This is a genomic window from bacterium (genome assembly GCA_013360195.1).
GTDB lineage: Bacteria > Electryoneota > RPQS01 > RPQS01 > RPQS01 > JABWCQ01.
The window spans coordinates 1-57,671 of sequence record JABWCQ010000006.1 but is presented as its reverse complement, the minus strand read 5'-3'; the positions used below and the strand labels follow the sequence as shown (position 1 = coordinate 57,671).

At 49.3% G+C, this 57,671-nt stretch carries 39 protein-coding genes (1 of these 39 running past the window's edge); 15 read left to right on the top strand and 24 right to left on the bottom strand.

Annotated elements, in window-relative coordinates; genetic code table 11:
• The 8 genes from HUU59_06005 to HUU59_05970 form a co-directional block, all read left to right on the top strand.
• Positions 1–281, top strand: the 3' end of a protein-coding gene (locus HUU59_06005; GenBank protein ID NUO18986.1) for a hypothetical protein. 595 nt of this gene lie to the left of the window's left edge; only the last 281 of its 876 coding nucleotides appear in the window; its start codon lies off the left edge, out of view; the stop codon is at positions 279–281.
• 106 nt (positions 282–387) lie between these two features.
• Positions 388–1,455, top strand: coding sequence for a hypothetical protein (locus HUU59_06000; protein NUO18985.1), 1,068 nt, complete (start codon positions 388–390; stop codon positions 1,453–1,455).
• Between the two features lie 319 nt (positions 1,456–1,774).
• Positions 1,775–3,850: a hypothetical protein gene (locus HUU59_05995; GenBank protein ID NUO18984.1), complete on the top strand. Its 2,076-nt coding sequence runs from the start codon at positions 1,775–1,777 to the stop codon at positions 3,848–3,850.
• A gap of 24 nt (positions 3,851–3,874) precedes the next feature.
• The gene (locus HUU59_05990; GenBank protein NUO18983.1) at positions 3,875–4,444 is read left to right on the top strand and encodes a hypothetical protein; all 570 of its coding nucleotides are present in this window, start codon (positions 3,875–3,877) and stop codon (positions 4,442–4,444) included.
• Between the two features lie 41 nt (positions 4,445–4,485).
• On the top strand, positions 4,486–5,520 hold the full coding sequence (locus HUU59_05985; protein NUO18982.1) for a hypothetical protein: 1,035 nt from the start codon (positions 4,486–4,488) through the stop codon (positions 5,518–5,520).
• A gap of 8 nt (positions 5,521–5,528) precedes the next feature.
• The gene (locus HUU59_05980; protein ID NUO18981.1) at positions 5,529–7,160 is read left to right on the top strand and encodes a peptidyl-prolyl cis-trans isomerase; all 1,632 of its coding nucleotides are present in this window, start codon (positions 5,529–5,531) and stop codon (positions 7,158–7,160) included.
• 37 nt (positions 7,161–7,197) lie between these two features.
• The gene (locus HUU59_05975; protein ID NUO18980.1) at positions 7,198–9,180 is read left to right on the top strand and encodes a hypothetical protein; all 1,983 of its coding nucleotides are present in this window, start codon (positions 7,198–7,200) and stop codon (positions 9,178–9,180) included.
• On the top strand, positions 9,177–10,400 hold the full coding sequence (locus HUU59_05970) for a hypothetical protein (protein NUO18979.1): 1,224 nt from the start codon (positions 9,177–9,179) through the stop codon (positions 10,398–10,400). The genes HUU59_05975 and HUU59_05970 overlap by 4 nt, the downstream gene beginning before the upstream one ends.
• A 67-nt stretch (positions 10,401–10,467) precedes the next feature.
• On the opposite strand, the gene HUU59_05965 is transcribed toward HUU59_05970, so the two are convergent.
• The 12 genes from HUU59_05965 to HUU59_05910 all read right to left on the bottom strand — a co-directional run bounded on the left by HUU59_05965 (position 10,468) and on the right by HUU59_05910 (position 29,890).
• Positions 10,468–12,243, bottom strand: a complete 1,776-nt coding sequence (locus tag HUU59_05965) for an MFS transporter (GenBank protein ID NUO18978.1) — start codon at positions 12,241–12,243, stop codon at positions 10,468–10,470.
• A gap of 767 nt (positions 12,244–13,010) precedes the next feature.
• Positions 13,011–16,649, bottom strand: a complete 3,639-nt coding sequence (locus HUU59_05960) for a T9SS type A sorting domain-containing protein (GenBank protein NUO18977.1) — start codon at positions 16,647–16,649, stop codon at positions 13,011–13,013.
• A 13-nt stretch (positions 16,650–16,662) separates the two neighbouring features.
• Positions 16,663–18,120 carry a T9SS type A sorting domain-containing protein gene (locus HUU59_05955; GenBank protein NUO18976.1) on the bottom strand — a complete coding sequence of 486 codons (1,458 nt, stop codon included), beginning with the start codon at positions 18,118–18,120 and terminating at the stop codon, positions 16,663–16,665.
• Positions 18,121–18,306: 186 nt separating this feature from the next.
• On the bottom strand, positions 18,307–22,200 hold the full coding sequence (locus HUU59_05950; GenBank protein NUO18975.1) for a right-handed parallel beta-helix repeat-containing protein: 3,894 nt from the start codon (positions 22,198–22,200) through the stop codon (positions 18,307–18,309).
• On the bottom strand, positions 22,191–24,386 hold the full coding sequence (locus tag HUU59_05945) for a hypothetical protein (protein NUO18974.1): 2,196 nt from the start codon (positions 24,384–24,386) through the stop codon (positions 22,191–22,193). The genes HUU59_05950 and HUU59_05945 overlap by 10 nt, the downstream gene beginning before the upstream one ends.
• An 88-nt stretch (positions 24,387–24,474) precedes the next feature.
• Entirely contained in the window at positions 24,475–25,971 is a 1,497-nt protein-coding gene (locus HUU59_05940; GenBank protein ID NUO18973.1) for an FG-GAP repeat protein, read from the bottom strand.
• Positions 25,968–26,360: a hypothetical protein gene (locus tag HUU59_05935; protein NUO18972.1), complete on the bottom strand. Its 393-nt coding sequence runs from the start codon at positions 26,358–26,360 to the stop codon at positions 25,968–25,970. The genes HUU59_05940 and HUU59_05935 overlap by 4 nt, the downstream gene beginning before the upstream one ends.
• 20 nt (positions 26,361–26,380) lie before the next feature.
• The gene (locus HUU59_05930) at positions 26,381–27,112 is read right to left on the bottom strand and encodes an FG-GAP repeat protein (GenBank protein NUO18971.1); all 732 of its coding nucleotides are present in this window, start codon (positions 27,110–27,112) and stop codon (positions 26,381–26,383) included.
• Positions 27,109–27,891: a hypothetical protein gene (locus tag HUU59_05925; GenBank protein ID NUO18970.1), complete on the bottom strand. Its 783-nt coding sequence runs from the start codon at positions 27,889–27,891 to the stop codon at positions 27,109–27,111. Before HUU59_05925 ends, HUU59_05930 begins: the two co-directional genes overlap by 4 nt.
• Positions 27,892–27,913: 22 nt before the next feature.
• A complete protein-coding gene (locus tag HUU59_05920; protein NUO18969.1) occupies positions 27,914–28,339 on the bottom strand; it encodes a hypothetical protein in 426 nt (141 codons plus the stop codon).
• A 20-nt stretch (positions 28,340–28,359) separates the two neighbouring features.
• Positions 28,360–29,451: an FG-GAP repeat protein gene (locus HUU59_05915; GenBank protein ID NUO18968.1), complete on the bottom strand. Its 1,092-nt coding sequence runs from the start codon at positions 29,449–29,451 to the stop codon at positions 28,360–28,362.
• 25 nt (positions 29,452–29,476) lie between these two features.
• A complete protein-coding gene (locus tag HUU59_05910; protein ID NUO18967.1) occupies positions 29,477–29,890 on the bottom strand; it encodes a hypothetical protein in 414 nt (137 codons plus the stop codon).
• Positions 29,891–31,455: 1,565 nt separating this feature from the next.
• Here HUU59_05910 and HUU59_05905 point away from each other — a divergent pair.
• The 3 genes from HUU59_05905 to HUU59_05895 are packed head-to-tail and all read left to right on the top strand — an operon-like array spanning position 31,456 to position 34,902.
• A complete protein-coding gene (locus HUU59_05905) occupies positions 31,456–31,749 on the top strand; it encodes a hypothetical protein (GenBank protein NUO18966.1) in 294 nt (97 codons plus the stop codon).
• A 2-nt stretch (positions 31,750–31,751) separates the two neighbouring features.
• On the top strand, positions 31,752–32,030 hold the full coding sequence (locus HUU59_05900) for a hypothetical protein (GenBank protein ID NUO18965.1): 279 nt from the start codon (positions 31,752–31,754) through the stop codon (positions 32,028–32,030).
• The gene (locus HUU59_05895; protein ID NUO18964.1) at positions 31,984–34,902 is read left to right on the top strand and encodes a hypothetical protein; all 2,919 of its coding nucleotides are present in this window, start codon (positions 31,984–31,986) and stop codon (positions 34,900–34,902) included. The genes HUU59_05900 and HUU59_05895 overlap by 47 nt, the downstream gene beginning before the upstream one ends.
• A 578-nt stretch (positions 34,903–35,480) precedes the next feature.
• Here the strand turns inward: HUU59_05895 and HUU59_05890 are convergent.
• From HUU59_05890 to HUU59_05835, 12 genes are all read right to left on the bottom strand, one after another.
• Positions 35,481–38,570 carry a DNA polymerase III subunit alpha gene (locus HUU59_05890; protein NUO18963.1) on the bottom strand — a complete coding sequence of 1,030 codons (3,090 nt, stop codon included), beginning with the start codon at positions 38,568–38,570 and terminating at the stop codon, positions 35,481–35,483.
• Positions 38,571–38,789: 219 nt separating this feature from the next.
• Positions 38,790–39,800 carry a hypothetical protein gene (locus tag HUU59_05885; GenBank protein NUO18962.1) on the bottom strand — a complete coding sequence of 337 codons (1,011 nt, stop codon included), beginning with the start codon at positions 39,798–39,800 and terminating at the stop codon, positions 38,790–38,792.
• A gap of 724 nt (positions 39,801–40,524) precedes the next feature.
• Positions 40,525–43,509, bottom strand: a complete 2,985-nt coding sequence (locus tag HUU59_05880; protein ID NUO18961.1) for a T9SS type A sorting domain-containing protein — start codon at positions 43,507–43,509, stop codon at positions 40,525–40,527.
• An 11-nt stretch (positions 43,510–43,520) separates the two neighbouring features.
• Positions 43,521–44,363, bottom strand: coding sequence for a hypothetical protein (locus HUU59_05875; protein ID NUO18960.1), 843 nt, complete (start codon positions 44,361–44,363; stop codon positions 43,521–43,523).
• 426 nt (positions 44,364–44,789) lie between these two features.
• Positions 44,790–45,638 carry a hypothetical protein gene (locus HUU59_05870; protein ID NUO18959.1) on the bottom strand — a complete coding sequence of 283 codons (849 nt, stop codon included), beginning with the start codon at positions 45,636–45,638 and terminating at the stop codon, positions 44,790–44,792.
• A gap of 1 nt (position 45,639) precedes the next feature.
• Positions 45,640–46,854, bottom strand: coding sequence for a hypothetical protein (locus tag HUU59_05865; GenBank protein NUO18958.1), 1,215 nt, complete (start codon positions 46,852–46,854; stop codon positions 45,640–45,642).
• A 115-nt stretch (positions 46,855–46,969) separates the two neighbouring features.
• Positions 46,970–48,120, bottom strand: a protein-coding gene (locus HUU59_05860; protein ID NUO18957.1) for an IS3 family transposase whose coding sequence is annotated in 2 segments (ribosomal slippage) — positions 46,970–47,847 and positions 47,847–48,120 — 1,152 coding nt in all. Because the reading frame shifts where the segments join, the coding sequence is not laid out codon by codon here.
• A 176-nt stretch (positions 48,121–48,296) separates the two neighbouring features.
• Positions 48,297–48,548, bottom strand: coding sequence for a hypothetical protein (locus HUU59_05855; protein ID NUO18956.1), 252 nt, complete (start codon positions 48,546–48,548; stop codon positions 48,297–48,299).
• Between the two features lie 527 nt (positions 48,549–49,075).
• Positions 49,076–49,735: a ThiF family adenylyltransferase gene (locus tag HUU59_05850; protein NUO18955.1), complete on the bottom strand. Its 660-nt coding sequence runs from the start codon at positions 49,733–49,735 to the stop codon at positions 49,076–49,078.
• An 8-nt stretch (positions 49,736–49,743) separates the two neighbouring features.
• On the bottom strand, positions 49,744–50,460 hold the full coding sequence (locus HUU59_05845; protein NUO18954.1) for a hypothetical protein: 717 nt from the start codon (positions 50,458–50,460) through the stop codon (positions 49,744–49,746).
• Positions 50,423–51,523, bottom strand: coding sequence for a hypothetical protein (locus HUU59_05840; protein NUO18953.1), 1,101 nt, complete (start codon positions 51,521–51,523; stop codon positions 50,423–50,425). Before HUU59_05840 ends, HUU59_05845 begins: the two co-directional genes overlap by 38 nt.
• 98 nt (positions 51,524–51,621) lie before the next feature.
• A complete protein-coding gene (locus HUU59_05835; protein NUO18952.1) occupies positions 51,622–51,831 on the bottom strand; it encodes a hypothetical protein in 210 nt (69 codons plus the stop codon).
• A gap of 143 nt (positions 51,832–51,974) precedes the next feature.
• Here HUU59_05835 and HUU59_05830 point away from each other — a divergent pair, with 143 nt between their 5' ends.
• The 4 genes from HUU59_05830 to HUU59_05815 all read left to right on the top strand — a co-directional run bounded on the left by HUU59_05830 (position 51,975) and on the right by HUU59_05815 (position 57,329).
• On the top strand, positions 51,975–54,167 hold the full coding sequence (locus HUU59_05830) for a hypothetical protein (GenBank protein NUO18951.1): 2,193 nt from the start codon (positions 51,975–51,977) through the stop codon (positions 54,165–54,167).
• 243 nt (positions 54,168–54,410) lie between these two features.
• On the top strand, positions 54,411–54,914 hold the full coding sequence (locus HUU59_05825; GenBank protein NUO18950.1) for a hypothetical protein: 504 nt from the start codon (positions 54,411–54,413) through the stop codon (positions 54,912–54,914).
• A gap of 461 nt (positions 54,915–55,375) precedes the next feature.
• The gene (locus HUU59_05820; GenBank protein ID NUO18949.1) at positions 55,376–56,059 is read left to right on the top strand and encodes a hypothetical protein; all 684 of its coding nucleotides are present in this window, start codon (positions 55,376–55,378) and stop codon (positions 56,057–56,059) included.
• A gap of 184 nt (positions 56,060–56,243) precedes the next feature.
• On the top strand, positions 56,244–57,329 hold the full coding sequence (locus HUU59_05815; GenBank protein NUO18948.1) for a tyrosine-type recombinase/integrase: 1,086 nt from the start codon (positions 56,244–56,246) through the stop codon (positions 57,327–57,329).
• Positions 57,330–57,671 lie beyond the last annotated feature (342 nt).

Below are 57,671 nucleotides of genomic sequence, written 5' to 3'. Positions count from 1 at the left end.
CCGGCGGCGGGGTAACAGAACTGAGTTTTCCAATTGCCTGCTGCGTTAATGCGGCCGGCGAGTATATAGTCTTGGACAAGCATCGTCATCTGCTTCAGTACTTCAACGCGGATGGACAGTATGTTCGCGAAGTCGGCGGCGCAGGTCTGATTGAGGGTTGGTTTTTCCACCCCACAAGCCTTGTGTGCTGCGGTGATGGGACTTTGCTGGTCGGACAGACATACCAGAATCGAATACAGTCGGTAGTTTTCCGGAATGCGCCAGTCGTGAGTGGATCATGACCGCGGATGGATACGCCACTTTTAACATATGCCCCTTTATACCAAGACTCAATTCGTAACACATCTCTCTGACGAGATGACTATCTGTACACTAAGGAGGTCTCTAATGAGACGGTCTGTATTGCTAGTACTTGCATTTGCAGCAATGATTTGCCTGCAAGTGAACAGTGCGCTCGCGTTCCATGATGAGGGCGTCGCGTACTGCGCCGGCTGCCATACGATGCACAATACAAATGGCAACGGTGCGCTGATTGATCCGACCGGCACGGGCTATCCGTATTTATTGAAATTTGCGAATGCCACGGATCTGTGCTTGTCCTGCCATGCCACCAGCCGTGGCGCCGTGTGGGCTGCCAGTCCGACATCCCCAGGCGCCGAGCGTGGCCCGGGTAACTTTGCCTTCCTGCTTGAAGACAACATCAACGACGGTCACAACGGCGGTTTGAATCCGATACCGGGTTGGCGCGCTGGCCACACGGTCATATCGCCGAGCCGCGGTACGGTTGTTGACGGTCTGAATCCGGTGTCGCCCGGCGGCAACTATCCGGCTTCGTCACTGAGCTGCACGAGCTGCCACGACCCGCATGGAAATGCCAACTATCGTCTCCTATACGGCGCTGGTGACCATGCTGAAGCCGGCAACTTCAATTACACTCAAGCGGCTCCGATCGCCGAAGGTCTGCCGTTTAGCGGCGCCGGCAGTTCGGAAACGGACGCAAATCACATTGCGTATCAGAGCGGCATGAGTGGCTGGTGCTCAAACTGCCACGGCAACTTCCACAACAACGAGACACAGTATCGTCACCCGAGTGGAGTTGGCATGAGCAGCACGATTCAGAACATCTACAATACGTACGCCGGCACGTTGAACCAGAACGGCGGAAACGCTGCGACGGCTTACATTGCCGATGTTCCGTTTGAAGATCCTGAAATGACAATTGCCTGGACAGCCGGTCCAGACAACAATTCGAAGGTCAGTTGCATCACCTGCCACCGCGCACACGCCACAAGCGGTCAGAATGCCGGTCGTTGGGATTTCAACATCACTGTCTATGGAGATGACGGTGTTGAATCTGGTTCGTATGTAATGCCGCAAACTTACAACAGCCCGAATCAGCGTTCGCTGTGCAACAAGTGCCACAACAAGGATAAGAACGACCACAATCCGTTCTAAACAGCTTTTCCGATTGAGCGACAGGATTTGTCGTTCTGTTTGAATGGTTCCTTGTAGTCTGTTCGAAAATACCGCGGCCCCTCGGTTTTGCTTCTCCCCAGTTCTGTCCGGGGGGTCGCGGGAATACTTTCATTCTGGTTGATCAGTTCTTTGTTAGTTCGTCATAATACTACCTGCCCTCCGGGCAGAATAACGCAAATTTGGCCAGGACCGAATACGAAGAATCTCTTCGTTGCGCTCGGTCCTTCTTTTTGCCCTGCGATGTGACAGATAAGTGATGACGAATGACAACTATTGTTGATTCTATTCAAAAGCTCCGATGAGAGCACAATTCATAAATATTGTGTTTGTGGCCATTAAGGCTTTATTGCTGACAATCGGTTTGTTAGCGACTGAAGGTCTCTATGCCGACTGGGGCGGCACACTTTCCGGCAGCGCCGCGTCTTCAACAATTGACACAACGCGATCCACGTCATACGAGCAACAGTACACGTTGTTCACCTCCGGACAGCCAACGCACAATATCAGATACTCATTGAGCGGTCTGTTTCGGCACCTCCAAAGCAATTCCGGTACCGGAGTTCATCTTTGGACAACAGAATACAGACCAACAGGATCCATAAACTGGACGATGCCGTTGCTGGATATGCGAGGTGATGGATCCTATCGGTCAGACCGGGACAAGACCGGTACGATGAAGATGACGGCCGGAGCGGCCTCTTTGCGAGGTCAAACGATTTGGACGGGCTTGCCTCGTCTTTTTGCGTCTTGGAGCTGGGCCAAGAATGTAAATGATCTTGACTTGCTTGGTTACGACACGCGCACGCGCTCGCTTAGCGCCGGTGCGAACTACAGCGCTCACAGTATTTACGCAAACTATGAGTACACGGACCTGCTGGTACGAAATGCCGAGACTGACTTGGATCGCGTTTCACTTAGCCATAATGGTCGTTTAGACTTGACCAGATCCGCCTTTGACCGTGTGCTTAATCTTTCCGCCAGCTACCAGGCATCGACGCGGAAGGAAACAGACAATTCGACTTTTACTGGCGAGGCCTTGGTGGTCATTCGAGCGAACGCCGGACTTTACACCTCGGACCCGTCACCCGATTTTGACCCTCTGGATACTGCTCCGGCCCTGGTAGACGGTCTGATTGAACTTCCGGCTGGAGAAAACTACGACCTCGTAAACGGCGAGACGCACAATTTCGGTTTGGACTTTGGACAACAGGTTGCAATTGACCACTTGCATTTGTACGTTGACAGTTTGGCTGCGTTGCCGCTGACCTGGTCAATCTGGCAAAGTTCGGACAATTTGAATTGGACACCGATTCTTTCAGGAACTACTGCCCCATTCAGCACCTTGTTTCTGCGCTACGAATTCGCATTCACCGAGGTTCAAACTCGATATATTAAGGTCACGGTATCTCCTCAGCTGCTGAACACTCCCTTGCACGTTACGGAACTTCGGGGACTTATTACAAGATCAGAATTCGAAGAGGATGACCGCACTACCGATCAACGCGTCTCATCGCGAATTCTGCTCACACCTTCCGAGTGGCTAAGCTGGGACTTTTCCGGTGACGCACTTCGGCAAAGCGCAACCCTGACTTCACTTGCTCGCGAGGAAGATGGACTTCAGACCTCGCTAAGGCTTGATCCGTCAAACTTGACGGAATTTGTGAGCAGATACTCATGGTCGCGCTCAAATTACACCGAGACCGGAGACGATTTCACGTACTCGACCTCCGGGAGTGCCATGTTGCGATCAACGTGGAGCCGCGCGCTGACTACCATGGCTTCGGCAAGCCGCACGGAAGAAAGGGATGGCGAGTTTCTGCAGAGACGAAATGACTGGGGGAGGATTGAAGCCCGGACAATACTGCTGCCCGCGTTGCGCGTGACCACACACTTCATTTACGGTGAAGACCAGCGGTTTGACGATCAGGACAAAATATTCTCCCGTTCGTACATGAGTGAGTTTGAAGGCGAACCGACTGATCGCTCTCAGGTGACTTTCTCATATCGGTATGAATCGCGCTCGGCTCGTGTCAGCGCAGTTCGCAAGTACCAAACAACCCTTGGCGGCCGATTGAATTATCGTTTGACAGAAACGATCAACTTGACCGGAAACGCAACAAGCATGACGGATCCGCTTCGTCAGGACAGATCATACGACGGTATCGTCTCATGGACTCCGACGTACAAGATTTCACTTGGCGGATCCTTCAACCGCATCGAAGGCAATCAGGACGTAAACTCGAGTCAGTACTCCATACAAGCTGTATACAACTGGTCGATCAGGACAGAACTGACTGCATCCTATGCGATTAACGAACGCGAAGGTGAGGACACCTCGTCGTCCGGACGTGTATCACTCTTTACACGATTTTAGTGAAGCAACGAGAGAAGATAAACCATGACCGCTTTCAGATTCATGCTCCTTACCGCAATGGCGGCATTTGTTTTCGGTTGTACCGCAAAACGTGTCACGGTCTTCCTGCATCCGGAATATGACTTCAGTATGGTGGAACGCGTAGCTGTAGTAAACTTTGAAAACCTGTCCACGGAACAAGGAGTGGCTGGGTATGCGACAAGGCTCTTCATTACGGAGCTATTGGCCGCCCAAGCATTTGATGTCGTAGAACCGGGGGAAACTGCACGGGTCCTAAAAGACATCAATCAGCAGAAATCCGGTGAACTTGATCTCAAAGGTCTTAAACGTATGTCCGACTCACTGGGCGTTCAAGCGGTCATCTTTGGTTCGGTGGGCGAGGCCGCGCAAATGACTGGCCGCTCCAGTTCATCACATGTTGTCAGCATTGACGCGCGCATGGTGGATTGCGAAACGGGCAATACTGTATGGTCATCTGCCGTATCTTTGGGCGGACCGGGTTCACTCTCAAGAATGATGGGTGTTGGCGAATCCTCGCGCGGAGATGCGACGTTACGGGCAATTCGGAAGCTCGTCAAGTCATTGGTTTCATGAAGTTGCATGGACTACTTAACACCCTCCGGCTTGCCGTAATAATGTCGGTCGCATCTGCTGCAATCTCCGCAGAGCGAGTAGTTTTGTTGCCCTTCAGTGGTCCCACAGCAACCGAATCAGCACGAGGGATGTTTGATTACGCGGCGCGTGCACGGCTGGAATCAAAGAAGCTTGACATTGTCGATGCCGACTCTACTTCAAACGTGCTTCGCTCATTGCGTATTCGAAATACCGCTGCGCCGCTCGAGAATGAGATTAAGGCTCTCTGCGATTCACTGGACGCACAATTCGTTATAGTAGGAACGGTACACAGCTTTGTTGTCGACTCTGTCTTCTCAGAGATTTCAGTCTGCACACGAATGTTGCTCTCTGACAACTCCGCACTTGTATGGCAAGACTGTGCCACGATTACCGGCGGTGGCACTCATTCCTTGTTCTCAAAACCCGCTCACAAGAGTGAGCGCAAGCTTGCCCGCGCTGCAGCGAATCAACTGTTCTCGACACTGAATTTGAGCCGTTCCTCACGAAAACTGGCAAGCACTGAACTTGCAGGTTCCGGGAATAGCAGCCGCAGTTACTACCCGTGCCTCCCTATCGCTGTTATCCCTCCCGTGGATGAATCAGAGGTACCCTATTCAGGCGATATGATTGGAAACTTCCTGGTTTCGTCTCTTGCGCGCCATGATTTCATTGTTATTGATCCTGGCCGGGTCCGCAACGTCATGCTGGCATGTGAGGACTTGCGGTACGGCCAATCCGTAGGTGCGGTAAGTAAAATGCTTTCTGATAGTTTGGATGCGGCACTCGTAGTTACGGGAACTATTAGCAAATTGACACCTATTCGCCTGGTAACTCTTGGAAACAGCCCTGAAGTTGCCGTGGAGCTTAGAATGATTGATCCAAAAAGTAACTCGGTGGTTTGGGCGGACCACCTGGAACGAACAGGCAGGTCGCGCAAAGGATTGTTTGACCTGGGCATCATTTATAGCCCCGCCGCATTAGCGAGCGAGGTTATTGATGATGCTATATCCGATCTCAAAGTCATTCGCCGCAAAGTGGCTGAACCATTAAACTAACTTGCATTATGTCGCTTCGACTCATTACTCTTTTCCTCACTGTCTGCATGATCACCGCCCATTGTTTTGCAGAAGACAATGTCGTAATTGCCACGGTCAACGGAGAGGACATTACCGTTGATATGATGGCAACCGAATTGGAACGCATTCACTCTGCTCAATCCGGTGCTGTTGATCGCTCTGACTTCAGCCTCGAGAAGCTGCTAAACAGACTCATAAACGACAAGCTGATCCTTCATGACGCATATGCGTTGGGTCTCGATCAGGAGAAGACAGTGGTGGATGCGGTGCGCTGGTTTCGTGAGACTTCCGCCTACCAGATGCTGCTTGAAGATATACAGCCAAAGGATTGGAATATTCCTGAGGATGAGCTTCGCGCCGGTTTCAATCGTTACTATCGCCGCGTTATGCTTCGACTTATTTGTGTCATCGATTCAAGCCTGTCTGCTTCAATTGCCGACAGTATCCGAGCCGGTGTCTCGATGGCCTCTCTCGCAACACACCACTCAATAGACAAGTTCAAGACCCTCGGCGGCGATGCGGGCATCTACCCGCTTTATGACATTCCTGAAGATTTGTCACGTCAGCTCGAATCAGCTTCACCTGGCGACCTATTTGGACCGATGTTTCTCTGGAATACCTGGACGGTCGTCCGTGCCGAAGCCTTTTTACCTCCGGATGAAGCAATATATGACAGTGTCACGGTCGTCATACGTAAACAACTGCTCATTGACAAGGGTGCTGACTTTCGCAGGGGTTTTATTGCAGCTAACGCTGCCGGCATTCCCGTATGGATTGACACAGCTGCAGTGGATTCCATCCCGATCCGCATGGCGCAGGCCATTGATGAGTCGAAACGCCCGGTCATGCGCATCGGCAAGTCCCGCGAACTTACGGCATACGACTTGAAGAACAAGTATGTTCACAGAATCGTAGGTCGCTCAGACCGGGATAATCAGAGAGTTTTGTGGGAGACCCTGGACGAGCAATATCAGGTAATGATGTTGAAAGAGATTGCCGGTCGCAGGGATTACGTCGAGGATCCGCGGCTTGACGCAGAAGCAAGCGTGTTTCGTGACTCAATGATGGTTGTTCAATACCTGCAGTCTGTTATTGGTCCAACTGTCAAGGTCACTGATGACGAAGTCAAGACGTTCTATGACGCGAATCCAGATCGCTTTGTAGCTCCCGGTCGAATTCGCGTCGCGATTATAACGCGGAACACTCTCGAGGAAGCACAGGCTGACTACGAAAAGATTCTCGCAGGAGCCGATTTCACGTGGATAGCAGAGCAGTTTTCAATCGATGAGTACAAGGTTCGCGGCGGTTTACGGGATTGGGCAAACTTAAGTCAGTTTCCCCGTGAGCTTGCAGTACAGCTTGAGACAGCAGAACTCGGCACGTGCTTCCCGCCTCTTGCAGGTTCTGACGGATTCGCTGTGATGCGTTTGGTCGAGAGAGAACCCGGTACCAGGCGAACGTTGGCCGATGCAACACCATCGATCAAATCCATGCTTGAGCAGCAAAAACAAATTGTGACGATAGAGAACATGATAAATGATCTGCGGGCTGACGCCGACATACAAATCAATGAAACGGCGTTGCGTGAGCTTCAGGTCAGCGGACCCGCAGAGAACTGATATGAACTGTATCCGAAGAATTGGGGAGAATGAGTCTATGAACTCCCGTCTGATACGACACTTGTTATTATATGCGTTCATGACGGCCGTCGTGTTTGCGTTGCTGGAGAACCACTCCGGAGCTCTTGCTCAAGTGAAGCGCGGTTCACGCTTCAGCAAACAGCAGAACTGCCTTGAGTGCCACGATGCAAAGGATTATCGCGGCAAGTTCGCGCACGAGCCGGCTGAAAAAGGAGAGTGCAACTCCTGCCATCTGCCTCACGGTAAAGTTGGCGCATTGCGACTCAAGGAGACTGGAACTGATCTGTGCCTGATGTGCCACGCCGCGGACTCCCTGCATCTCCAATCGAAGTTTGTGCATGAGCCGGCACGTGCAGGGAAATGCACGGACTGTCACGATCCACATCGTGGAGTGTCAAAACATCTGTTGAAGGCCGAACTGCCTGCCATGTGTTTCAGTTGCCACGAAAGCAAGGAATTTGAGGCAGCACATAAGCACAAACCTCTTGAGCAGGGATGCACATCATGTCATGACATGCACGGCAGCGATCACTCCGGTCTGCTCAAACAGGAACTACCCGCGCTTTGCGTAAGCTGCCACGGCAAAGACGATCCATCATTCGCAAGCCAGCACGCTGGTTATCCTGTTGGGCAAAAGGATTGCTCCGCTTGCCACGAGCCTCATTCCTCGGAGAACGAGTCACTTTTGCCGGCGACAGTGCATGCCGCACTCGATGGACCGTCCTGCAGTGATTGCCATGCAGAGCCTGATTCAGAAGCTCCATTCGCGTTGGTGGACGACGAGAGAAGTGTATGCACCGGTTGCCACGATCCGGTCGAAAAGCACGGTGACAAAACTCATGCACCTGTACAAAGTGAGAACTGCACTGAGTGCCACAACCCTCACGCCACTGCTCGTCCTGCTCTACTGAAGGCGGATGATGCGACAACATGCGGGAACTGTCACTCCACTGAACTTGAAAAGACGAAGCTCGCACATGGTCACAATCCTGCGAAGGAAGCTTGCACCACCTGTCATGAAGGTCACGGCGATCAGGACCACAAACTCTTGAAAGCGGATTCAAAGGATCAGTGTCTGCAATGTCATGACCAAATCGCTCAAGCAATGCAGGAGCCGGTGTCCCATGGCGTCATCAAGACAAACGATTGCTGGAGCTGCCACGAGCCGCACGGCACAAATTCGGAGGCATTGCTTAAGCAGACACAGGGAACTCTTTGCCTTGACTGCCACAGTGACCTGAAATCGCAGTTTGCCAAACTGGATGTTCATACTCCGTTTCTGCGTGGGGAATGCGGCTCCTGTCACGCCGTGCATGGCGGTTCAAATGAGCATCTTTTGACAGCAACCGATAATTCGCTATGTGCAACTTGTCATTCGGCAATCATGCAGATACTTCCTTCAAACACTGCGCATACACCGTTCATTGACGGAGTCTGTCTTGATTGCCATGCGTCACATGCCGCGGATCATCAAGGTTTGCTGTCAGTTTCCGTTGCTTCCACATGCGGAGAGTGTCACTCCGACATAACCGACGAAATCAGGTCTGCAGTCTCTGTGCACCAACCTGTCGCAGATGGACGTTGCACTGCGTGTCACGACCCCCATCAGAGCGGAAACAAACACTTGCTGCTTGCGAGGGCTGCGCAGCTATGCATCTCATGCCATGCTGAAATTGAAACCGCGGCCAAGTCCACGCATGCGCATCCTCCGGTAACCGCCGGCGAGTGTTTGAACTGTCACAATGCTCACACCAGTATGAACAAATCCTTATTGACGACGGCTCTCCCCGGACTTTGCATCGACTGTCACGATACGTCGACTCCTGAATTCAGCGCGACACACTTAGGGCAGGATGGCGAGGCTATTAATTGCTCCATGTGCCATGACGCGCACGGCTCTGATATGAACCACATGCTGATGAATACTCAACACGCTCCGTTTGAATCAGGTGACTGCGCATCATGTCATGTTGCCAACCCCGAAGGAGGTAACAGATGAAACACATCACCTTCATATGGAGTCTTGCCGCATTACTGCTGACTTCGGCATTGGCGACCGCTCAAGACCTTCCAAAGGTTGACCAACGCAAGGTCTGCCTTGAATGTCACGATGACCTTTCCGTCGAATTAGGTAAAGAGTTTGTGCACGCGCCGCTTGAATCCGGCGAATGCAGCGGCTGTCACGCTCCGCACGCGTCACGGCACGCCAAATTACTCATTGACGATGAAGCGGGCATGTGTGCAAGCTGTCACTCGGAAACCGAGGACTGGCGGTTAAGGTCGCATCCCCATGAGCCTGTTGCTGCCGGACAGTGTACGAAATGTCACGAGCCCCATGCCTCCGACAAGGCACATTTGCTGAATTCAAGCGTAAAGGACCTCTGCGCTACGTGCCACGCGGAGGTTCGTGATTGGATGGCAAAGCCGACAGTTCACGCGCCAATGAAAGTCGGGCAGTGTTATAAGTGTCATGACGTACATGGAAGTGACATGGCAGGCCTTCTCACAAAGGATGTTACTGCACTCTGTCAAACTTGCCATGGAAATCAAGTTAAGCTGCGCGAGCGCCATGTCGGGTTTGACCCTGTTGGCAAACGCTGTACAGCTTGTCATGATCCGCATGCAAGCGACTCGCCATCTCTGGTGATGAGCAACAAACACCAGCCTTTTGCTGACAATGACTGCGCCGCATGCCATGCGAAGCCGTTGGCTGAAGGAACTTATCCGTTGAAGGGAACTGTTCAGTCTGTTTGCAGTGATTGTCATGACGAGGAAGCGAAGCACTTCGCTCAGTACATGCCGCACGGAGCAACTGAGAGCAACTCGTGCGAAATGTGCCACAACCCTCATGCCGCCGACCAGAAGAACTTGTTAAGTTCGGAGCCCAAGAACCTGTGCACCAAGTGCCACGATCCTTCCAAAGGGATTGAAACCGTGGGCAACAATCCTCACGACCGCTACGCCTGTTCAAAGTGTCATGATGCGCACGGTAATGCCAATGAAGGTTACTTAACCAAACCGAATATGGATTTATGCGTCGAGTGCCACCAGCACGAGCACCGCAGCGCACACCCGATTGGCGGTGAACTGGTTGATCCCGTACGAGGCGGACAACTTGGCTGCACGAGCTGCCACGACTTGCATGCTTGGACTGCCGCGCCTCTGATGATCGCATCCGGCGACCGCGACCTTTGCATTCGCTGTCATCGTGACAAATAGAATTGTACCAGCGTAAACGACAAAAGCCCGGGTTTTTGCCCGGGCTTTTCTTTGGAATTCTTACCGCTTATTCTGGATTCCCCTTCTTGAGAATCAGCTTGTCATAAAGCACAAGTATCAGCGCAGTCAGCAGGGCAAGTCCGCCGAATATCATCCACATAAGGTCAGGCCTTCCTTGATCGCGTGCAAGCGAACCGTACAATTCTCCTGACAATCTTCCGCCAAAGATGTTTCCTAATGCGATTGTCCAGAAGTAGAAACCCATGTACATCGCGACCTTTTGCTGAGGAGCAATGCGGCCGACATACTCCTGACTTTTGGGTGAAGCAATCATTTCGCCAAATGCAAAGATCGTAATCGCCAAGGTGACCAGCCATCCGGTGGATAGCCACGCACTCATGCCAATTCCAACCGCCGACACGATGATGCCCACTACCATGACAGAAAGCGGCGGGAAGAATCCTATCAGGAATGATACAAGCACTTGGAATACGACAATGGCGCCGGCGTCAATATTTATGATGTACTCAGGATTCACCTGGCGGTACCTTTCCGCCCACGTGTGCGCCAATGTCTTCATTGCGGTACTGTCAGCGCTCACTTTGCCGTCAGGCGTTTTCGTCATCGCCAGTGAGGCAAGTGAACTCCGAATGTCGCTCTCCGGCACTCTCACCTTGAAGTCAAACAGGGTTCTCCGAAACTTCTTGACGAGACTGTCGGAAAGTACAATAGTTCCGGCGGAACCGGCGTGATCTGCCGCAAATATTCCTATTTCACTTGCAAGCAAGTCTTCGTTCACTGCGGCAAACTCCCGTGCGAAATCCTCTCCGACCCAATTTCTCGCCGTTTTCACCATATCACTCGTGTCAACGAAGTCACGAATGTATTCCGGCATCGTCAGAAAGATCTGATTGAACGATGTCCAGAAACCTGACAGAATCAGCAAGTAAAGCGCAAACTTCCAATTGCCAAGTTTAAGTGGCTGCAACAACCACGAACCGACTGTAGCTGTCTTTGCGCGCGCGCGCAGGGGAATGTCAAGCAATATGTTCAACCCGACCCAAATTGCGCTGATGAGCAGCATCTGATTCCAGCTAATATATCGTCCCGAAACTGCAAGCAAAGTCAGAAGCACAAATATCAGCAGGAAGAATCTACCGTTGCCAAGGACCTCAACAATACCTGCCAATACTTGTTTTATACTACGCTTCTGACCGCTTGTCGCTTCGGTCGTCGGTTCCTTATAGAACAGGAGCAGCCAAATGAAGTTGCAGGCAATCCAGAATGAGGATGCAATGAACACCCAATCCCAACCATAGCGTACCCGGACAATTCCGGCAACAATCGGCCCGATGAACCCGCCGATGTTGACCATCATATAAAAGATGCCGAACCCCATAGAGGAGTTCGTCTCGTCCGTCGTTCTCGCTACCGTACCGACAACAACAGGCTTGAAAATCGCCGCTCCAACCGCAACAAACAGAAACGCCATAAAGAACGTTCCGAACGAGTGAAACTGCCCAAGGAGGTAATAAGCCGGAACCAGCAGTGTGTAGGCGGCAATAAAGGTCTTCTTGTATCCGAACCTATCGCCCAGAGCTCCGAATACAACCGGCAAGAGATACAAAATAAACGGGACAATACCTTGCAGCATACCGCGCTGCTCGGAGCTAAAGCCAAGCGCGCCCTCCGCTTTTGACCCGGTGATATAAAGCGTTGAAACGGCAAAGAAGCCATACCAGGCCAGCCGCTCAAAGATTTCCATCGTGTTTGCTACCCAGAAACTTTGTGGGAGCTTGGAGCGCGGTTTACGTGCGCCGATGGCAGGAGAAGAAGGATTCATGAGGGTGTCTCTTGAGGAGGGTAGTTTGGACTGAGTTGAACCCGAAGGTTCAAAGTTGCTCGCTACTCGCCCGGCTGTGCAGCTGGGCGAGCGCTAATACCTTTGAAAATAACAATATTACGATTCTCTGTCAAGCTTCTTTGGGCGTATCGGCAGTCCGAGCGCCAGGGAATCAGATTGCCCGTGAGCGACCAAATCCCCTCAGACAAAGTCAGCCGGATCTCGTCCGGTTGCAGCCCAAAGTAACCGCCCTGTTCTGGACAAGAGAACACGAGATATCCCAAGAGAGATATCGCAGTTCAGAATCAACCTGCTCGAATGGGTTATCTCAGGCCGTGTGAACATCCAAAAGACAAAGCCCCTGACATCTTAATGTCAAGGGCTAAGTCATCTGCGGAGAGAGGGGGATTCGAACCCCCGATACGGTTTCCCGTATGCACGCCTTCCAACGGTCTCAAAACTCCTTATTTACAAGCGCTTCAAAACGTTGACGAGACGACTTTAGGCGTTTTGTCGGAGCGAGAGCGTGCGGAGAAGTAGTAGAAATTCGGAGTGAATCAAGCGATTTGATTCGGAATTTCACGATTGAACGGGACGACACCGAACAGCGTCAAGGAGTAACTTCGGACAACCAAACATTAATTGCGCCACGCCACAGACGCTAACTCTGCTGATGCATTTATGTAGCTTGCACTATCCGGCAGTAGTTCCTCGTAACCTGAAAGGTGCGTATGCCGACGCGTACCAACAAGAGCTTTAAGCATAAACTATCTCAACAACATCATTTTCTTCGCATCCTGGAACGAACCTGCCTTCAGTTGGTAGATGTACAGCCCGGTTGCGACGTCTGCTCCGGCGCTTGACTTGCCGTCCCATGTGGTTACATGATGTCCAGCAGGCATCAACGCGTCGTGTACGACGGCGACTTCCTGACCCAGCGTGTTAAACACCTTCAGCGTCACGCGAACAGCCTCCGGCAAGTCATACTCGATCTGTGTTGTCGGATTGAAGGGATTCGGATAATTCTGCGCAAGCGAAAACTCGGTAGGCACACTCGAGGTCTCACGCGATTCATCAACCGCCGGATTCAGTTGCGCAAAGAGATCGCGTTCAATCCGCAATGCTTCACTGTCATCGCTTGCTCGCAGTGCCGTCGGAATTAACTCTGTTGCGGACATCCCGTCGAGCGAACCGCCGCCTTCTCCCGCGCCAAGCTGCAGCCCGACCAAATCCATCGCCACATAGATTGAGTCTTCGTACGTCAAGCCGCTTGACAGAAGCGCGGCACATGTCATAATCGCGTCGTCGTATTCGTTGCGGTTTTGATACAAGCTCGTGCGCAAGCGTTCACCCAGCACACGGCTTTCATATGAGTCTTCCAGTTCGATCATGTCATCCAGCAATTCGCCGAACCACGCCGCGCCGCCAAGAGTAAACGACTCGCACACCACCACATGTGTCAGAGCAAACCAGCGTTGCGAAGATTCACTCGTGTTCCCGGCGACGTAGCGGAACAGCTCCTGCGCGGCCGCGTAGTCCTCGGCTTCTTCAAAGGCCAAGGCGTCCAGCAATACGGAGTCGAACTCATTGTCATCCAGCCTGTCGTCTTCTCCCCGCGCCAACGGGCCGTCATGATAAGAGTCTCCGCCTACTCCTCCGCCGGCGCCACCGCACACTTCCCATGCCGTATTCTGCCACGGATCGAAATCCCATAGCGTTGCTGTTGTTGGCGTGAACAAGTTGTTGGAGACCGGAGGACTCCAATACTGCTCGGTGCAGGGATACGTCGTCGCGCCGGGGTTATTCCGCAAGAAGAATCTTCCCGCCTGCATGTTCTGAATCCAGTCGTTCTTCCCGCCATTGGTTTCGATTTGATACGGGCTGTAGGAATCCACGACAGGCAAGTTAATCGAGCCCGTCATGGTCAAGAGATACGCGCTGCTGTCCGTAATCACGTTGCTAACTCCGTTTCCTCCGGTAAACCCTTCCGCCCCGAACGTCGGCATCGTTCCCGTCACGCAGTATATTGTGGTCGGATAGTTGCCGTTCAATGGCGCGAGGTTTGTGAATTCGCAGCAGCGGAAGTTCGGTGTGTTCGGAATGGTATTGAAGAAGACGGCGTAATTCTCCGTACGGTCGCGGAACGTGCACGCTCTGAAACTGCCAGTCACCTTCTTGATATAGGAGTTCACCCAGTCACAATCTTCGATCGTCACGCTGTCGAAGTCAACTTTGCAGTTGTAGAGATACATGCCGGCATTCTGCATATCAGGATTGGCCGAGTGAACGCGCGTATTTTTGACATACTGGCTGAAGCTATTCTGATTCCAAATCAGAAGGCCCGCCGCGCCGAGATCAAGCGTCGAGCAGTCAATATCCACGTGATCAAGCGAACACAGTGAATCTGAGCCGTCAACGAAGAGTCCGTATTCCCAAGTGTCGCGGATATTCACATGCTTCAAGTTCGCGTTAGCCGTTTCAATCTTGAGTCCGGGCCAAGTTTCACCCGGCGTTTTCGCCGCAAACGTCACCGGCTGAGCAGTGGTCCCGTTGGCGATAATGGTTCCATATACTGTAAATGATGCATCAGACTCAACCAACACCAACGTTCCTGGATCGAGCGTCAAGGTTGAACGATAAGGCACACTAAAGTCATCACGCACGATCACTCGTCCGCTCCAGCGCGCGGTGTCGGCAATCTGCTCCCCGCTGGCTGAATTGGCGTACAGTCCGGAGTGCTTGCTTCCGTTAAGAAGTCCATTCCATTGGTCCCGCCGCGAATCATATGTTGCGTCTTCATACGTGAATGCGTGAATTATGCCCGAAGTGTAATCTGCGTCGGCAGTTGCAATCAACTCCGGATGACCGTCTTGATTTAAATCTGTCCATGTAGCAGCCCCAAGATAAATACTGCCTGCTCCGCTCGGTATCTGAATGCTAAGGTCATTTCCTTCCGCATCGTTTAGTTTCAAAACCTGAATATTGCTATTCGCACCAGCCCCGACCCGAGTCACAAAGTCAAGAGCGCCGTTCGTACTTGTTGAGAAAATTGCCGGAGCGTAGCCAACGCCCAGCACAGCCTCTGTCGCATTAAAAGTCTTTGGCCAACCGCGAAAAGGATCATTGGCCTGTACAAACACAAACTGATTCTGATCCCATCGCAACCACTGCATGCGCAGAATCGTATCATTCCGTGTGGGAATATAGATGTCAAGGTGATCCGATTCCGTGGGGCCGTCGGCTATGGCCATTATGTCACGCTGGCTGAAGATGAAGCCCTCGGGTAGATCAATATATTGAACATCGTTTGTGGATCCGTCAAAAATAGCCACTTGCTGCGAACTCATGTCAGCCGGATCGTCCAGAATTATGAAAGCCGCGTCCAGCGAGCCGTCGCCAATGATATCTCCGAGAATTGGCCCGGGGTAACCCAGAATTCCGCCCGGAATGGTAGACTCCATGATATATTTGTCCGTCAAAACCACATTGTGGATTCTTTGCCCGTTGTAATACTCAACAATAACCAGTTTCGCAAAACCATTAGGCGATGCATCAGGGAGTAACGCAACAATGTCCGAAACTCCGTCGTGCTCACGAATGTCGCCTAATGCAACGGTCGATTCATTTATTGTAGGCAGACCCCAATCGGTACTCCGATGGCAGAAGCCAAAACTGAAGAATGTATTGGTCCAAGCTTGGCTCTGGACGTTGTAGGTAAACACAACGATTGCATTGCTCCACGATGTACCGCCTGTAACAAAATAGTCTATCCAACCTTCCTGCTGGCGGCCTATAAACACAATATCATCCAATCCATCACCTGTAACATCGGCAACCGCAGGTTGGGCGAATTTTGCCTCACTTGTGAAATCCAGTCTGGTTGGTGTGGGATTTCCGATCTCGTATAGTAACACTTTTGATATCACATGCGAACAAATCGTGGGAGGGTTTACCAGACCCGGATGCCCGCATGTAAAATTTCTATAAGGGCATCTCAACTGTTCCACCGGATTACCCGAAGTATACTGCGTCACTTTCCACGCGCCAACGGCAATTTCCATAATCCCATCGCCGTCACCGTCAAGCACGGCCGGCGAATGACTGAATCTCAGGGTATCGTTGTCAAGGTCGGTTGGCATATCAAATGTATATTCCGGTGTTGCTGGATTTAGAGGGTCATAGACCAAGATTTGATTGCTCCGCCCATCCGCAGGTGAAATGTCGGATAACACTATGATCTCGAGCTGCGGATCGCTGTCCACATTGGCAATAACCGGTCCGCGTTCTCTGAGAATTCCCACGGAGACGTCCGTCCGATCATAACTAATTGGAAAATTCAGAAACTCTTCCTGCGCAAAAGCACTCGTCATTATGCAGAGAATTAACCATACTTTAAGCGATTTCATAATACTCCCTTAATCATTTTACCAAAATAATGCGCGACTTAAATTCTTGGGTTTGAGTTGAAAGCGAAAGCAAATACATGCCTGTGGGCAGAGCCAAAGGCAGTTGCACGCCGTAAGGTCCCGAATTGGACACTGGAGGGAGTGTCGAATCGAAAACTCTTTGGCCGAGAAGATTGTAAATGGTCAGACTTTTCTCTCCTTGTAGTTGAAATGGAATGTCGAAGAAAAAGGAGCCGTGATTGGGTTGGGGATAAACCTCAATTGAATGCTGGAATGAATTAGAAGGTGGAGACCCCACGGCGAGAGGTTCGTTCGGGCCCGGTATGTGTAACATGGCAATCTGCCCGATCTGATCGATCATAATGAACCCAGGTATCCAGTATCCTCCGTCCCGCCATTGGCCATAGCGATTACCCGATAAGGCGAAATTCGGAGGCGTAATAAGTGTCGGACCCGACCCGATTTCACCGCCCGTCGTGAAGCAGACTCGCTTCAAACCGACCTCGGGCAACGTTTGCCCCCACATGTACAAAAGGCTGTCTGTGCCGATAGGGATAAGCCGTGTCTGACCAACCCCATAAGGGAACGAGTCAATGACCGCCGTCTGAATTGGCAGCCCATTCCGTGGATCGAATTGGTAGTACAAGCCCGGCCCGTCGTTGTAAATCACATAGTGAAACGAGCCATATGAGTCAATTGCAAAGGCCTGTGGACCGAAGCCCGGGGAGTAGCTGAGCAGTGTGAGTTCTTCGATGCGAGGCGGCGGCCAGAGACGAATCGTGAACATACTATCACTATTAGCATCATACTTCCGGCAAGTCGTCCATACGGAACCATCCGGCGCAGCAGCCAAAGTAGCGCCGTAGACGGACTGGAGGGGTTCTACCAAGTTCCCATCCACATCTACGGCAAAGAAATGATCCCCGAGTCCCACCCAGATTTCACCTGCCGTATTCTCGACTATATGATAGTTCCCTGCGTCCACCCGATTGATTGTGAATCTGTTCTGAGTGAAGATCAGGGGTTCTTGCAAAAACGTACCCTCAAGCGACATACGAACATAAATTACCTGTTGTGTCCTGTCCGAGTCGTCGAATCGCCTGCGCCAAACGACATGCATTCTGCCTTGGCTGTCAATAAGACCACCGCAGTTCGTGAAATCTGTCAAATGCGTATCCGGAAGCAACTCGCGTGGCTCCGCTAACGGCCGTCCCCAGTTATCAAATACATAGTGTGTAAGAGTGTTCGGGTCCCAAGGCGCGGGCCACGGTTCTCGCGAAAGCGAGGTGAAAATGTGAATTCGATTGAGGCTGTCCACCAAGAACTGAATTCCTCCAGTTCGAAGTAGCCCGTCTGTTAACTGGATTGGTGTCTGCCAATCTTGTCCGTGCGCAGTTTGCATCGCACCCACCAAAAACAAAACAGCAAGCCCGATCAGGTTCGCTGTAACTGATTTGATTCGCCGAGTCATCGTACCCACCAATATCCTACTGGACTTTGATATCACTTGAAAATGGTCGTTTGATTTGTTTCTTGGCACAATAATTCTTCCTTCAACATGAGAATGTAATTGATCAACGACTCCATGAATAGCAAACCGGTCGGCACGAGCCTTTCGCCTAGTTGCATGGGGCCCGCACCAACTTGTCCCTAACTCCTATCTAATCAGTACCATCTTCTTCGCATCTGTAAAGTTGGGTGTCTTAATCTGATAAACATACACGCCAGAAGCAACACTCAATCCGCCAGCATTCTTGCCGTCCCAAAGCACTCTGAACGCACCAGCTGTACGAACATCGTCAACCAAAGTAACAACTTCTTGACCGAGGATGTTGAATATCTTCAGTTCAACTCGGATCGCTTCAGGTAAGTCAAACCGTATCTCAGTACTTGGGTTGAAAGGATTCGGATAGTTTTGGTACAAGGCGTATGATGTCGGAATTGCAGACCCATAATCCTCGACACCAAGGGTAGGATCATCCAGCCGTTCTGCCAAGAAAAGCGAACGTCGCACGAGATCGTAGGGGTCAGTGACTTGTAATTGCTCGTGCTTCGGTTTCAAGCTACCAGATTGGTGATAGTCACAATAAATCTGCATGGCATCGAGCATAGCCAACACAGAATCAAGTGGTGATTTTGCATCATCCATCATCTCTTCAAGACCGGACAAGGCTTCACCCGGCTTGCCTTCGAGTGCCAATGCCTGATAAGACAACCGTTGCGCAAGGTTTCGTAAAGATCTATTCTTTGTTTCCGTGGCAAAGTCACGTAAGAACTTGCTCGATGTGTAACCGGCATCATTTAGACTGGCCGCACCTGCGATTATACCTAATACAGCAGGAATGAACTCTGAACCACGATTCTCGGTCACAAACTGTATCGCGGCCTGTTTTGCGTTCCTTGATTTGTCTTCGCGAAGCACTCGCCATTGCGATAACTCTCGATGGTGAGTTACGGACCGTTCGACGCTGGCCTGCTTGTGCGTTGGGGAATGCTTGCTTTCAAATGAACCGGACGATCTCTTTATAGCCGATTTGCTTGCATCTTTCTCTTGTACTGTCTTCGAAGTGAAGTTATGTGGCGCCGCAAGCGACGTGGCCTCAGCGTCTTCATCGTCTGTCGACATCGTTCCCGAAATCTCGTCATCCTCTCCAACCACTAACCACGTTCCACCTCCGATCGAAGATGTTCCCGCCTCGCCGCAAGACACGAAGTCGGCAAGCGATGAGTCCACTGTCCATTTGGAGGGCGTATGCGGCCACAGGTAGTCATGAAAGTCCGGATCATCCGGCATTGAAGGATTCCAAGTGTTCCACGTGATATCCCACGTGTCGTTTGTGTCTCCTGACTGAACGTAGTAACCCTCATCCAGTATTTCTAAGAAGTTTTCGCCGTTCTCCAAGTCCACATAGGATGGATCCGACGACTTCACAAGCGATCCCGTGCTGTCTGAGAAGCTATTGTGTCCACCCACAAGGTCATAGACAACACCAAGCGTCCAAAGTTCTGGTAATGTATCACCGTTGCTCTCGATCGTACAGCACTCCAAGCGCGCACTTCCGCCCGCCGAAGATGCTCCATAGATCCCTGCTTTTGCGCCATTCTTGATTGTGCAATTCCTGATCACAACGTCGTTAGCAAACCCGTGATAAATACCTACACCGTCATTTTCGTCGAACACGCAGTCTTCGACCAGAAATCCGTCCGCTTTGAGAATGACCAGACCCGCGCCAAAACCCGAGTAAAGACCCGCGTTGCCACCCATGTATGAAAGGGTGCAGCCGCGCATGTAGCTTGTCGTATCCGTGGCTTTCACCATGACACCTTCATCAAACCAGGAGAACGTGCATGAGTCGGCTTGGAACGTCGCACGGCGTAAACCGTTTAGGTATCCCGTGATATCCTGCGTTTGGTTCACAAAACCATTACCGTAGAAGTCTGCGTTCAGAAGTTTCACAAAGCCACGTTCGGAGAAGATATTCTTTGTACCCGTAGAATCTTCCCAATGCAACATGACACGGTTCTCCGCTTCACCTAGCACGTACAGCTTGCCTTTAGCCTTTGTTGTGTCGGTACCATAGACTTTAACTGCACCCAGATTGGCAAACTCAATGACAGGATTGCTGTACCCTGGATGCGGCAGTATAGTGAGCACGCCATCCCCACGCACGTTAATCACGCTGTCCACTCGCGTCGGCGCATACATCACAACGCTGTCCGTGATCTCGTACTGAGTCCAGACAAACCGCTGCCCAAGAATCTGATCCAGTGAATCGAGGAATTCGCCTAACTCTTCGACCGTCAGACCATCAACCGTGTCTTCCTCTTCCTCTCGCATATCCACCAGCAAGTGCCCTGCTTGCCCGTCAATTCTCCTGTAAATATCGCTCCCTGCGCTGTCAATCACTTGTTGATAGATGATCTTCGCACTGTCGGTATTGGACAATCCTTCCGCAAGCGTGAGCGCGATACCCAGCTTAAGTGCGTGGCGCGTCTCGGTATCCATTGCCGTGTCCAGCACGGCATCAAGATAGTTCAATGTCGTCGTGGCACTCGTACCGCCAAGATAGTTCACAGTCAGCAAACGAGTGATTGCCGGTACTTTCGGACACGATGAAGCTGTCGAGGCCAATGCATTCTGATAGGAAGACTCTGCGCTGAGATAGTCCTCCGACAATTCTTCAATCAAACCAGAATTGATGCAAGGATTGTCCTCCGGCTGGCTGCCAACATATGGACAAAAATCCGGCGTGTCTGCAAGCGCAGGCGTAAATACCGGATAAACCATTGGGTCACTCGACAAGGAGGCAACATGGTTCTGGATGAGAGCTTGCGTTGTATCGCCGCGCCAATAGTTATTCTGCCATGGTGCAAAGTTAATCTCATCAAAACCTAACCAGATGCCTACTGAATCTACTTGGATGTGTTTTTCGTCGTAGAATACGTTTTGGCCTTCGTCCGCCCAAACGAACATCGGGCCGTCAAGTTGCAACTCCGTGAATCGATTGTCGGCAAACCAGTTCCCGCCAAAGCGAGCTTCGGTATTGGTGGTATCCACATCGGCAAGGATAGCGGAGCCACCTATCGCCTCAAAACCAAATCCTCCGTTCCCTACTATCTTGCAGCACTTCAGCCACGTATCCGAAAGAAATGTTCGAAGGCCGCTGTGCTTTCGTTCATAGTTTCCACCTTCGACATTGACTTCTTCAAGATCGACAGTGCAACCGTTTGACACCATAACTCCATGTCTAGTTGAAGACTGGACATTTGAGTCCCAACCACGAATCACCGACCCGTTGAATCCGACAATCCCATAGTAGTTCTTCTCAAAACTGCAATCGCTAAAGCGCACTTCACGACGACCGGTCGAATAGACGCCTACATTGTTGTCAATGAATTTGCAACCCACCAGTGAATCTACTTGGCTGGGAGATGTTGACTTCAAGCCGTAATCGGCGCGAGTAATGGTGGTGTACTTCAATGTGACCGCACCGCCGGAGCCGTTCGCCGGTACAGTTATCCCGGCCCATCTGTAATCGCCGCCTTTCGCGCATTTTATGATGATTTGCGTGGTGTCGTTGCCCAGAATCGCAAGTTTGTTGCTCCCGCTGTCCGGCTCAACCAGTTTGATCCCTTTCCCCGGCGCAAACAAAATCTCTAATGAATCCTTCCACTTGTCAATGATTTGATTCCCTTTGATAATCTGGTACCGCTGTAACGCCGTATCCGGCATAATTGTTAAGGTTGCACCATCCAAGATGATGTTGCGGTTGTAGTAAGCCGGAGCTTTTAGTGTAACAGTGTCGCTTAGGACAAGATCGGTTGTGTCAGGTCGGAAGAAGTGAATTAGCTCGGCTTCCCCGGGGGCAAGTGTTACAAAAATCATCGCATCGTTATCATCATTTGGGTCACCAAAGCTGGCCGAGCCTTTCTCTTGTTGAAGGAGTTTCTCGTAGTCATAGGCGCTACATGGCGACGAAAGGCCGTCAATCCAAAGACATACATTGGTTGTCTCAGATTCCAACGCTCGCCGGTTAACAACTAAAACCAATAGTCCTCGTCCACTCCTTGCATTCCCGGAGACATGAAGCGTGAAACCTGAACATAATTTGAATCGGCTCCGTAGTCGGATGTGAATTCACCACTATTAAATTGTCCCCATTCTCCTGGAGAAGAGAATATTCTTTTCAAATAACAAAAGCGAGGTGGGTTCTCTCCGGCTTCAGTATAGAAATAGTCGGCCTGCGTTGGAGCACCGGTTGAGGTTGGGTAATTGGTCTCAAACGCACGACTCGCATACGTTCTAACAAAATCCAATGCCTCCAGTGTCGGAGCGATTTCGTGCACATCTTGTATGGCTTCCTTGGCCGCGCTGTATTGCGGCGTTCTGATAACGTGCTTTGGTGAACAAAAGTCATCGGAAGTCCCATATTCTAGCAGTCCACCAATTGCAGTTTGTGGTTGCGATGTTGTATCATTCACGATCGTACCCCAATACCACATGAATCCGTCCGCATCGAGCGCTGCAGACATCCACACAACAAGCTTTATTTCGTTAGGGCTTGGAATTCTATCGACGCAATCTATTGAATCACAGTTCATATTCCTTGGCCCATCACCTCGTGACTCAAGAAGTACCCAGAACTTTACGCCTCGCTCATGCGCGTGCTCGATTTCAAAGGCAAGTGGAGCGCGATATGCGCTATCGCTCGGTTGGTCTATGCCATAGAGAGCTTCAAGCGGCGCACGTCCCCAAATATCGTAGTCAAACGCACACTGAATGGACTTCTTCCCGTCGTACTTCTGTGAGGTCGAGCAATTTGTTGTCTGTTGAAACGTCAAATATGGAGAATCCGAATTGGGATCCGTGGACAGACCTTTCGGGAGCATTTGTTCGAAAGTAAATCCTTCTTCTGTTGCTCGCGGCACGCAAGTACTGTCTGCCTGATAGGGGTACAATTCTGTCATGACCACTTCCACATTCGTGTTCTCGTATGCAAGTGCTTCATAGAAATGATCGCGTGGTCCCGTACCAATCAGATTAGTTTCCCACCCATTAAAAAAGCAAGCTTCGCCCGCTCGCTCTTTTACAATTCGTGCTACGCGTGCCATCGGGCCGTCCATGTTTGGATTCCACTCGTCGAAGTACCAGCCTGTGAAACGGTCACCTGCTGACTCCTTAACATCTATGAACTTCTGTGCAATCAGTTGTTCATAGTATTCGCTTGAATCAGACTCAAACATTTGATGATAAGCTTCATCTGATACGCCGATGTCATACACACTAAACGGGAGTTCACCAGTCGTCGTGATCATAATGCGGTATTCGAATCCGCCGTCCCACCGTGTCCCCCAGTGTACCCATGACTCATTTGGGTAGTAACCAACTGAATGGCCGGGGCCAGCCCATGAATCGGTCGTAACCGGCGTGTCATCAGATACATCTGTATAGAAAGTCAAGTCCTCGGCTGTTAACCAGTACTTTTTCGTGCCAAAGAAATCCAAAGGATGACCGAAATCATCGGAGAAAAGGGGTTCCGGCCCGAAGCGGACCCAGCGTGCACCTTGAGACCACATAGAAGGAAATTTGTCTTCAAATCCGCGCATGCTTCCAAAAAAACGGAGATCACCGATGTGAATGTTTTCTTCGACAGTGCTGTCCACTTTGGCTCGAATGGTCGTGACAAAAGTCAGGGGTTCACAATCCCCTTCCCTGCACCAACCCCACCAATCGTTATACGGATCCCCAAACTTCTTTGCCGGACGGAAAAGCGTGTCCGTTGTGTCAAGGGCGGGAATACTAAGAATTGTTCCAAATACACCAGCGGCAATTTGAGCCGCTGCGGTATCCGTTTCGCTACCCCAACTACCTACCCCAAAGACCGGAGAGAAATATGTTGTGTCCGATGTGCTTGCAATGGCTGCATCGCGATGCTGAGCTTCAAAATAGCGATAGGTTTGGTTGTTTCGATAGTCATTAAACACCTTGAGGGATGTACCGGCCAACATGCTGTCATAGTTCAACCCATAGTCGTAGAATACACATAGGTTGGTTATTCCCAATTCATCAAACCATCGCAGCGCTTCAGCATTGTTCGCTACGTTTGAAATCCAAGTCGCTCGGTCGTCATTGCCTTCACAATCACCGTAGGTAAATCCGGTTCTAGTCAGGTTGACTTTGAGCGTGGAGTAAGGATCATAGTACGCGCTGACGTCAAACGCGTATGCGTGTTCCATCGTTAGAAGACAACTAATACAAAGAAACGTGATTTGCGTGATTTGAATTAGTCCAGGCGCTTGCATAACAAACTCTCCTTTTTTGCTTCTATTTAAGCACAACGAGCTTCTGCGACAACATGTTGTTCGCCGTGTAAACCTGAACAACATATTGTCCGCTGGAAAGGTTTGAAACGTTATATGAATAACGTGTCTGCTGACTTGCTTGTATCGGGAAAGCGTCCACTCGTTGGCCCAAGATGTTGTACACCACGACGCCCAATGGACCTGTTGGTGATGGATTGCTAATGGACAATGTCACCATACTGTTTGCTGGATTTGGATATAGGGTTAGCGAGATCGCGACCGGTATGGGGGACCCAATTCTCCCAATAGAAACGACGTACGTTGTATCACCTGCAAAGATCACGACGCGGCCTCTTCGCCCGTCGTTATCAGTGTTTACACAACCCACAGCGAAGTCATCCAGCCCGTCTCCATTCACATCCCCAAGCGATTCTGCTGAAAATATTCCCACCAAATTCAACGGCGGGGCCCGGCCAGCTATCTGAAGAATTGGATTAGGATTCACCCAAGTACTGCCAAGATATAACGCAAAATGCCCCCAACCGTTGTTGCAAGAAGTGCTTAAAACGACAACATCGTCATAGCCATCGCCGTTGAAGTCTCCAGCGCTCTCCGCCGCACTTGTGCCTCCACCAGTACAAAGGAAATTTACGGTAGCATCTTCTTCTTCGGGGATGAAGTCGCCACCGAAAAACACATGACACTGTGTTGTGCCAAGAGTAACAATGTCTTTCCTGCCATCACCGTTCAAATCTGCGGACATGGTCCCGCCTGGCACTGAAACGTTCCACTGACGCGCAATTGTGTCCGGAACTGAGGAGCCGAAAAATATCCCCCCCCCCGGTGTGTCCGGTCCATGAGTGATGAAATCGTCAAACCCATCCCCGTTGAGGTCGCCATTCGTTAAAATCGGCAAACAGTTCTGCGGGCTTTGTGCATGCTTCACCCAATCCGGAATCGTATCCCAATTCGCCGAACCGAAAAAAATATCCGTGCGGTCTATGGTGGGGGTATAACGGTAAATGTCGGAATGTCCATCCCCATTGAAATCGCCAAGAGGCTGAACCCAAACATCAAGCGGACGAGCGTCAAGAACGTAATCATTATTCATGTCTGCATCTGGGCCTCCCAGAAAAATGTGAATAATTTGACTGTCTGGCGCAGACACAAAACTTAAGGTCAATTGCCAATCAATGTATCCATCCCCATTGACGTCCCCGATTGCGGCTCCACCGTAGCGTAGAAATACATCTGGATTACGAATAAACGACATATAGGGGACTGTCTCAGGCGGATTGCCTCCATGAAACAACAGAAAACGAGCTTCATTTTCAGGGAGCTCATTGTACTCCCCGTTTGCGCTGACAGCCCAATCATCAAACCCATCGTTGTTCTGATCGCCCATCGCCCAAATGAGATACCCAAATTGTGCATGGTTCCCGTCGCCTGAACGGTCCCAGATAACTTCTTGAGCGGGCAATGCGCTTGTAAAGATCAATAAGAAGAGCAGAAGCTTCATTGCTGAGTCCATTCTTGGTTAACTTTGCCGAAACCAATTCGATAGTCGTTGAACACCTTTAACGACGTCCCTGCCAACATGCTGTCATAGTTCAACCCATAGTCATAGTAAACACACAGGTTGGTCAGGCCGAGCTCCTCATACCACCGCAGCACCTCTGAGTTATTGGCAATATTTCCAAGCCACTGAAGGTGATCGTTTTCATCAACAACGTTGTTCGAGTTACAATCGCCTAAATTGAAACCACCTTTCCGGGTGTGAACGCGAACAACGGAGTAGGGGTCATAATATGCACTGACGTCAAAGGCAAGCGCGGAATCAAAGCTATGAATGACAAGGAGCAAAAATCCGACGCTTAAACAAATCTTAGCGTAACTTTGCCGTTTCATGAGATATTCCCTTTAATAAGTTACTTTAAGACAACCAATTTTTGTGTTGTGAAATTCGTGTTCGTATAAGCTTGGACAATGTAATGTCCGCTGGCGAGACGTGAGGTGTTGTATAAATATCGTGTTTGCAGATTTGCGTTTAATATGATTCTGTCCACCGTTTGGCCCAAGAGATTGTACACAATCACGCCCAACGGACCGGAATTTATTTGTGATGAGATGTCAAAAGTCGCAACGCCGTTGACGGGGTTCGGGTAAATGGACAGCGACAACTGATCAGGAACTGCCGGTCCGACTTTACCAATAGGAACGATGTAAGTTGTGTCTCCCGCAAAAATCACGACGCGGCCTCTTCGACCATCGTTATTAGTGTTTACACAACCCACAGCAAAATCATCAACACCGTCGCCGTTGACGTCACCTAACGGCTCCGACGTAAATATCCCGACTAAGTTTAACGGCGGGTCACGGCCCTCGATTTGAAACACCGGATTCGGATTCACCCACGGACTGCCTAAGTACAGAGCCATCTTGCCCCAGCTATTATTGCAAGTTTGGCTAATCAAGATAATGTCATCATACCTATCATGGTTAAAGTCGCCAACACTTTGGATTTCCTGCACCGCGCCATCCGGACAGCCCGGAAAATTAAGCACCGCATCGGGAGTATCTGGTACAATATCCTGGCCAAAGAAAACTCGTGCACCGGCTGTTAAACGCGTTACAATATCATCCTTCCCGTCACCGTTCAAGTCAGCCGATATTGTACCGCCTTGCGCCGAATTATTCCACTGCTGGCGCGCAATTGTGTCCGGATTGGCAGAACCGAAATATATCCCCCCCCCGGACCATTGGGTCTAAGGCTAATAAAATCATCGAAGCCGTCACCGTTAATATCACCCCCAGTTGTGATAGGCAAACTGCTTTGATGACTTTCACTGTGCTTAACCCAATCCGGAATCGTGTCCCAATTTGCCGAACCAAAAAATACCTCCGTTCGATCTATTGTCAGACCTAAATAGTGATAAATATCGTCAAACCCGTCACCATTGAAATCACCTAACGGCTGCACCCATGAATCCAGCGGCCGTGTGTCTAAAACATAATCAGGAATCATATCTGCATCTGGGCCACCGAGGTAAATTCTCGTAAATTGACTATCAGATGCGCTAACAAAAGTGACACGAATTCCCCAATCAATATAACCGTCCCCATTAATGTCTCCGAGTGCCTGTCCACCGTAACGGATATTGATTGCTGGATCCCGAATGAAAGACATATACGGTTCGATCTCAGGCGGATTACCTCCGTGGAAGAGTAGAAAGCGAGCTTCATTTTGAGGAAGCTGGCCGTATTCCCCATTTGCGTTGACTGCCCAATCAGCAAACCCGTCGTTGTTCTGGTCACCGAGTGGATAAATCTGAATGCCAAACTGAGCATGGTTCCCATCACCCGAACGGTCCCAAAGGACATCCGGTTGGGCATTCGTAATAGTCGCAATGAAAAGTATAACTATAATGCTGTATCGCATGGCAGCTTTCTCCAGAGTGAACTTAAAACCAATAATAGCTATTATCAAGATCAAATGAATTATTGCGTGCTTCCACATAGCGATAGATGCCTGTGTGCATCCAATCGTTCATGACTTGGAAGGATCTCCCGGAAAGAACTCGGTCGTAGTCAAGCGTATCGTCGTAATACACGCACAGGTTGGTCAGGCCAAGCTCTTCGTACCACCGCAGCACCTCCGAGTTATTGGCAATATTTCCAAGCCACTGATTGCGTTCGTTTTCGTCGATAACGGCATCCGAGTTGCAATCGCCTAAATTGAAACCACCCTTCCGCGTGTGAACGCGAACCACCGAATACGGATCATAATATGCGCTGACGTCGAAGGCTTGCGCGGAATCAAAGCTATGAATGACAAGGAGCAAAAATCCGACGCTTAAACAAATCTTAGCGTAAATTTGCCGTTTCATGAGATATTCCCTTTAATAAGTTACTTTAAGACAACCAATTTCTGCGAAACAATATTTGAAAGCGATTGCGCTTGAATGATATAAATTCCTGACGCGAGTGCGCTCGCGTCATAAGCAAGACTTTGAGTTCCCGGAGCGAGCGTGAACCTGTTTACCGTTTGCCCAAGGAGGTTGAAGATCGCAAGCTCTGAAGGTTTTGAACCGAGCGGCTGTTCGATTCTGATTGTCGCAACGCCATTAACCGGATTGGGGTAGATGGACATGGAAAAATCCTGCGCAAGCGGCGGATGTTCGCTTGCGTCAATATGCAGCGTCGTATCCCCGGAAAGAATCACTACCCGTCCACGTCGGCCATCATTGATATCTCTTTGGCATCCAATTGCAAGATCGTCTATGCCATCACCGTTTACATCTCCAAGCCCAATCGCACGCCAAATCGGAACATTGTTAAAAGGCGGCGAACTCATTCCTTCAATCCGGAGCACGGGGTACGGATTTAACCAAGGGCCGCCCAAGTATAGCTGTAACGCGCCAAATCCATTGGCACAGGCATCTGAAGTCGCCACAAGGTCATCGTAGCCATCATTGTTGTAGTCACCGGCGCTTATTAGAGAACTTACAGTTCCTTCAGAACATCCGGGGAAATCAAGAACAAAAGTAGGAATAAAAGAGGGTGTTTGGCTACCCAAATGTACATCAATCGTTTGATATTGACCCACAGCTAAATCTGCAGAACCGTCACTATTTATGTCCACCGAAAGCGTCGCGGGAAAAGCAAAATTCCCAAACCATATCATGTCGGGAATCGTGTCGGGTATTGCGCTTCCCAAGTAGATATATGTGGAATCATTTTGCCCTACCACTCGTCGTGTCAAATAATCATCAAATCCGTCGCCGTTAAAATCACCAAAGACGTCAAAGCTAGGTCTACTGTTCCCTGAGCCAAGCGGCTCGCCTTGGTTGACAAGATCAACACTCATGTTCCAGTCACCATTACCAAAGTAAAAAAACGTCAGGTCCGTCTCGCGACTGTAGTAATAAACATCTGCACAGTCGTCACCATTGTGATCCCCCACACGACCGAGCCGATCAAGTGTTACCTCAAAAGGCATTCTTAGTATCGCTTCCGGAATGGTATCAGCACTCGCCCCCCCCCCCATAAAGCTCAAAGGTTGCACTGTCCAATCCAGGTATGAAATAACCAATGACCCAATCTATATATCCATCACCATTGAAATCTCCGATTGTAGTCAAATTGTACATATATGGCGCTTCAGCCCCTTCTCGTGGACGAAAAGTCAAATACGGCGTTTGTGATGGCGGGTTGCCGCCATAAAAGAAATTCAGTCGGTCATCAAGTCCTGATGGCTGATCGTTTGATCCACCTGAGAACACAGCCCAGTCGGCAAAACCATCATCATTCTGGTCGCCTAAGGGCAAGATCAGCCCCCCGAAATGTGCTTCGTTCCAATCCCCGTTCCGCACCCAAATGACTTCTTGGGCTTGGGCGAGACTTGCCCAGACCAGCACTCCGAACAATAATCCTATCATATCGAGTTTCCTCCTAAACAAAACCGCGAACCCCACCCGCTTCAAGAATTTGAATGCAGATAGAATTCGCGTCATAGTTGTGGTCTCCAAGGTTAGTTTCTCCGTCAGATCCCCAAGACCTGAACGGAAGATAGCAAACGGCCGGAAAGAAGTCAAGTTGTGCATATTTAACTCGATGTTAGATTCGCCGCCAGAAGCTGTGAAAAATCTTGCGCGCTTTCTGCAGTGTGACTCCAAAGTACTCACGCAATTGCACGACGCACCACAGTCAGCAATCAATGTAAGTGTTTCAAGGGTGCGACACAAGATTGCCACAGAATCTGTTAAATATGTGACTTTGTTGCACGAATCGCTAAGGAAATCGCACAAACAATAGCTTGCTCTTGCCTGCCCGTAATTCTCTGTGAAGATAGACAGATCTATTCGTAAACGATACTTCAAAGGTTGTTGTTGGAATCTGGATAAAATAATCGCTGGAGCGGCGGTCTGCATCGGGGACGTTGGCTGGCGAACGCAAGATGCTGGCTGAAATTCGGGCCCAGGCTTGTGCCGGATTCCCTTGTTAAACCGTGACTTACGGCCGGGCAATCCCGGATCTGACCAGTCAGTCCCGGTAAACCCATAAAAATCAACCCCCGGGATTCGGCCTGTGGGGCGTTGGCCGCCGACCGCCGTACGCTGCCGGACGATCGGCCGAAATTGAACATCAAATTTACAATCAGCTCTGTAGAATGAGAGACTAACTGGAGAGGAGAAGAAAGACGACTGACTGACATCTTGACTGCTTCTCACAGACAAGTCGGGCAAGCCCCACGCGCAGATCAGGGCATCAACCAAGGTCTTTGGGCAGGACAATGCGGGGAAGACTGGCAGGAACATCGAATCTAGTTTGACCGGTCGCGGTACTTTACAAATCGAAGTGTTTGATCGCTTTCATGTTCGCCAATGAAAACTTAAGGAACGGTGCGTGTCGAAAAATCGGCGGTGCCATTTTATCCGTGCAAATAAAATCGTCGATTCACTTTTTGGCATTCCGCCGAATAACCGCGAAAACCAATTAGATCACGATCGCAAAAAATTTTGATTTCTTGTCGATATAGGGGGTTTTGAAGGGTTAATCACTTGAAATTCGCCTTGCGGGACTTGCAATCCGTCCATGAATTTTGTATATTCTTAGTATGGAATTGGCAGTTCTACCGAATCGAAATTCCTAAAGAAATACGATCGAATCCCGGCGTTAAACTGAAAAATCAGAATAGCGCCAATACTATAGACGAACGACTAACGATTGAAAGCAGCACCAAAGGGTGCCTTTCAGTAAGTGACTTCGTCTGTATGGAATGATTCGAATGTAAATGCAATCAGAAACCTATCAGCCGAAGTCGCACAGACTCCGGCTTTTTTTATGCCGGTGAATTAACCCCTATATGGAGAATGCAAATATGAAAAAAACACAATTCCCCTGGTATGAACCCCAGGCAAAAGAAAACTACATCAACCAGTAGATTGACATCCTGGTAGCATCACTTCTAGACCGCAATGCACAGTTCTACCTTTATCGAAACATGGAAATCATGTATGTGGATGGCCAAGTCATCGACCTATTCCGAAAGAACGACGTGCTTGACTACCTGAAGCAGGTGAATTTACTTCCCGTAGCTTATGCGCGGGATGTGGTCGAACTATTTCGAACAAGAATCAATCCGTTATACACTGTGATTCCGCTTAGCGGGATCGGAACAGTTAACGGAATCAAGCAGCCGCGTCCGAAGATGACACGCTATCTTGGATCTGCGGAAATTATCTGGCTACAACAAGCCATTGAAAACAGCATGCTTTCACAAACACAAGGAGAGTAACAATGAAAACCAAAGACTTTGGAATTAGCTGCCTGCTGGCATCGCACAGATGCGAAATGATCGGGCACGAACTGGATGCACGCGGCCAAGTATGGATTGAATGGCGCGATACGGAGCTAACACGTAAGCTCGAACGCGACTTCTTCAGCGGAACCGCCAGTGTTAACTTAGCTGACTACTTAAGCAGCCAAAAACAAATCAAAACATTAATCTTTAACCTAAGGAGACAAGCATATGGTGACCAAGAATATGAATTACACAGAAGACCACTTAGTATTTAATCAGACTGAAAGCGCGTCGATGAATGGCGCACATATTAATAATATTACGTTTGAAATTACGTTATCTGTTTCAACACAAGAAGTAACTACAAAGGAAGAAGCGAAAAAGGTCATAGACTTTACGCAGCATACCTTTGTTGCAAGCCCTGATTCTGACGAACTGGCAGGTTTGTTTCAGACCCGCTTGTATTCTACAAACACTTGGGCTAGTGGATGTACTAATGATGCCTATGCTGGCATGACCGGAGTCACCTTGGATTTCGACCACGGGTTCACCATCGGCGAAGCACAGGATGCATTTCAAGATTTCAACTATATCCTTCACACCAGCAGAACACATCAGTTTGCTGAAGACGGCATTGCAGAAGACCGCTTTCGCCTGATACTTCCATTTGCACAAGGTTCATTAGCCTTCACTTCAGGTGATGAGGCGCGTAAGGTCTATAAGAAGTTGATGGAGCTTTACCCGCAGGCCGATAAGGCTTGCAGCAATCCCGGTCGTAAGTTCTTTCCCAGCACACGTGAACTAAACACACCATTCCTGTTGGATGTTCACGTCACAGGGAAGTACTATTCCGTTGACATCAGTAATGTGCCGGATGATGATGACGCAAGAAGTTCGGCCACGAAACCCTACAAGTGGGATGGCAAACTGCGCCCAAAATCAGGCTTATTGAAAGTTTTGGCTCACTGTCCTTTTGTGAAGTGGATGTCTGACCATATCAGCGATCCAAACGTCCGAATTCGGGAACCACTTAAATACGCCTTGATAACAAACCTCGCAAGGTTTCAAGGTGGCCGAGAAGCCATACATGACATCCTGAAACGCGATTGGCGCAAGAATAAGTACAACGAAGGCGTCGTGGATTCAAAGATAACAAACGCTTTGCAGAATGGTGGACCACAACGCTACGCTACGATTCGTGATTTGGGTTGGGAGGGTGAAGTTCCTGACTGGCCAGCATCACCCGCTGGTTGGGCTTGCTACGTCGACCTTGATGGGGTCCTAGGTAAACTGAAGTCAGTGAAAGGCAAGGAAAGAATGGACGCGTTGCGCGTTCACTTCATTGAAGACTTTCACTTGCTTGCATACCAACGGGCAGCGGACTGGTTAACGAAGTTATCGCAGGATTTACAGCTTGGGAAAGAACTGCTGGAACGCATGGCTTGTGATGCGATCAGTGATGCAGATCTGGAAGGCCGTGACTTAAAAGATGTACTAAAAGGCGCGGCAGGCCTTGGGGCATCACCAGAAGATCGTGGCCGAATCATCTATCGCTGGTTTATCAGCAATGGTGGTTTGGTGTATCGTGACCGAGACCACCGGGGTTACTGGATTTGGGAGGGAACAGTGTACGAACTTGGTAACAATCAACCTTTTCACACATTTGTCTGGCGCATCACAGGCCTAACGCATGAAGGTATCGAAAGTCGCAAAATCTGGGCAGCACTAAAAGCTGAAACTGATACCCAGGGCACCTATCTGAATTCGTTCAGTTGGATTCATACGGACGGCAACAGGAATACTATTCATGTTCATCTGAATTCCGAAGTCGACCGAATTCTGCGGATTGACCCATTAGGGGCAACTTTTGTTGAAAATGGGTCGAATGCGGACTCGATTCTGTTGGCACCTGCACCAAAGATGTCGCCTGTGGCATTAGTGCAATTGAACAGCACAGGATACCAAAATGCATTGCTTGAATATGACAACTTGGTCCTTCGCAATCTCGCGACGACAAGAAACAACCAACTTTTGGTCGGATGTTGGGCCATGACTTACCCGTTAATGGACTATGTCAAGACACTGCCGCACTTGCGCTTTGACGGTGTTTCATCATCGGGCAAAACCCGTGGTATGGAATTAATATCACAGTTCATCTACGGTGACAATCATTTGAAAAAGGCGACTGAAGCGGCGAACTACACAGACGGAGCTAGAAATCCGTTAGTATTACTGGACAACGTTGAAGTCGCCAACTTCAACCAAGGCCTAGGTGACTTTGTGCTGACCGCTGCTACGGGGATCACCAAAGAAAAGCGTGTGATTGGAACGGATCATGACACCGTATTGGAAAAAGTGCATTGCTTGGTTGCGACCAACGGTATTGAAAACCTGGGAAAGACCGAACATATTAACCGCACGCTGGCTATCAAATTTGACCGTTGGCAGCATCCGTCGCCGTACTGGTCTGAACGTGTTTATACGCGTATCGCTGCTGCCAGACCGCAGATGGTTTCCGCGCATATGTCACTCGTTAGTCGGGTTCTGGCAAAGATCGCCAGTGGCCGTTTAGAATGGTGGCAGGATTATCTGGAAGTGAACCACCCCGGGCACGCTAAAGACCGTTCAAATAGCTTCATTTCCTTGATGGCCTTGATTCTGGAAGAACTTCTGCCGGCTTTGGAACCGGCGTGTCAAGTTGAAGTCATCGTATCAGACTGGGTGAAAGTTCAAAACCAGCAGGGCAAAGAAGTGGCAATTGAATCAAATCAGATTGTTGGTTATTTGGAAGCAATTCTCGAAGATGCTTCGGCAAGCCCATTGGTTGTAGATGAAACATTCCGCAACTGGGGATATGAAGTGAAGGTAATCGGGCGCAAGGTTATCGGAACAGCATCACAACTACATCATACTTTTGGTGCCGTAGCGCGTCGCAAGGGGTTGAAGTACGAATATAAAGATGCGCGACAGCTGGCGATGCGTATCGCAGATACCGCAAAGACGCTTGCTGTTGGCGAAGCCACGGATGGTGTTGTAGTGACAAGAAACTTCTCGCTGAAGACCGAAAAAGACCGCACCAAAACAACAATCTACACCTTCGATTTTGACGGCGGGAGACCTGATGATTCGGATGCAGGTGACGAATAGTGCTTCCTGCACCCCACCTGCAGGGCAACCTGCAACCGTAAGTATATAAAATGTTGTATCTTAAGCGTAGATTGCAGGTATGCAGGAAGGGAAAAAGAAAAATGTAATGTATATAGGAACGGGGGAGGCTACCCCCCCCCTCCTATGAAGGGGGTGCATTTATTAGCACCTGCCCGCACCTGCACACCTGCAGTTTAAATCACAACAAAACAATTCTATTTTCGAAGAAGATCCCCAAAAAATGAAAACACCCAACCAAAACCCCCAAACAACAAGCCTGAAAGCCCTCGGATTTCGAAGACGAAAACCAGAACCCATCAAACCCGATGTCGACTACCCACGGCACGATGAACGAACACCGCAGGCACCAGCGTACACCCAAATGTGGTTGGATCATTGGTCGCATTGGGGTGATGTTAAGAATCCCGTAGGATCACCGATGGAGTAGGATCCCCTCCGATGTCTTGTTTCACAGCGTCATTGTTAGTGAAAATGTCACGATGGTTTTACTACAAGAAGAATGCCGACCTAAACGGGTTTCTTCCCACGCAAACGCCTCGACTTGGATGTCGGGGCTTTTATTTTTTGTGTTTGAAAGTTGTCTCCGGTAACTTCGCCAAATGAAATGCCGTAAGCCCGTCGCTTCCTCGTTTGTCCTTGCGGCCTGTAATTACAAGCATGGACTGTCCTGGAATCAAATGCCCAAACTTTTCCTGTACGTCAGGGAAGACGGTGACGTTCAATAGACCAGATTCATCTTCAAGGGAGAAGAAGATAACTCGCTTGCCGGACTTGGTAGGTGGTGTGTGCGGTCGGATCACAACTCCTGCTGCGGAAAGCACGGCTTTCGAGTCTTGATTAGTTTTAACCTCACGGCACGTCTGAATTCCCTTTGCGGTCAAAGTGTCCCGCCAGAAGGAGATAAAATGTCGATCCGGAGAAAACCCTAAAACACGATGTTCCTGCATTGACCGTGTGAACGCATCGAAATCTGTTCTTCGAGAAATCACGGGTTCAAGATCCAGTGCTAATGCAAGCTTGTCCGTTTCAACCGGAGGCAAGATTGATCCTAAACTGAATAGAAGTTCTTTGCGATTCTTGTGTAGCGAGTCAAACGCACCTGCCAAAACAAGATTCTCCAGTAGGTCACGACTCAGTCGAACGCGACGGACAAAGTCGCCCCACGATGCATACGGAGCTGCACCAATAATCTTGTTCGCTTCCGCCTCATTCATCCCTGAAACCTGCAGCAATCCGATTCGAATTGCTTCATTCTGGACTGAAGTCGTAGCACGACTACTGTTACAGTCCGGTCCCAAAACAGCAATTCCACGTCTTCTGGCTTCATTTATCAGTGTGGCGGCAGGGAAAAATCCCATTGGTTGATGATTCAGTAGCGAAGCATAGAATTCTTCTGGATGATGTTGAAGTAGATAGGCTGTTTTGTAGCTGGTGTCTCCAAAGGAAGCAGCGTGTGCTTCACAGAATCCATATCCCGCGTACCCCTGAATCCACGTAAAAACCTTTTCGGCAAGCTCTGGTTCAACGCCACGCTCGATGGCCTGCTTTACGAACTGTTCGCCTAGCTCGGCCATCTTCTCATACGATCGGTTGTGTGAAATAGTCCTGCGTAATACGTCTGCCTGTCCGGGTGTAAATCCAGCTAATTCTACTGCAATGCTAATAACCTGCTCTTGGTATAGTACAACTCCGTAAGTATGTTCAAGAATCTTGTCAATGACCGGATGGATTGATACGACCGCTTCCGTCCCATTTCGCCGTCTGACAAACGGTTCAACCATTTCGCCCTTCAGTGGTCCAGGGCGAATCAGTGCGACAGCTGCAATGACATCTTCGATTGTTCGGGCCTGAAGCCTTGGTGCGAGAGATTGTTGTGCAGGACTTTCATTTTGAAATCCTCCTGTCGTTTCACCAGAACGAAGTAGCTCGAAGGTTTTTTCGTCGTCCAACGGAATCTTGTCGTACTCAAACTTCGGGGAGTGCTCTCGAACCATTACTGCCGTGTCTTCTACTACGCCCAGCGTAGGAAGTGAAAGTAAGTCGAATTTAACCAGCCCCAAGTCTTCCACACCGTCCTTGTCATAATGTGATATCAACATACCGTTTGCGGCTCGCAGTAGTGGTGTTATTCCCTGAACCGACGCGCCTGTGATCATTACGCCGCAGGGATGCGCCGAGATGTGTCTGGGCATATCATCCAAACCGGCGCAGAGTTCGAATAGAAGCTCGAACTTCTTCTTGTCTACCTGCAAAGATCGAATTTCGGGTCTACTGTCGAGCGTTGACGCAATTCGTTTAGCAGAAAGTGCCCAATGGGAATACCTTGCTAACTTGTCTATGTCTTCAGTTTCAAATCCAAGCGCCTTTGCAACATCCCGGATTGCACCCCGTGCCCTGTATCGATTGAAGGATGCTACACCAGCGACGTGGTCTTGCCCGTACTTGCCAATTACGTATTGAACGATTTCCTCGCGATACCGACGGTCGAAATCAATATCAATGTCCGGCAGCGATTCTTTTCGTTCAGGGTTGATAAACCGCTCGAAACGTAGATTGCGCTTGAAGGCATCCACTTTTGTGATGTCGAGACAATATGCGACGACAGAGTCTGCCGAGCTTCCTCGCCCGGCGTATCTGATGCCCTTTGACCTCGCGAAGTTCAAGAGGTCATGGACAATCAGAAAATACCCTGCGAACCCCAAGTCCGTGATGACCCTAAGTTCGTATTTGATGCGCTTGTCGAGTTCGCTTCCTATTCCCCCGTACTTTCTTCGGGCACCAGCTTCTGTCAACTTGTAAAATTCACGGATTGAAGAATCGTCAGATTCACAGCCAAACCTGGGACGATACATCTCGTCGTTCAGTGAATAGTCTTCGCAACGATCTGCGACGTTATGTGTCATTTCCAAGGCCTGCGGCATATCTTCAAAGAGCTTAGTGAATGCAGCTGGGCTGTGTAAATAGCCAAATCCGTTGATAGGTCGCTCCGGATGTGGGTCGTCCAGTTTGATTAAATTGCGAATGCAGGACAGCAGATCAAAGATGCGATATTGATCAGGATGGGCAAAGTGAACAGGATTGCAGGCTACGATGGGTATCTGCAAGTCTGAACAAATACTAACCAGCCTTGCGTTGAATTCCTGCTGCATCGGCTGGAATGTTCGCTCCACACGTACAAAGAAATCTGCGCCCTGTCTTTTTTGCATACGACGAAGCCAGGCTTCCGCCTTATCCATGCGCCGCTGAAACACCCATGAGGCAAAGGGTGCATCATTGCCACCTGCAATCAGAATCAGGTCTTCTGCATGATCAAGAAGTTGTTCTTCACGAAGCATGGGCTGACGTCGCTCATTCTCTGTATGCGATTCCGTAAGTAGCCTACAGAGAGAAGCAAAACCCTTGCACGATTTGGCAAGGGCGATTATTCTGCCGGTACTAAGTGTAAGTTCCACCCCGAGTATTGGTCGAACTCCATGTCGTTTGCATAGGCCTAGAAACTCCGGGACTCCACACAAGTGATCTACATCGGTCAGCGCAAGTGTGTCATACCCGAGCTGTGCCGCGACCTTGACAAGCTCTTCTAATCGCGACGCGCCGTTCAGAAAACTGTACTCGCTGCGAACCATAAGTGGAACAGGTGGTCTCATGCAGATTTGGCAAGCCAATCACCAGAGTTTGGATTGCGGCACAATAACATTCGCCGTTGATTCGTCAATACAAGAAAGAACTCCCTTGCGGCTTCTGTTTCCCACCAGCGTCCGGCTTCCCACCAATGATCCAAAACGCAGACAATTAGCTGCGACTGTCCACGCCACAGCAGAGAATTGGGTGCACCTGAAGTGCATGTGACATTAACGGGCTCCATGTTAAGGAAGGGTTAGACCGCGTGACTGATAGACTAACTGTGCAAAGCGCGGCTGCTGACGTGCATACGCCGTGCTTCCGGAAACCAATAATTCACTTCCATATCGAGAGCGGAGTTTGTTCTGTGCGCGTTCAAGTTGTTCGGCAGCGTTGTTGGTAAGGGACTTTTCCCAAAGCAAGTCTTGTGTTACTTGACGGGGAAGTAAACCTCGCGCTTCAACGCCAATGCTCTTTAGGCTATGCTGCATTTCATCTGGCAGCAAATCAATCAGAATCTTCGTAAGCCGTCCTTCAGTAAATACCCCTTGCGAAAGCTTATGGTCAACTTCGTGTTTCAGCAGCTTTGTTTTGTAGATTATTCGCAAGCATGAAGTCTGCATGTTGGATTTCATCAGTTGCACAGCAATATCGTTTGCAACTTCCGTTATAGCCCGTTGATAGGCTTGTTCATCAGATTCTGTGATATCCACGCAAGCTTCAATCTTGCGGGGCGGAAAGTTGGGACGAACGGGTTCCTTGTGCCTTGTTAGGCACTTCAGCACAAAGTTTCGGTCGAATCCGAGATGCGATTCTAGAAACCTTGATGGTAATTCCATGACTTGCGCGACAGAATGAATGTCGAAATGGTGGAGACGATCCGTAACGCGTTCCGGCAGTGCCATGGCTTCGATAGATAGCTTAGACAGGACAAGAGATTCCATCGCAGGAGTGATAAATTGATTGTGCCCGCGAGCAAGCCAAGCCATCCACTTGTCCGCACCACCGCCCCATTTGATATTCAGGCCCGTTGTCTTCGTCAGCTCTTCATTTAGACTTCGAACCATCGAATCAGCATTGCCAAACCGCTTGTAGTCTTTCGTAATGTCCAAGTAGCCTTTATGAAGATCCGTGGTCTGAACCATAGGCGTGAATCCGGCGACCGAGGACCAGACTTGCTCAAATCGATCTGAATAGTCTTCGGGTCGAAACTCCCGAACTTCGAGACCCGGACATCGTCTTCGTGCCAGTCTGATCGCGTCACCGACTCAAACTCCGTGCCGGATCGCTTCATCTGATGCTTCAAGGACAAGCCGGTTCCTAGCAATAACCTGCGTATGGTCTTGAGGCATACCATGGAGGAAGAACCTCGGAAGCACAATAAAAACAATCATAGAAATCTTATCATTTATTCATTTGTTCAATGAATATACGGAGCAATTTCGCATGAGTCAAGGGTTCTCAAAGCATGCTTTCCCGAAAGCCAGGGCTTCTACATAAACCCCGTCGTTATCTTCTTCCCGGCTAATACCCTAAGAATCATTCCAAACCTGGTCTCGAAACCGAGTTTGGAATTTTTTTTGTTGATTTTTTGACGGTACCTTGGTACTCCCCTTAGTAATTCAATCGAGCATCAATTGTTATACTAAAATAAGCCCCAGTGATGCTGGATCACCGCAAAGATGCTGGTCTGAAGCACCATTGTTAGTCCAAAGATCTCGATTTTCAAGTAAAAGAAAAGAGGCCCACAATATGGACCTCTTTCACTCTTGAAAGCTCCAGTTTGTCATGTTGAAGCTATTTATTTTCGAATCACCTTACACACGGCGTTGACACCCGTGGCAATGCTCCGAATCAACTCACATAGTATATTTGTCATACAATTCCTTTCGGTGTTTGTCCTTGGACAAGTTCTTATGCCATAAAAAAGAGCCCCACGATTGTGAAGCTCTTCTGATATTTCAATACTGTGCTGGTGTGTTACCGGAGCAGAATCATTTTCTTTGCGTCGGCAAAAGATCCAGCACGAATTCTGTATATGTACAGCCCTGTGGCAACGTCCTTTCCTCCACTAGACTTGCCGCTCCAAATCACAGAATGGTGTCCCGGCCGCATTGTTGTATTAAGGAGCTCTGCTGCAACTTGCCCTAAGGTATTATACACTGCCACATTGACTTGCGTTCGTTCCGGTAAATCAAACTCTATCGACGTATTTGGGTTAAACGGGTTCGGATAGTTTTGATACAACTTGAGTTCCCTTGGAACCGCAGATGACATTTCAGGTTCATCATCACTACTTATTCGGCCAAGTTGCTCAACAAGGTCGAAATTGACACGTATTGCTTCCAGTGACGTGTTTATAATTATGGATTGTGGGAATCTGCTAAGCATTCTGTCATCAAGTACACCCTGGTAGTCGATCAGACCTGCAGACATTTGTATGCCCAGCACATCCATGAGGACCAAAAGCGAGTCCTCATCCGTCAGGTCAGAATCCAGAAGGTCTGCCAGCGCTTCAAGCGCGATTTCGTATTCACCTCTCGCGCTTCGGTATGAAGCTAAGAGTCGTTCCCCGTACACTCTTGTCGGATAGGCTGAACTGTCAACGGCAATCAAGCTGTCCATTAACGCAGGTATCCATGCTTCTCCAATTACTGGATCTAAGAACGCCTGAGTTGAAACACAATGTGTCATAGCCTGCCATGCAAGCATGTAGTCGTCGGAAGATGTTGCAATCGTTCTATAAATACTCTGTGCGCTTTCATACTCTTCGCTGGCTTCATATGCAACGGCAACCTGAAACAGGCTGTCGAAAAAGCTAGGTTCGTCGTCCAAGCGTTGAGCAATCTCATTGCCTCGCGGCGCGTGACTTGCACTCGAACCTTCGCATGGACCCCAAGGTGAAGACTCGCCCGTCCCTAGAGTAAAGTTATTTAAGTTACTAGGATAAAAATCATTGATGCTTACTGGCGTCCAGTTCCAATACTGCTCTTTAGCTGGATACGGCACCAAGGGATTCGGGTACGGGCTGTTCCAGTAAATGTATATGCCGGAAGAATTGTATTGATACCAGTCATTATGACCACCAGCTCCGCTTCCACCAGGATTGTCGATGATCGGCAACACACTTGCCCCATACATCTTTAAGAGCGTGACACTACTATCCTTGAATTCATTGCACGCTAAGCTGCTGCCCTCGTAGCCAAAAACAGGAGCTGTTCCTGACAGCGCCACAACCGTTGATGTATAGCTGCCTGACAACGGTGCGAGGTTTTCAAAAGTGCAGCACTCGAATGTTGGCGCGGTTCCGGACGTGGAGAAGAGCACCCCGTATACTGATGACCTACCAGAAAAAGTGCATTCCCGAAATTGGCCATTGGAGTGGTTAATATAGGAATTGATTCTGCTGCAGTTTGTAATGTCAACATTCTGAAACTTCACACTTGAGTTCAACAAATACAGACCGACACCTGTTGGTACATCATCAACGACCGTATTCTCTACCGTTTGGGTCACGCCCGGCGATCCCCACAGTCGCAGCACTGGAGTGTTTAGCGCCATGTTCGCACCCGAAAGTGTACAATTCGAGATTTGCACATTTGCCGGTGAGTCTGTATAAATACAGACAGTGTCACAGTCGGTAACGGTCACCCAGTCCATCGACAGGGAACCCTTCTTGACCGTAATCCCACGCCACGTTTCCCCAACATTCATGTTCTCAAGGCTCACTTCATTCGATGAAGAACCATTAACCTCAAGGGTTCCTCCGCTGTCGACAACTATAGCAGTTCGATAATCGAACTTTACGGTTACGCCAGCATTGATCGTCAGTTTCTCCCCTGCGCCAATTCGAATTGAATCCGTCACATAAATCGGCGACATAGCTGAAGTCCACAACGTGTCGTTGTAGGAAATGGGATCGTCAAAGGGGATACTATTCACCTCATAAGATCGAAGCACCCAATCAGTTGAGTTAGGCAGATAAGCGACGACCAATCTTCCCAGAAGTTGCCAGATATGAACAGGCTGAGATGCAGTATCTGGCCATGTAAACTCGCTGCGTGTGGCTGCCGATAGTTCATCAGTGTCATCCCAGAAGTAGAACGTACTTTCAAAGCGATTCATTCCCACAAGACCTTCGCTGGGGAATAATGCGACTTCATGTAATAAGTAGTCGGAGCTGTCGGTTGACCTTGCCCAATCCTGTGACACTCTGGCGATGGTATTTCCTGATGAAAGTGCATGCAGATGGTCAACACGCCTGTAAATGCCGTCGCACAGATATAAATGCAGATCGTTGCTACTCTGCAAATATCCTTCGATTCCACTGATCCAATTGTAGCCGCTGGCGGACAGACCCTGTCTCCCGTAGCGTCCCAGAATAAACCCATCATCATCCAGTCTGTATACGGCCTGCGAGTCCTCACTTACGACAAAAAACTGGTCAAAAGCCCGGACAATCCCAATCGGGCGCTTCACGTCATGGATACCGATTGTATCCTCAAGGGCAAGGCTGTTCGTCCATTGGTTGAATTTGAAGATTCCCATGATGTCGCCCGCCCAAAACGTAACAGCAATTCTGTCCGTCTCGGGGTTGAAATACTCACTTGCTCTGATTTGACACATCGCTGTGGCATCATGAAACGTTGTATCTTCAAGCATACCAGATGCTACAATGTCGCTTCCTGTGAGGCCATTCACCTGATCAATCTTGAACACGCGAAACAGCTCCTCATGAGCATCCAAGAAAACAACCCGGTAATCCGCAGGAGAAAGCTTGATGACATCCACGTCAACCGGATGAGCAAATCCGAAGTCCAGTGAATCAGATATCTCCAGAAACCAATCTGTGGAGAGGCTGTCAGCGTTTGGGATGCTTAAAAAATAAGGCTCAGCCGTTAATGTCAACTGTCCAAATGCTGAGATTGCGAACAAAAAAATGCTTACGCAACACGTCCTAATCATTTTCAACTACCTTAGTGCTGTGATTCGCTCTTTTTGGCAAGGATAACATCTCGCGCAGTATTGTAATCGATTTGTGCTTTCTCTGAGTCTATGGGACCAATTGGTGACACACGCCCGTATGTCGTATAAAGGACGTCTAAGAATTCCAGTGATTTGTCATATTGCCCGATATCCTTGGCTGCAATCCATGACCAAGTAAGTGCATTCCAAGAACGCCATCCGGTTTTGAGAAGGGAGTCCGTAAGCGTGACAGCCCTGCCTAAATTACCGCTCTTGAAAGCAAAACAAACGTAAGTTCCTATAACATTGTTGCTGTCATTGAGTGTGCATGGGGAGACTATTTGAACACAATCCGTTGCTGATAGCAGACCTGCGTTCAAATATTCGTACTCAGCACGTACACAAAGCCACTGTTCTCCAAAACTTTCAGGGATTGATATTAAGTACCTTAAAGTAGGCTTCTCACTGTTCCATGTTGTTTGTCGTTCATAGCCGGACAGTGAATCAGCTTTTTTTTGCGCCCGGTTAGAATAGTTTATGGGGTTTATCTGTCGAAGAACGATGCTATTATACGCAATGTTTTCGTCGTAATGCGATGCCGCACCAGCAAATAGCTGCAGATTGTCTGGCGCCGAATCTGTAGGCAATGTGTACCTCGTTTGAGCTGGGTCAATAACCTGAACGACGACTTCTGCTTGTGATCCTGCGAGTAGAATATCTTGACCTGTATCAGGGCAGTCGCTTCCAAGGTATCCTGCAATCTCGACCTTGAGACGTGGCTTTGCATTCACGACGTGATCACCCACAAATAGAACCACGGCAGCAAAGATGTAAATCAAGTTGATATTTGTCATACTTGTTCTCCCTTTCATTTCTATAAACTCCATCTCGGGGGTCTAAGACCTCGTTTATCCTTGCACCCGTACGGGCAATCCCCAACTTGTGTTACCCCGTATCCCATTCCTATTCCGGCCGTTTGTATCCATTGAACCCAGCTAAGTGAATCTTGCCATATCGTAATGGGTTCATACTTCAAAACGCATTCGTATCGACCTAAATAGTGCCCTGCCTCGCCATCGCCATTATCGCCATGATGGTCTATTCCGAGTGCATGTCCAAATTCGTGGGCAACTACCCTCGAAGAACGAATGAACATAACTGTATCTGTAAGACTTGAAGGGAGCGTACCAAAACCGCCTATATAGGTCATGATTTCGTCGATACTACCTTGATAAAAAAGGCATATTGAAATTAGAGCAATCTGTCTCATAAACACTCCCTTAATGATCAGATTTCTGCTGCTCTTCAATCTTGCGCAAAAGGTCGTTTCGCATGCTTTGATACTCTGTAGCGTCCATACGAGTCATCCTTCTAGGGTAGTTATAGATTGTACCATAGGTTTCATAGGCGGCATCCATGATTCGCAATAACTCATCCAAACGATTCAAGTGAGTGGCAGAAAGTCTGGCAGACAAGACTCCAGCTACCCAGCCATGTTGAATAAGCGAATCCGCTAATGTCACGCATCTATCTAGATCGCCGGAATTCCAATAATGGTCTACATGTGTTTCGAAAACATATGTAGAATCTGCTCTATTCCGTGGTTGCAAAACATGCAGACACTTAAAATGCTCGTCAAAAATATCATTCAAAACAATTGGCCCGTAGGGGGGATTATGCAATGTAACTCGTACGCAAAGAATGCTATCGACTAATTCAGGCACGGTAAACGCAAATTTGTAAACTCTATATGGATCTGGTTTCGGTGGATTATCTTTGCCATCTGCCACCATTTGATCTATGGTGCGAGTATATGCCGAGACAAAATAGGCATGGTTTATAGAAACTGCCTTTTGACTTGAATTCGCAGATTCATAGAAACTGATGTCCAGCCAATCAGGCTTGAAAGTGGTTGCTGGCAGATAATTCCATGATTCAGAAAGAGGATCAGGTTTGACGGTTACAGCAATTTCCACAAGTGATCCAGCCAAAATAGTTGAGCTTGGACAAGTTGGACATAGCTCGCGCGGTATAACTTGAGCAGAAATGTCAAAGCGCGTGTTTTGGCAGTAGGCCGAAGGAATTGTTATCACAAATGCAAGAATGAAGAAAATATATTTAGTTTTCATATTATGGCCTTAGATTTCGCCGATTTAAGCAACCAAATTCGTCATCCATATACCCTTTTCCGATATAATGACCATTGGCACCGATAGAGTCATCCCAAAGAGTTTCTACTTTTGGATAATCTCGTTCAGGTTCCTCATACATCATTACGCATCTAAAGGGACCATCTGTTTCCAAGCAATGATGATTTATTCCTGACATATGCCCAAATTCATGTGCAATTGTACGCCACACTTGCCATACTTTGAATTCATTAAGTAAACTCGGTGGTGCGTGGTACATTCCTGTATCACTAAAAATCTGAGTTGCAAAAGTCTCACACTCATTTACCCAAATATCAATTCCTCCGCAACCGCCGGGTCCTTGATATAAAGCAAAATGATAGGGATTCGTGCAATAATCAATTGGACCGTCGTCTATAAATTGAAATTGTGCCGTTGCACCTAGATCTGTGGTGCCGCCATAAGGACTAAGGTCTATTATGACCAATGCTTGATCAGCAATTGGAACAACGTCTGGGGTCGATTCCCATGTTAATGGAAAATCCTCTAAACCGGGTGGTGTACATAGTGGATTCTCTACCAAGATTGTATCGTCCCATTTCCTACTCTTAAAGTCTATAAACCAACGATCGATGTCGTAGCCATAATTATTGTGGATAAGATATGTATAATTTTCATTTACGGGGCCAAATTCGATAAGATCTGCTGCAAGAAATGAATCGCTTTCCAATATTGCTTCTAAGTCAGCATCTAAATAGCCATTATCTGTGTGAAAATAAAGTTCAGCTTTAGTATTATCAAGTCTTTCATGAAGTGGTGAAGAATATATACCATTTACAAATCCTCGATATTCTTCCCATTTGGTATAGCCATCATTGTCTAGGTCGGCGGTACTCCGTCTGTAAGTCAAGCTATCTGGAATCTCAACGTTCATGATCATTTCGCCGCTCGTCGTATCAGAACCGCAAATCAGTGTGAAATTGATTTCAGCCGCATAATCCAAAACGGCGATCTTCAAGTATGCACTGGCCTCACCGGGAGTTGCCGGCCCTCGCAGGATCTTCTGAAGCCAGTAACACTTTCGGTCATCTTGGAACCATTGTTGTTTTATCGCCCAGCCGATGGGCACTGCGTCCGCAGTCTGCTCAACTCCTTCCGGCACAGGGGCATTCATTGCTATGCCTTCAAATGTCGAGACACGAAGTACCACATTCATGGTATCTCTGGGATTTCCGGTTTTGAACTTGAAACAGAGGGTGTCTCCGTAGCTGGGTAAGTAATCTTCGTCAGGCAATGGTGGTCTGCCCCCATTTTCTGTACCAGTTGTAGGATTACACTCGGTTACTTCCGTCGTAGCGTAGCGGAGACGGAAGTAATTGTTTTTTCGTTTCCGGGGCAGGCGGCTTGTAGCCCAGGGAGCTGTGCGGTCTAACCGTGTTGTAATGCACCCGCCACTGTTCGATCAGGACCTGCGCCTGCTTGAGCGTGTCGAAGATCTCGCCTTTCAAGAAGTCCTTCAGTCGGCAGTTGAAGCTCTCCACATAGCCGTTCTCCCACGGACTGCCCGGTGTGATGAACAGCGTCTCCACTTCCAACCTCGCCAGCCAGCCCCGTACCATCTGCGCCGTAAACTCGGGCCCGTTGTCACTGCGGATGTGATCCGGTGTGCCCCGGAACAAAAACAGCTCTTCCAACTGCGCCAGCACATCGTCCGCTGTGATCTTGCGACTCACGAGTAACGCCAAACACTCCCGCGTGTACTCATCCAGCACAGCCAACACTCTAAACGCTCTGCCGTTCGCCGTCTGCCACGTCACGAAGTCGTAACTCCACACATGGTTTGGATACTCCGGCCGCAAGCGGATGCACGAGCCGTCATTCAGCCACAAGCGTCTGCGCTTTGGCTGCTTGCGCGGGACTTTCAGCCCCGCCTGGCGCCAAATGCGCTCGATCCGTTTGTGATTAACACGCCAACCGGTCAAGCGGATCAACCCTGTGATGATGCGATAGCCGTACGTGCCGTATTGACACGCCAGCGCAATCACCAACGATGTCAACTCGTTCTCGTCAGAGCGCCGCGCCGGAACATAACGTTGACTGCTGCGGCACTGATCCAACACCTGACACACTCGACGCTCCGACACTCTCGCTTCGCCCAGCGAACAGCGAACCGCCAGGACCGTTCTACGACGATCCGCTGGGCTTAAGATTTTCCCCGCACCGCCTCACTCAAAATCTGCTTGTCCAACGTCAAGTCCGCGATCACACGCTTCAACCGGCTGTTCTCAACTTCCAACTCCTTCAGCCGCTTCGCTTGATCCATCTTCAGCCCCCCGTACTCCCGCCGCCAATGATAGTACGTGTTCTCCTGAACCCCCAGCTTCCGGCAAACTTCCCGAACCGTCATACCCTTCCCAATCTCAACCTCCGCTTCCCGAAGCATCGGTATGATCTGCTCCGGACGATACTTAGCTCTAGCCATAACCGCCTCCTTCACCCTAAATATACCACTCTTCTCTAACTTTCAAAGTGGTACAGTTTTCGGGGGCTAGATCAATGGTGTTCCGCAAAAGGATATAGAATTCTTGCAATCCGAACATGGAATCACGGGCAGAAACCGGAAATTGATGCATTCGTAACGTCGGCAATTATCGGGAACTATGTAGGGCGTGCATACAACTGAGGTCTGGCAATTGCAGTGTGTAATACAGTACCGAGCAGCTCTGTCACATCGACAAGAATACCATTCGCCTCGGCAGTACTCTCTATGGTAATGAGGATAAAAGAAGTTTGAGTCTTGTTGCGTACATCCGTTTCCGGGTTCATCCCACGTGGCTCCACAACTTTGATTGTCATTGGAGCAACCGTGACTAAGGCAAACCCCACCTTTAAAAGAACAATCGTTTTCACAGACACCGCTTGCTTTCATGGTCCAACAATATCCATTGCTCTCGTATGTCCCTCCACCCATTACTTGAGTAATCACACAAGTGCTTCGTTCACGGCAGCTTCTTGCCAGTGCCGTTGAGTTATAGGCGAAAGAGGAGAGTAGAATTGTCAGAACCGCAAACAACAACAAAATCGCGAACCCCACCCGCTTCAGAAGATTGAATGCAGATGGAATTCGCGTCATGAGTCCGGCCTCCGAGCTTAGTTGTCCAGCCAGTATCCCGAGAACTTGCCTACAATTACGGGAACTGTTTTCTCTTTGTCAAGAGCTCTTGCCCCCCCCCCTGACAGTTTTCATTGCATGACAACCGCGCAAGAACTTCTACACCCCCAGCCTGGTTAAAATCTTGTATTACTAGCGCCTATGACAGCGAATGTGACTCTATTACCTAATTGGACAAAAAAGGACTACTTTTGATTAGAGGAGGCATCATTGGATGATCTTGTCCACACCAAGCTAAAAAGATAGGGTTACCCCCTATCTTAGGCTACTGTGCTGCCAGTAGTGTCATCGTCGCAAGATCAAGCACGATCCTCGCAGGTATCATCTCATCGCACACAAACCGCTTCACCAACGAGCAGAGTACACTCCCAGCCAGCAAAGGCGTATAACAGATCGTCCGTTCCGTGCATGGTTCTTGAAGAGCATCGGAATCGTTACAAAGTGTTTGTGAGTAGGCGATTCTGTCCTCGCGAACCGTTGGCCGAACGGCATAGACAACCAGCGTCTCCAAACCCATACGCGCGTCGAGATAAAGGCGCACACTCGATTGATCACGAACTGACTTCCAAATCACTTCGCGTGACTTCATTGAATCAACAGCCGAGATTACGATTCCAGACAGCATCCGTCCATCGTATTGCAAACCAATGGTGTTCGGCAGCACTCCGGTCTGATTCTCAACGAGAATAGAGAAAGCATCAGCCTTCAACAATCCAACATCAGACATCCCATAGGCCTGATTGCTGACATTGTGAATATCCACAACATCGGCATCGAAAGTGGTCAAACTGACCACTCCCATCTTGGCGAGATACAAACCGGAGACGCTCCCAATGCTGCCGAGACCGATCAGTGCAACTTGCAAGTTCGCTAACTTCTCGGCATCGACAACATCTTGTTGTCGTAGAAATCGCATGTCGTTCATGTTGTCTCCTAGAATGGTTCAAGTTCATCAAGATCATCCCTGTGCAATCCAAGCCAGTCCATCTCTTCCATCAGGTCTTCATCCGTGAGAGTTCCTCTCTCGTTGGCAGACTTCAAGTCACCGAGGACCGACTTCTCTCGTGAGTTCTTCAGAACACTTCGATACTGGGACTCCTTGACCTTGGCTTTGAACTCGGACAGACAGGTCTCGGCCAGACCGTCTACAAGTGGATAGACGACATCCCAGTGAACATCAGCAAGGTACAGGTGCGCGGGGTGGTATTGGTCCAGTCGCATGATCGAATCCCTCCGCTTGTTCACGACCAACGATAGCATCCATTCCCCGTTGGCAAGTCCTGCAATGCACGTCTCATCCTGCCCCGACCAGAACACTGACATGCTGCCATGCGAGTGTGCCCAGCAACGGAGCTTGCACGAGTTGATTCCCTTCGCTTCAAGTTCCGTGATGAGCCGGGCGACATCCGCGATATCCATGTCAGTTTCATCTGACGTACACTCCTGCTTGACAAGGTGAAAGTCGGTGACGATCAATGCCGTTGTGCGACCTGTGTTTGCATCGGCGACTTCATCGACAATCCCAAGGCAGCTGACCTCTCCCTTGGCAAAATCCGTCCATAGCCAGAGCTTCTGCAGAGCATTGGCATCGACCTGCACTTTGATTCCAGCATCAACCGGCTGTCGCGGCGTCCTCTGCAAGTTCTGCATTGGCTTCCTCCTCTTCTTCGCCTTCTTTTGGGCGGTTTGGACAATCGTCCTCGTCATGGTCATCATATTGCTGGCAATGCTCACACCACCAACATGACTCACAGTCACTGATGTCATGCCCGTAGTCGTCACACCAGCTGCAATAGGGTTCGTCGTCGTCGGATTCATCCACCCAATTCGGGTCCCACTTCTCGATTTTCTGAAAAGGATCGCTGCTGTTGTAGCTATGCAGGAAGTTGTGAACCAGTTGAAGTAATCCATGAAGATCAAGTTCACCTGCAAGGCGTGGCACAAGGTGGCCTATGTTTCCCCAACAGATGTTATTCGGATCATCCGTAACGTGTGGATGAATGTAACCGTTCATTTCAGTACCACCGCTGATCAACACTTTGCCGGTGTCAAGTTTCACTTCTACGACATATGGTTCGAAATCATATCTCCCACCGTCATGTTCCAACACAACTGGATACGTCGTCGCGATGACCGAAGAATCTTCGACCTTGATAGACTCGTAATAACTCGGCACCAGTTTCATCATCTCAACGAACGTCCGTGTTGCTTTGGCTTTGATCAACTCTGGTGCTCTGCTGAACAGCTTCAGAATCTCGTTGTCGCCTTCGATCTTGCGAGACAATGTCATCACCTGCATACACAGTCGTTCGAGTTCATATTTGTCATCGCGTAATGATCGTGCAAGCTCTTGCTTCCGTTCGGCAGCAACTGACACCGTTGTTTCGATCAATGCTTGCCGTTGACCGTTTCGAAATGCACGGCACATTCGTGGTAGACGTGCGTCGAGGATGTTCGAAGTGACATCCAAAAGTGGAGCACCGTACAGAACTAACCACGTAGGTGACACCTTGCCAACCAGCACGGACTCCATCACAAGCGGATCGCCGAACATATCCCTGCAGAAATGCGTATCCTTGTCTGCGTTCACGTAGACAGCAATCCCGACTTCATGCCAAACCGTTATATCGGCTTCTTTCACTATCAGCGTAATCGGGGTGTGCCACTTCTGGGCGTAGAAGTCACACAGTGTTCGAATCTGTTGTTCAATCATAAGCGTTCCTCCGGAGGAAAGAGAGGGCCATGACCACCTGGATCACAGCCCTCTCGTATGCCTGAGACTACGTAGGACAGGTAGTCTGAAGCACCCTCCTAGATGCCCCCTTTGACCTGTGGGACCAGCGTCAGAACGGCACCGTCCACCACGATGTCCGTATCGAAGCACGGGCTGCCGTTCAGGTGCCGGGTGTAACTTGAATCTTTCGGGAACCCGGCTTCCGCGATGGCTTGTTCGACGGTCGTACCTTCACTGACATTGATTTCCTTGGCCGAACGACCTAAGCACAATACTTTCACGCGCATGAGATTCTCCTTGATTTGAACTGGATCGGGCACAATACCCGTTGTTGATACCAACAGAATCTTATGCCAGAGAATCTCTTGACTTAGTGTCTGCGTCCCAGTATATTAGGCAACTATCATAGATCAATTCCAGCATACTTCCAATGCGTATTTCAGAAGCACTGCGCCAACTCCTGACTGCGGATAAAGGCTTATCAGCTGACCAAATCATCGACATTGATTTCCTGACCGAGTTTCCGATTGTAGATGATCCAGAGCTGAAGAAGCCAATGCTCTTTTACTGTCCTTCAGGTGAGTGGCATCATGTTTCAGGTATAGTTGGGAAACGATACCGGCAAGCGTTACAAACTTCGGACATTCTTGATGACGACCTGGGAACGTGTCGGCAACAAATCAAGCTGTTTGAAAGCACGTATTTCAAAGACACTCGCGCTAGTGTGCTTGATGACCTGCGACTCGGACGTATACCTTTGACAAACTTCATTCGTTACTATGCATACTGGCTTTTTGTAGCGATTAAATCGAGCGGCGAGCACTTTTCATATGCAATGGTCGTAGATGACTTTCGAATTCATTTTGACTCAGTCTTGAATCAATATGAGAATGTGTTGAAGTACCTTGATAAGAAGTTAGTAGTTGCTGCTGCCGCTCAAGATGAGTCACAGGTGTTCGAGTGCATTGAATTGTTTCAAAAGATGGTAGCAATCCCTATAGCAGTAATTGACGAGTCAAAAAGGGAGGGTATTGTAAAAGTGCTGAAGGAGAGCGCGAGGATCGAGAGCGAGATAGATAATCGTATTGCGAACGAACTTCCGTCAGCGATCGCAACGTTGGTTAAGGCGATAGAGGACTTCCCAAATGTCGAATCACATGAAATTCCATCAACGTATGATTGGATAGACGTTTCAAGAATTGAGACTGTACATTCTGAAATGGTCACGGAATACGTAAGAGTAGGTCAGGCGTTCCAAACACTCGACAATCTGATTCTTGACAAGCAGAGCGGTAATTTGCGGGTGTCATCGGACAAGTATTTCGACGCTGCTTTTAACGCGACTTTGGCGCGAGATGTAGTTGCACTCAAATCAATGGCCGAAGCAAACGCAACAAACAGAAGTGAATCGAGGTTTCTATTCCCACTCAACATGACGGGTTGGGAGCCTAATGCATTATTGCCAGAGCTTCGCAAGTTCGTGAGCGAATTACCGTTTCGCGACAGCGTAAGTCATCAAATCGCTTTGGTGCATTTGTTTTTGCCTTTTTATGTTGCCAACCTTCAATCGGATCGTCATGATCTTGTGCGAACTGAATTCGTGAAAGCAGCGAACGTGCTAAGAGGTTGTTTGGCAGCATTACCCGATTTCAATATGGAGCAATTGCAGTCGCTGGTTGTACGCTGTGAAACGACATGGCAAGATTGGGACTCGCCGATTGGCATTGCGTATTGCCTTCTTGACAATACTGGGAAGGAACTTCTTCTTGGTTCAACGCACGATGCCGTAAGATTGCTGACTACACATTGTGGCAATCAGCGGGAGAAGATGCTAGACTACTTGGGACGAAGTAGATTGCACCAATTGTATCATGATTCTGCTAAGAAGCTGAAGGCTGTGGCACGTAACGAATTCGCCCAAGAGCACTATGAAAGATATGGGTTCATTCGTACGACGGAGTCAATCAAGCCTCAGTCAATCGAAACTAAACTCCTGAGGGAGGAGACCGAAGAACCTGTTGTTGCGGAAACATTGGTCAAACCTGCAGTTGATGTTCCTGAGATTTTGAAGATGGAGGCGTATGAGGCAATACTATCGAGAAATAGGCAAGAGTCTGAACTGAAGTTCTTTGCAGAGCATGTGCCGTTCATTCTTAAGTGGCAGAACTTATGGGATGAAATTGTAATAAACAACCGGAATGTCGCCAATTCGCTTATCGCCGATCTCCTTGTGCCCGCCAATCCGACATCTCAGGATTTTATTGACCGCAAGAAGGTCATTCCTGACAAAAAGACTCTTGCGTCAGTTATCCGGGATCTCAAGTTAGTCATCCCTAACAAGGAGATTAATGGCCACGAGCGACATATGCTTGGCCGACTTGTTGTTCTAGGCCTCAGTATTGAACTTCGCAACATCGACCATGTCGCGTGGCTTTGCGGATTCAGGACGAAGGATAAGCCTTTCGACGAGAGTGTTTTGCCATCGGAATCGAATCGATCAACCCTATCGCGTTATTTGCATACGTACGGCCTCGTTTTTCAAGACCTCTCCTCTCCACTCGAATCTTCGAGGATAAACAAACGGGAGGCCGTATTCCTCAAGGCAAGACTCGCATCTAAATAGTTCCATATTAATAGGTAAGGCGACAGCCCCCAGAACTTCTGGGGGCTTTTCTTTTGTGGTCTCGTCGAACTTAATCACTTAATCTCACCGAATTAACTGCCGTGAATAAATGACAGACCTATCTTCGAGCACATTCAATTTGTTCATGCGGACCACGTTAGAGCACCATGGGACTGCGGAGTGGTCAACTTGAATCAATTGGGCAGGCGGAGCTTATCACCGCGTGGACTTGGTAGGTCCGGTGTGGCCGCGGAATTCGGTCACAAACAAGCACTTAACGAAACAAAAGTGGAAAACCCAACCAAAGTCCCTTTGGCCAAAGCCTGTGAAATTCATGGAATCACCGACCTCGATAAGGGTCGCGCTGCTTACAAGAAGACATCGGCTCTTTTCACTGTCCATGGGTTGGAGTACGTCGATCTCGACAAGTTCCAACGCGCTGTCGAAGCTGAGATTGACCGCAAGTCGAGCCAGCCCGACAACCGTAACGCGACCAAGGGCGAAACGGGTCGCTCGATCGGCCTTCTTCGCGCGCGGATTAAGCGTGGTCCGAAGTTGATTGAAGCCAAGGAAAAGGCGGTCAAGATTGCCAAGACCGTGCTCTCCAAGGCGGAGAACAACTGGGACAAGTATCAGGCGAAGCGCAAGCTTACGGAGCTCGAGGAGCAGCTCGAGCGCCTGATGCAAAACATGGTCAGCGACGAAGCGGAATTGGAGAAGTTCTTGAGCGAAGTGCCCGAGGACTAGACCAATCCTAATCGTGATCAAATTCCGGCGCCGAAGAGCCGGTCGTAGAAGAGTCAAAGGACACTTCTATATGAGGAGATAGGGTGCGGTTGCTTGTGGCCCGCACGCCTAATTCGCACCAGGAGAATCCTGAATTGCGATAAGGATTCGACAATCTGCGGCAAGGGCTTGACACGATGTATTTCACACGGGCGTATGATACCCGGCCCTTCCGCTTAACTACCACTGGCACTTTGTGCCCGACAACCAGGCAATTGCCTGATGAAAAATCCCTGCGTTTGGCGCTATCGATCGTAGGCACCAGACAGCAGGGTCGCCAGAATCGGCAGGGCGGGAGACGTCCCCGTCCTGCTGAACTGGTTAACGATTCTTGTAATGGTCGGAGTCTGATTTCCGACCATCGATCTACTTTCGACTCCGGGTATTGCCCGGAACACTAACAAAATGGGAAGGAGGTTGCCGTGACGGCAACTAACTATGGGCTGATCAGACCCTTTAATCTTGATCCATCTGATTGCAGCGCAATGTACGATTCAGAACTTCCAAAGCAGTTGGTCATGAACTTGACCATCCTGATTCCATCCGATGAGTGTGATGGATCTGAGCGGTGCGCCTACAAAGGCGTGCACTATGACCTCGTTCGCGTCGCGCACGATTCGACACTGAATGCTGGGAAATTCGATATCGACTCTGCCATGTTTGATACGCTCGACTACCGTGAAGAGCCCACAGCGGACTTGTGGTCAATGTCAGATCTACAGCAGCAGTGGCTTATCAACGGAGCCTACGTCCAGGTCAGTTTTCTGAACCCGATGCTCGTTGGTAACCTACTTGATCCGGAATGCCGCGCTTATCTATGCATGACAATTTATGACTGGTACGTGGTCGAAACGAACGAATTTGATCCCTCGATGCACGAGCCGTTCCCTGCGGCACCAAAAGTGGCATCAAACATCGAGCAGCTCGTCGATCGCGCCTATGCCGATGGCGCATGTATTTGGACAGACGGCCTGCTCGACTTCCGCAGCATGGTGATGATCAAAGCACGCGCTATTCTTGCCGGTCGCGACCCCGATGTTGAGTATGAACGTTTCATCAAAGCGGGCGGCTCATATTTTCTAGAATACCCGCTGCTTTGCCCATAATCTCCTAGTACATCCAGCGGGGCGGCAAGTCGACACCGCCCTGTTGGGCATCCGCAAATTACTTTAGGGCATAAGAGACAGTAGTAGATCACACCGTCCGAGGACACACAAAGCAACGAAACCAGCTCCTCACAACATCTCGCGTGACATCACGCAGACATAACCGACGAGGCGCATAACAACCATGGCAAGCTTACGACAAAAGAAGCTCAAATCGGGCAACTACATCTGGGTCATCGAGTACAGGCTTGACGGCAAGTCGAAAACGTACTCGCTTGGCAGCACGGATCGGCACACTGCCCAACGGCTCTACCATGAGTTCTGCGCAAAGCTGCTTGATGTTGAGCCCGGTCAAACGCCGGATAAACCAATTGATGTTAAGGGCGAGAAGCGTCGTCGTGAAGCCCGCGAGCACAAGGCGAAATTGCATGAGTTTTCCAAACTTCGGATTCCCGACCTTGAACGCGAGTACATGGCCTTCAGCCGAGCGAATAAGACTGAGAACACGTGCGAGATCATCCAACAAGGGTTCTGGAAGTTCCGCGAGTATGCCGACGACATTCCGCTTGAGAACGTCAACTACCAGATTGCAGAAGGGTACAAGACATGGCTGTTGCAACGGTTGAACGGAACGACCACAAACATGTACCACAGAGCCGTAAAGGCCGGATTCGAGTATGCAGTTAAGCTCGAGTGGCTGGTGAAGAATCCTTTCCGTGGTGTGAAACCGGTCAGAATTCCGGAACCGGACTATGCAGTTTACCTGAACGAAGAGGAAGTTGCGCAGTTGTTGTCTGTGATAACGAATGAAGAGTTTCGACGGCTGATTCGCTTCTTTCTATTGACCGGATGCCGCAGAACCGAAGTTGCCCTTATCGATTGGCGTGACATCGACCTCGAGATGCGGACAATCATCTTGCGGGCGAGTAACACGAAGACCAAGCGCAACCGTGTTCTGGAGATCGGTGAAAAGTTGTTTGAACTTCTTCAGGAGCAGGGACCCAAGAAGTCCGGTCGGCTGTTTCCCAAGTGGACGGCAAACTCGATTACCGTGATCTTCAAGAAGTACGTGAACCTGTGCGACTTTGGCCGGAAGATTACCGTTCACTCCCTTCGTCACACGGCCACTGTATACTTCCTGAAGGCTGGGATTGACATGTTCACTGTATCGAGGATTTTGGGGCACACATCTGTCCGAACCACCGAAACAGTGTATGCCCACATACCCACCGGACGTAAACGGGAAGCCATGGATAAGCTCCCATTTTGACCCCAAATGTTGCGCTGTCGTAACGAAATGTCGTAACGCGTTACGACATGGTGTTTTCACAAAGTCACAAGAGCCCCAACATTGGGGCTCTTTTCTTTTATACTTACGTGGAAGATTCAGAGAATCATTGTTGTTTGGCAGCGTCTAACTGCCATCTCTAACGCTTGTAACATCTCACGTTACATTGCTCAAACATCAAAAAACAAAGCCCCTGACATCATAATGTCAAGGGCTAAGTCATCTGCGGAGAGAGGGGGATTCGAACCCCCGATACGGTTTCCCGTATGCACGCCTTCCAACGGCCTCAAAACTCTAAGTTTTCAATACCCTTTGGAGTGACTT

Coding starts and splice junctions, on each gene's coding strand:
- HUU59_06000 (NUO18985.1), top strand. CDS start 388: ATGAGACGGTCTGTATTGCTAGTACTTGCATTTGCAGCAATGATTTGC.
- HUU59_05995 (NUO18984.1), top strand. CDS start 1,775: ATGAGAGCACAATTCATAAATATTGTGTTTGTGGCCATTAAGGCTTTA.
- HUU59_05990 (NUO18983.1), top strand. CDS start 3,875: ATGACCGCTTTCAGATTCATGCTCCTTACCGCAATGGCGGCATTTGTT.
- HUU59_05985 (NUO18982.1), top strand. CDS start 4,486: ATGTCGGTCGCATCTGCTGCAATCTCCGCAGAGCGAGTAGTTTTGTTG.
- HUU59_05980 (NUO18981.1), top strand. CDS start 5,529: ATGTCGCTTCGACTCATTACTCTTTTCCTCACTGTCTGCATGATCACC.
- HUU59_05975 (NUO18980.1), top strand. CDS start 7,198: ATGAACTCCCGTCTGATACGACACTTGTTATTATATGCGTTCATGACG.
- HUU59_05970 (NUO18979.1), top strand. CDS start 9,177: ATGAAACACATCACCTTCATATGGAGTCTTGCCGCATTACTGCTGACT.
- HUU59_05965 (NUO18978.1), bottom strand. CDS start 12,243: ATGAATCCTTCTTCTCCTGCCATCGGCGCACGTAAACCGCGCTCCAAG.
- HUU59_05960 (NUO18977.1), bottom strand. CDS start 16,649: ATGAAATCGCTTAAAGTATGGTTAATTCTCTGCATAATGACGAGTGCT.
- HUU59_05955 (NUO18976.1), bottom strand. CDS start 18,120: ATGACTCGGCGAATCAAATCAGTTACAGCGAACCTGATCGGGCTTGCT.
- HUU59_05945 (NUO18974.1), bottom strand. CDS start 24,386: ATGGAACACGCATACGCGTTTGACGTCAGCGCGTACTATGATCCTTAC.
- HUU59_05940 (NUO18973.1), bottom strand. CDS start 25,971: ATGAAGCTTCTGCTCTTCTTATTGATCTTTACAAGCGCATTGCCCGCT.
- HUU59_05935 (NUO18972.1), bottom strand. CDS start 26,360: ATGAAACGGCAAAGTTACGCTAAGATTTGTTTAAGCGTCGGATTTTTG.
- HUU59_05925 (NUO18970.1), bottom strand. CDS start 27,891: ATGCGATACAGCATTATAGTTATACTTTTCATTGCGACTATTACGAAT.
- HUU59_05920 (NUO18969.1), bottom strand. CDS start 28,339: ATGAAACGGCAAATTTACGCTAAGATTTGTTTAAGCGTCGGATTTTTG.
- HUU59_05915 (NUO18968.1), bottom strand. CDS start 29,451: ATGCCTTTTGAGGTAACACTTGATCGGCTCGGTCGTGTGGGGGATCAC.
- HUU59_05910 (NUO18967.1), bottom strand. CDS start 29,890: ATGATAGGATTATTGTTCGGAGTGCTGGTCTGGGCAAGTCTCGCCCAA.
- HUU59_05905 (NUO18966.1), top strand. CDS start 31,456: ATGGAAATCATGTATGTGGATGGCCAAGTCATCGACCTATTCCGAAAG.
- HUU59_05900 (NUO18965.1), top strand. CDS start 31,752: ATGAAAACCAAAGACTTTGGAATTAGCTGCCTGCTGGCATCGCACAGA.
- HUU59_05895 (NUO18964.1), top strand. CDS start 31,984: ATGGTGACCAAGAATATGAATTACACAGAAGACCACTTAGTATTTAAT.
- HUU59_05890 (NUO18963.1), bottom strand. CDS start 38,570: ATGAGACCACCTGTTCCACTTATGGTTCGCAGCGAGTACAGTTTTCTG.
- HUU59_05880 (NUO18961.1), bottom strand. CDS start 43,509: ATGATTAGGACGTGTTGCGTAAGCATTTTTTTGTTCGCAATCTCAGCA.
- HUU59_05875 (NUO18960.1), bottom strand. CDS start 44,363: ATGACAAATATCAACTTGATTTACATCTTTGCTGCCGTGGTTCTATTT.
- HUU59_05870 (NUO18959.1), bottom strand. CDS start 45,638: ATGAAAACTAAATATATTTTCTTCATTCTTGCATTTGTGATAACAATT.
- HUU59_05865 (NUO18958.1), bottom strand. CDS start 46,854: ATGAATGTGGTACTTCGTGTCTCGACATTTGAAGGCATAGCAATGAAT.
- HUU59_05850 (NUO18955.1), bottom strand. CDS start 49,735: ATGAACGACATGCGATTTCTACGACAACAAGATGTTGTCGATGCCGAG.
- HUU59_05845 (NUO18954.1), bottom strand. CDS start 50,460: ATGCAGAACTTGCAGAGGACGCCGCGACAGCCGGTTGATGCTGGAATC.
- HUU59_05840 (NUO18953.1), bottom strand. CDS start 51,523: ATGATTGAACAACAGATTCGAACACTGTGTGACTTCTACGCCCAGAAG.
- HUU59_05835 (NUO18952.1), bottom strand. CDS start 51,831: ATGCGCGTGAAAGTATTGTGCTTAGGTCGTTCGGCCAAGGAAATCAAT.
- HUU59_05830 (NUO18951.1), top strand. CDS start 51,975: ATGCGTATTTCAGAAGCACTGCGCCAACTCCTGACTGCGGATAAAGGC.
- HUU59_05815 (NUO18948.1), top strand. CDS start 56,244: ATGGCAAGCTTACGACAAAAGAAGCTCAAATCGGGCAACTACATCTGG.